Genomic DNA, 57671 nt, shown 5'->3' on the forward strand with positions numbered 1-57671 from the left:
GATTTTTTTCCTTAAGGCGTAGCAAAAGGACCAGACTGAAGCAATAGCAAGGACTAAGAAAATGATAAGCCAAGCCGGACGCATAGAAATCCCTCCATTTTAGATAGACTCTCAGCCTTGACCAAGGCATGAGGCATTGGGTTTTAAAAAGGAATTTTGTGTTTCAACTGTATATCACTAGGCGGTTACCCCTTTCCTAAAATTAAGTTGTCAGACGAGTGAAATAATTCACATATTTTTGTGATATTTTACACTTGTTAACTGAAATAGAAACGAACAAACCTTTGGCAGTACGAGGTAAAGATTGATTATCTATACTTATAATACTCCTATATTTTCTTTATGGTCAATATCAATATCTGGATCTCAGCAAAAAATACTTAGCTTAGAAAAATAGGGATTCAATCCTAACTTACAAAACTAAAATAAGCTTCTGACTATTGTGATTTATCTTATAAGGATAGTTGGGTATGACCATATTTATCTTGATTGTGAGAAGACGGGAGAAGAAAAATTGGCGAAAATATCAGTGTAAGTTAAAAAATCTGAGAAAGGAGATTTGGAAATTAAATAGTTTTAAGAGGTGGCAACGTGATTAACAAAAAACGACTATACAATCGCTTGATGGAGTTAGGGGAGATAGGGAAACAAAAAGCCGGAGGAATCACCCGGCTGGCATTTACGCCGGAAGACCGCGCCGCCAAAAATCTTGTCGCTTCCTTTATGAAAGAAGCCGGCTTAATTGTTCGTGAAGATGCGGTCGGCAATATTATTGGACGTTTGGAAGGCCGCAATCCGGAGGCTCCTGTGATCCTTACGGGTTCCCATATTGATTCTGTGTATAGTGGAGGAATCTTCGACGGCGCTTTGGGGATTCTGGGAGGAATCGAAGTGCTGCAAACGATGCAGGAGCAGGGGATCAAAAGTGAATACCCTATGGAGGTTATTGCTTTTAACGATGAAGAGGGAGCCCGTTTTAGTTACAGTATGCTGGGGAGCAGGGGGGTAATCGGCAGCCTGAAGCCGGAAGATTTGGAACTCAAGGATAAGGAAGGCATCTCCATTGCCGCTGCTATGAAGGCTCAAGATTTAGAACCTACGCTTATCCGCTGCGCTGCTCGAACTAAGGGAAGCATAAAAGCTTTTGTCGAATTGCATATCGAGCAAGGTAAAGTGCTGGAGACAAATAATCGGTCCGTAGGTATTGTCACCGGAATTGTCAATGAGTTATGGCTTAAGTGTACCTTTAAGGGGGAAGCAGGGCATGCAGGGGCTACCCCGATGACCATGAGACATGACGCTTTAGTTGCGGCTGCCGAGTTTGTCCAAATAGTTGAAAGAGAAGCTAAGAAAACAGGGACAGCGGTGGCCACAGTCGGGAAAATGAGTGTTTTTCCCGGGGGGATTAACATCATCCCCGGCTCGGTAGAGTTCACCCTTGATTTAAGAGATATTAACCAAGAAGTTAGTGATCGGGTAGAAGATTGCATTTTCCAAGAAGCAAAGAGAATTTGCCGGGAACGAAGTTTGGAACTGCACACCGAGGTTTTGCAGCGCATACCGCCCGCACCATGTTCGGAAACATTCCAAGGGGCCGCTGCTGATGCTTTTAAGCATTTGGGTTTTGAGCCCTTTTATCTTCCCAGCGGTGCCGGTCATGATGCTATGCAGCTTGTCAATATCTGTCCGATAGGTATGATTTTCGTTCGATCCAAGGATGGAATCAGCCATAATCCCGCCGAGTGGAGCTCGCCGGAGGATTGTGCTGATGGAGCCAATGTTCTTTACCATACGCTTCTAAATTTGGCGGGCCTTTGATTATTAATTTTAAAATAAGAGGGGACATGACTGTGTTTAACCTAGTTATTAAAAATGGTAAGGTTGTAACAAACGACAGAATTTTCGAAGCCTCTATTTGTGTGAATCAGGGTAGAATCGCAGCAATTGTCGAAGCCGGAACTTCATTGGAAGCTGAAGAAGTCATAGATGCTAAAGGAAACTATGTGTTCCCCGGGGCTATTGACAGCCACGCACATTTAAATGACCCCGGCTATTGCTGGAGAGAGGATTATGCCCACGGAACGGCTGCAGCAGGGGTTGGAGGGATTACGACAATTGTCGATATGCCTCTGCAAAATGAACCTGCTATGACGGATGGTAATCTCTTTGACAGAAAAGAGGATATTGTTTCCCCCAACGCTTATGTCGACTATTGCTTCTGGGGTGGCCTGGTAGACTATAATTTGGACCAATTAAAGGAATTGGATCAAAAAGGATGCGTGGCGTTTAAATCATTTATTGGCCCTGTTTCTCCGGATTACGTGTCTTTGACGATCGGGCAGGCTAAAGAAGCGCTGGAAATCTTAAAAGAGTGCGATGCTCGGGCAGGGTTTCATTGTGAAGATTATTCTATCATCAAGTGGGAAGAGGCCAGGGCTCGACGAAAAGAACATAACGATTGGCAGGACTTCTTAAATTCCAGACCCGTCATCGCCGAATTAATTGCGACGCAAAATATAATTGAGTTGGCCAGAGAACTTGAGGCCAAAGTTCACATTTGTCATGTAAGCCACCCGAGAGTTGCCAAAGTCATACAGGACGCTCAGTTGGAAGGCTTGGATGTCACGGCGGAGACTTGCGGGCACTATTTAACGTTTAATGATCAAGATGTCCTGCAGAATGGCAGCCTGTTTAAGTGTGCTCCCCCTCTGAGAGAAGCGGCTGCTGTCGAAGAAATGTGGGAGTATGTTAACAATGGCACCTTATGCTGTGTCGGTTCCGATCATTCTCCCTGTGAGTTGAGTGAGAAAAGCGAGGAAAAGCATGGTATTTTCGGAGCTTGGGGCGGTATTAGCGGAATTCAAAATGTTATGCAGGTTCTATTTAGTGAAGGGGTAGTTAAGAGAGGCTACAGTCCGACGTTACTGGCGAGATCCTTAAGTGCAGGTCCGGCTAGAACTTTCGGAATCTTCGGCAAAAAAGGTGCAATTGAAATCGGTTTTGATGCTGATCTTGTCATTTTAGATCCTGAAAGAGAATGGGAAATCACCCCGGATTCTTTATATTATAAAAATAAAATTTCAGCTTTCGTAGGTTTAAAAGGTATGGGTTTGCCGATATGCACCTTGGTAAGGGGGCAAGTTGTTGCCCGGGAGGGCCAATTAGTAGGGCCCAAAGGTTTTGGCAAACTTGTCAAAAAACTGAATAAGTAGGCTCCTTGTCTGCTTACTTTTATTATAAGCTTTCCCTTAAAGGCACATCACATCTCAGGGGTTGTTTTAACTCTTCCACCTCTCAGAGATCGCCGTCCGGCAACCGCGGGAGGTGGAGAGGAATGGCCAAATGCTAAATTACAGCAAATTGGAGGGAATCACTGTGAGCACAAACTATGATGTAATCATTCGCAACGGAATCCTCGTTTGCCCGGATGGCCTGAAAAAGGCGGATATTGCAGTTGCTGATGAAAAGATCGTGAAAATAAGTGAAGAGATATCAGGCGGGAGCAAAGAAACCATTGACGCAGCAGGGAATTATGTATTTCCGGGAACAACAGACGGTCATGTGCATTTTAATGATCCGGGCAGAACCGAGTGGGAAACAATCATGACCGGAAGCAGCGCTCTTGCGGCAGGCGGCGGGGTTGCGTATTTTGATATGCCTCTTAATTGCAGCCCTTGTACGCTTGATGCCAAAAACTTTAACGCCAAGCTTGCTGTGGCCCGGAAGGATTCCTTGGTTGATTATGGATTTTGGGGAGGCCTTACTCCCCGCAATTTAGATAAGCTGGAAGAGCTTGCAGAGTGCGGTGTTATCGGGTTTAAAGCCTTTTCCTGCGCCAGCGGTATTGATGAATTCGAAAGAATGGATGATTATACGGCTTATGTGGGTATGGAAAAGTTGGCAAAGCTCGGACTGCCTCTCATGGTGCATTGCGAGAATGCTGAAATTACAAGAGATTTAACGGCAATTGCCCTGGCAAATAATAAAACAACAGTGCGGGACTATTTTGCCGCCCGGCCGCCAATCACGGAAATAGAGAATGTTTCGCGCATGATTTCTTTTGCAGAAGAGACCGGTTGTAAATTAATCATTGCTCATATCAGTACGGCAAAAGCGGTCGAGCTTGTCACGCAGGCCAGAAGCAGAGGAGTAGACGTCTGCTGTGAAACGATTGGGCATTATTTAATTCTTATAGATGACGATGTTGAAAGATTAGGAACAGTGGCCAAATGCTCGCCTCCCATACGGGATAAGGAAAATCAAATGAAAATGTGGGCCAAGTTATTCAACAGTGAGATAGCCTTTGTTTCCTCCGATCATTCACCCTGCGATCCGCAACTTAAAGATGGGGAATTTTTAAAAGTTTGGGGCGGAATCTCAGCCTGTCAAACAACTCTTCCGGCTCTGCTTACCCATGCCTACCAGGATAGAAAAGTACCGTTAGGGGATATTGCCAAACTGACGTCGCAAAATGTCAACGAGATATTCAAAATCCCCGGCAAGGGGAAAATTGCCCTTGGCTACGATGCAGATTTTGCCCTTGTAGACTTGGCGCAAGAATTCACTTTGCAGGCGGAGGATCTTTTCTATAAGCATAAGGTGAGCCCTTATGTCGGCAACAAATTCTCCGGAATGGTAAGACAAACAATACTCAGAGGGACGACTGTTTTTAAAGATGGGAAGATTGTCTCCGAGCCTATTGGCAAACATCTAAAGCCCAATTTATAAAACAAAATTTTCAGAGCTAGAGCAAACAGTGAAAAAGGAGTTGGGTTTATGTCGATAAATTCGGAAAGTCAAATTAGCAAAGAAACGCAGATCCAACAAAATTCAGGGCTGGATGAGTCGCTAAAACCGAGGACTGCAGAAGGCAGAAATGTTGGCCCCTTTCATTACATGTTTATGTGGATTGGCGACGGTGTTAATTTAGGCAATATGACTCTGGGAGCTAGTTTAGTTGTAGCGGGCATCGCAACGTTAAACATCTTTCAGACCTTTGCCGCAGCCATTATAGCCATTGGCATTATTTCAGCCGTTTTTTCTTTAAACGACAGGCTCGGATATAAAACGGGAATACCGTACGTTGTTCAGCTTAGAATGTCTTTTGGCCTGAAAGGTTCCGTTGTATCATCACTTTTACGCGGTATTCCCGCCATCATCTGGTACGGCTTTCAAAGCTGGATTGGAGGGACTGCCTTAAATGAAATCGTAAAGATCCTCACGGGCGGGGCTTTTGACAATATTGCCGTATGCTTCGTGGTGCTTCAGTTAGTTCAAATCGGGCTTTCCTTGTACGGTTTCCATGCTATTAAATGGGTAGAATCTTTAACATCAGTTGTTATTATAGTGGCTTTTGCTTATGTGTTTGGTGTTCTTCTGACATCCCACAGCGCAGTTGTTGCCCAAAAATGGGTTCACGCCAGTGGCTCGTGGGGTCTGCCCTTCTTCGGATTTATTATGGTATTTATGGGAAATTACGCTGCTATTTTCTTGAGTGCGGCAGACTATTCAAGAGAGTTAAAACCCGGGATTAGAAATGTTAAACGTGGCTCTTTGTACTTTCTGCCTATTTTAATTGCCTACGGTTCCGTTATTTGCATTGGTGCGATGCTTGCTTGCGCAACTGGTATTTCCAATCCTGTGAAGGCATTTGCCATTGTGGTTGATAATTCTTATATCACTGTTTTTGTGTCGGCATTTATCATTCTGGGGGCAGTTGCCACAAACATGGTTGCTAATATTATCCCGCCTACGTATGTTATTACCTTGCTTACAAAGTTGAAATACAAAGTGGCTGTTACCATAACCGGATTGCTTGCTCTATGTTCATTTCCCTGGGTGCTGGTGCAGGATTCCTCGGCTAAGGGTCTGGGAATGTTTATTCTTATCTATTCCGCCTTTTTAGGTCCAATTGTTTCAATTTTGTTAATTGAATATTATGTATTGAGAAAGCAACATGTAGATGTCGCGGAGTTATATAAAGAAGACGGTCAATTCGCCGGTTATAATCCGGCCGCTATCCTGGCAATGCTGATCGGAGCCGGTGCCGCCTTTCTCAAAGTAGACCTGGCTTGGATTATCGGCGTTGTTGTGGCAGGAATAGTTTATCTTCTGCTCATGAAGTTTGCCTTTAAGGGTTCTAAATTTAAAAAAGGCACGATTTTTGAGCAATAACCATAAATCTGCCCAGTCTGAACAAGAGCCGATTCCCTCATATGGAGAATCGGCTCTTGTTATAATTTAATTCTTATTTTTGAGTGATATTTATATCTAAGCAAGCGTCTTACAGCTGAATTTCAAAAGTCACGCCCAGATCGCGAATCTGACAATCACCATCGTAGAGCGGGTTGATAGAATCATCGGTAGTGGCCTTACGTGTTGCCAGAATATAACCAAACGATTCTTCAAGGGGAAGAATCGTTCCGTGCCATATTCCGCGATGAATGACAAAGGCGGTATAGCTTTCGAGTAAGAAACAGCGTACAGAGTCGGGCGAAGGAAGAGCCTCAAGGTCATCAGGATCCGTTGCCGGAGCGACACTGATAATAGCGGGGCCCCCAAAAAGGGGAAAGAATCCTTGAGTAACTTTTAAGTGGCGTTCTAAGGATGTGAATTTAAATTCTTTGCGCTTAAGTAACGCGTAAACGAATTCGGCCGGGCCATCATCGACTTCAAAAGGTATTCTGTCAGCAAAAACCGGGGGTATAGATTTAATAGGAGGAACTCCAGGCTCACGTAAAAGTACATGGCCGTAAGGTGCGAAAGCTTCTTTGGAAAAAGGTTCGACTTTAATTAGGCGATTCATTCCGAAAATGTCCCCTTTCATGTTAAGAGTGCATGTTGACATGCTTTGATATATAATTACTCATTTTCTAGTCTAATCCTTTTGCTATATTTGATGATACCGCCACGAAATGTTTATCCTAATCTTCTAATTAGGGTATAACTAACTTGACCTGAGCATTGGCATGTTGATAATTTAGGATGTTAATTTATCCAAGAATGATATTTGGACAAGAGATCTTTTAACCATTTAGGCTAAAGGTAGCCTTAAGTTTGGTCACGAATATAAGAAAAATATTAATATTTTATCAGATTTGGAAGGAGAGGTTATCCATGGGTTATCCAAATGGACCGCTGTCTACGAGAGCGATTGTTAAACACGGCAGATATGCACTAATTCCGCCTGAGGGACGAGTTAAAAATGTTATTCCTAATCTGGAGAATTGCAATACCAGCATCATTGCGTCTCCTGAGCTAGGGCCGAAATTTGCCATGTATACGATTGAAGTCCTGCCTAATGGCGGTACCGGCAATGATTTTAAGGAAGATGGGATTGAAACCTTTGTTTATTGCCTGGGAGGTGTTGGGACAGTAAACGTAGAAGGGAAAGCTTACGAACTTACAGAAGGAGGCTTTGTCTTCGCACCGGTTTCCTGCGGGGTAGGCCTCAAAAACACAAGTGATCAGCCTTGGAAGCTTCTCCTTTATAAACAACGCTATCGGCCGTTAGCCGGTTATGAAGCGAGAGTTGTCGCGGGCAATTTAAATGATATCCCCGATGAGGCCTACGATGGCATGGAAAATGTGCGGATCAAAAACATTTTACCTACCGAGTTAGGCTTTGATGTTAATTTTCATACCTTAAGTTTCTATCCCGGTGGCTGTCACCCTTTTGTGGAAACTCACGTTCAGGAACACGGACTCTATTTTCTGGAGGGTGAAGGAGTCTACTTAATTGATGATAAGTGGATTCCGGTAAAACCGGAAGATTTCATCTGGTTTGGCCCTTACGTACCGCAAGCATACTACGGTGCGGGAAGAACACCTTCAACCTATATTTACACTAAGGATTGCAATCGCGACATTGAGTTGTAAAATGGAATCAGCTAACAGATAGCCCGAATTATGAAAATCGAACTCTAATAGATTTCTTAACTTAGGGAGATGGTAACACTGGAGATTACGGTGAAGGATGCTTTGAAAATCGGTCCTTTGAGTACGTCGAAAACGATCGCCGGGCATCATAAGTTGGACAATGTAGTTAAAGGTGTTACCATCATGGAAGCTCCGGATATTGTCAATTGGCTCGCCGGCGGTGAATTGCTGCTTACCAGTTTATATTCCGCGCCTGTCGGGAGTCTAAACTATGAGGACTTCGTTAAAAAGCTTGCCGAAAAAGGTGTGGCAGCCATTGCTATTAAAGTTGGCCGTTTTGTCGAAAGTGTTCCTGAGGATATGATCGAGGCAGCCAATCAGTACGGCTTGCCTATTTTGGCCCTTGACGCCAAGGTGCGTTTTGTTGATGTAATGTACCCTATCATGGCTGAACTTTTTAATAATCAGGTGGTTAAGTTAAATTATTATAAAGTTATTCAAGAGCGTTTTACAACCTTAGCTCTTCATTGTCAGGGGTTAGAGACGATCATTAAAACCCTGGAGGAGCTAATTGGCAACCCTGTCGCCGCCTATGACCGCAATTTTAAATGCCTGTGTACCACAAATCCTTGTCTTGAAAAGTTCACTGAAGTGGCCGATCTGTTCCAGCGTGAGGGCCTAAATGATAAGCTTTCTTTTTATCGTCAGATAGTACGATTTCCGGCTTTAGGAGAGGAACCTGTTTCCCAGGTTGTCGTACCGATCCAGGCCTTCAGTCAGGTCAAAGCCTACCTTACGGTGGTGGAAATGAATAAAAAACTGCAAGAAATGGATTTGATCTGTTTAGAACATGCAGCGACCGTAGTAACTCTTGACCTGGTCAAAAAAGTAGCTGTACAGGAAATTGAACAGAAATTCCAAAATGATCTTATAGAGAATTTGATAAGCGGGAATACAGCCTTAAATAATACCCTTGAACGAGCGGCGCTGATCGGCTGGGACCTATCCAAGTCCTATACGATTGTTCTTTTTGATATTGACAACATCGATGGGATTTTAGCCAAAAGCAAGCATAGCCCGGATACGATGCTGCAGGGGTTAAAATCTGATGTCGTTGCCATAATTACGAATGCAGTGAGAAGGCATACTAAAAATTATATCCTGGGAACTAAAAATGATGCCATTATTCTGCTGTGGCCTTCGCCCAAGGATCAAAGCGGTCTCTTGAAATTGATTAAGAATACTGGCCAAGAAATTCAAGAACAAATTAAAAAGAAGGTTAAGAAAGTCTCAGTTGCCATAGGAATTGGAGATGTCGCCTTAAATGTTGAGGAGATTCCCAGAAGTTTCAAGGAAGCTCGTGATGCCATTACTTTTGGCCGGATGATTCAGGGTCAACATGTGATAGAGGCTTTTTCCGAATTGGGAGTATTTCGCATTCTTTGTAAATTTGCTGAACGGAATGAATTACAAAACTTTGTTCCCAAACCTCTGCTCAAGCTAATTGAGCATGATAAAATTAATGAAACGTTCCTCCTGAAAACACTGGAAGTCTTCTTAGAATGTAATGGCAATGCCAGCAAAGCGGCTAAGGAGCTGTTCATACACTACAAAACGATGCTTTATCGTTTAGAGCGTATTAAAGAGATCACTGGGATGGATTTAGAGGCTAATGAACACCGCTTAGAGATCGAGATGGGTTTGAAAATTATCCATCTTCTGGCTAATGAGTCCTTATAAAGAAGACTTGATTCAGGTGGAGTTTTAACTCCATCTGAATCTTAGTCGCACTTAGCCGGGGACTTAGCCGCTCTTAACTCACTGCTTGCAGAAGCGGGAGTCTTAGAGCGGATTAGTCAGCGGATAAAAGGATAGTACTCCTAATTCAGCTCCGGTAAATTAAATTTTAGAGAATCCTCATTTGATTTTCCTAAAGCCTTTATTTAGAGAGAACAAAACCATGCATAGATCGTGGGTAAAATCCACCTATAATGCATGGTTTTTAATTTCAGGAAAACTATAAGTATTCGTTTGGCCCTAGTCTCTTTGGCTTTTTCTTGCGGAAAAGAACAAGAAGTTTAGAGCGCTTAAAGGAATAACTAACAACTTGCCGAATTTAGATAAACAGGGTGAGGAGGAGAATCTCTTGATCGACATCGATTTAGGTGAAATATTTTGTTCGTTTTCCAAAGCTCTTGATCTATCATTGTATGGAATTTCCAATCATCATAAGACGGTAGCTTTAATTTCTAAAGCCATTGCCGATGAGCTTAATATGCCTGAAGAAGAGCAGCGGCTGATTTTTTATAGCGCCTTGGTTCATGACGCTGGTATGGCGCCTGAGGAAGAGCTCCGGGACATTTTGCCGTTTGAAGATATAAATTCTTTTGATCATTGCCAAAGAGGGTATGAAATTTTTTGCCACAGTAAATTAACAGATAAAGTTGCCATGATAATACTTCATCACCATGACCGCTGGAAAGCAGTGAATGCTTCGGGCTTGTGTGAAAGCTCAATCGCATTAGCCAGTAATATTATTTACTTGGCTGATCGGGTTTCGGTGTTAACGGAAAATTCCAAGGGCTATATCCTGAATTTACGCGAAGATATCCTTAATACTATCTCGCAAAAATCCGGAACTGTTTTTAATCCTGCTGTCGTGGAAGCTTTTCAGAAAACCTCGAAAAAGGAATCTTTTTGGCTTGACATTCAGTCTGAATTCCTAATGGAGTTCGTTCAATCAAGACGGCCTCGGCACTATATGCGGATATCAGTGGAAGAACTTGTTGATTTAGTGAAGTGTTTTTCGAGAATTATCGATAATAAGAGCCATTTTACCAGGAATCATTCTCGAAGGGTAGCTCTAGTCGTTGAGTTTTTGGCTCAAAAAGTAGGTTTTTCTGATTCCGAACTAAGCCTGATTAAAATTGCCGGTTATCTTCACGATTTAGGAAAAATATCCATACCTAATTCGATTTTGGATAAGCCGGCAAAACTGACCCGGGAAGAAGCGGCGATTGTGAGAAGGCATACTTACTATTCATATTATCTGCTGAAAACAATTACAGGCTTTGAAAACGTGGCGGCTTGGGGGGCTCACCATCACGAAAGACTTGATGGCAGCGGCTACCCTTTCCACCTGACAAAGGATGAGCTCCCGCTGGGGTCAAGATTGATGGCGGTCGCCGATATTTTTACAGCCTTGACGGAAGACAGGCCATATCGCCAAGGAGTCAATAAACAAGAATGTTTAGCTATCTTGAACAAGCTTGTCGCGGCTCAAGCAATAAGCGAACAAGGGGTTAATCTCGTTAAAGAACATTACGAGGAATTGTTAGCTTTGATTTCGGATGAAGGGAATTCGAATTCTACCCGATAGATTATTGCTGGGCTTTAAAAGACAAAGCAGGTGAAGAAATTGGCAAAGATTATTGCTGTGGAAATTGATGATGTTCTTAATAATTTTGCTTCTATGATGAATGAAATGGGTATTATTTATGATGCCAGACTGCACTCAATTGCCGATCCGCTTTTAAAGAAGTGCCTCTATAAGTTGGAAGAAGGAGGCTTAACCCCAACTGCGGAAAAGGTAATGGAATCGGCAGTGGCCCGTGACGACAGTGTGGTATTTCTTCGTTGGCTTTCTGAAAGAGGGTGGACGATCATACTTTTTACGTATCGGGATTTGCGTTTTGCTTACGATCAGACGATAAAATGGTTAAATGATCATCAAATACAGTATGACTATCTGTTTTCTGTCGATAATATCATTAATTTCTGCCAAGATATGAAAATACAGTGTTTGATCAGTGCGCAGCCGTTTCAGGTTGCGAATCTGACAGTCTTTTCTCCTGCCGGATCAGACAAGAAGAATTTGAGAGATGGGCTCTACGAGTTTTATTATTTTGAGGAAGTCGGACAATGGATAGAAAAGTTATGATGCTTTATGAATTTTATACCGGACTTGATCAAGAACAAGTTAAAATTGAAACAAAATTGCATAGTTTGGATTATCTTAAGGAATTATCTGCTAAGGCTAAGCTAGAGTACTGCGAGCTTAGCGGTAAAGTTTATAAATATAAGCTATCTGGAGTTAGTCAAGACTTTTATCGAGAATTACTAAAGGATCATCTTGACAAGAAAAGTAATTTGTGTGCATACTTCCGCGATAAGGAAAGCAGCTTATTTGCCTTTAATTTAGATTCGAAAAGCGAATGGAAAGATAAAATAAAGATAGCGGCCCTGTACATGGCCGACAGTTTATTGAAAGTTGGAATTGCTCCCCTGATCCTCAAGTCGGGACATGGCTATCATTTTTGGTGTCGCAATTCAGTGCCGGTTCCCAACAGCAAGCTGCAAATCTTTATGTCTTTAATCAAGAAATCAACCATACAGCAAATGATGCTTAAAGGAATTGAGACAAATGACTTGCAATGTACTTGTTATCCTAGGCCCAACGGGAAGGATGTATCCTTAAGACTGTTTGGCAGCAAGCATATGAGAACCGGTATGTTTTCTTCCGTAGTAACTCGTATTGATGCAGAGGACACTATTTTAGGAGAAGAGGATTCCTGGCGCTATTTCGACCGTTATTTGCGTGAATTTACCCTTGCTGAAAAAACCTTTGCCAAGGCCTTTGCCGAGGCTCAAAAGATATTTGCTAGCGAATAGTTAGGAGCTAAAAATGAACAGTAAAGAAAGATTTTCCAGCAAAGTATTAAATTATGGGAAATATCGCCCGACATATCCCAAGGAGTTGGTAAATTATCTCCTCCGGGAAGTAGGTATTTCCACAAATGCCGTTATTGCTGAAATCGGAGCCGGGACGGGGATTTTTACAAAATTGCTTGCGGATAAGGTCAAAAAAATATGGGCAGTTGAGCCCAATCATAATATGCGTTCAGCCTGCAAGGATTATTGCAAAGAATTGAACAATATTGCCGTTCTTGACGGAAGTGCGGAGAAAACCGGCTTACTTAATCATTCAGTGGATTATATTATCACTGCACAGGCCTTCCATTGGTTTGATAGAAATAAAGCCAAGCTGGAGTTTCAACGGATACTCCAACCAAATGGCAAGGTAATTCTTATTTGGAATCGCCGAGCGGAGGAAGAGCCTTTTATTATAGAAAACGCTGACCTGTGTAAACGTGTTTGTCCTGAATTTAAGGGTTTTGCTGGTGGAATCAGCTATAAACCTGAGGCATTTCATGATTTTTTTAGAGATGGATTATGTGAGTACCGGGTTTTTGAAAACAATAGGCAATTAGGATTAGAAGCTTATATTGGAGCCAGCTTGTCGGCATCATATGCTCCAGGTGAAAACGATTCTAACTATAAGGAATTTATAGATGGCTTGCAAAAGTTATTTGCAAAGTACAGCAGAAATGGTAAGATCCTCTTTCCTAATAGAACCCATAGCTATGTGGGAAATATTTAAGAAGCCAATAATTATAGGAAGATAAAGCAGACTAAGATTCAGGTGGAGTTTTAACTCCATCTGAATCTTAGTCGCACTTATCCAGGGACTTAGCGCTCTTAACTCAGATATTCCTTTTAAAATTCTTTCATCAAGGTTTGTCTCAGCAACATATGCTATATCAATTGCAAAGACTTATCGGCAATGAAAGGAGACAGGGTATGAATATTCGCTGTAAACTCTGTGGGGCGCTTGGAGAGATCGCTCCAAGCCATAAAGATTTTCTCTCGGTTAAACAAAACCCCAATTTTACCTATATTTGTGAATTCTGTGCGCGCAAGATTCAGTTTGAAATGCAGGAAGCTAATGCTATTTACAAATTCAACCGTTATTCTAACAATCCCCTAAAATCCTGACATCCATGCCAGCTAAGATCACGGATCAACTCATCTGCTTTACAAGCCATCTTTGCTTCAAAAATAAAAATCCAATGAAATCGACTCTGTTTAAAGGCCGGGCTGTAATGTGCGATTTTTTATGATGGTATTGATAATGATCAATCCAATTAAGACAGCTGATATTGATCCGCAAATCAGGACTCCTATACCTGCCCCCCATTTTTGGGAAATGCCGCCGACGAAAAGATTTCCAATAGGAGTTGTACCGAGAAAAGCAAAGGAATAAATACTCATTACTCGACCACGAAACTCAGTGTCGGAATTAAACTGCATTGTTGAATTAGCAGTTGTCATGAACAGGATATTAGAGAAGCCGATAATCGCCAACATCACAGCGGCTAAAGGCAAAAAATGTACCAGGTAAAGTAAGGTGAGAAAAGTTGATACGGTAAATGCGCTGCCAAAAAGCAAACGCAGTCTCGGCTTGCCCTTAGCCCAGGAGGCCACCATGAGCGCCCCGACCAGAGAGCCGGCGCCGCTGCAAGACAAAAGAAAGCTATATCCTCCTACCCCTTGTTTAAGCACATCTCCGGCGTATAAAGGAATAATTACATTATAATTCATGACAAAAGTACCGACAGCCAATGTACATAAAACTGTACTGCGCAGGGGAACCGAGTGCTTGACATATTTAAGCCCTTCGTGTATCTCCACGAGTACTTTCTTGGGTACTCTTTTATATTCATGGGGTTCTGTCCTGATTAAATTGATGGCAATTATTACCGGAATAAAGCTGATTCCGTTCAGTAAAAACAATGGACCGGCTCCGTATTTGGCCATTAATATCCCTGCCAGAGCCGGTCCGACCATTCTGGCTACATTAAAGACCGACGAATTAAGGCCAATGGCGCTTCTCAAATCTTTTCTTTCTACTAAATCCGGCATAAAGGATTGACGTGTCGGTTGATCAAGAGTATTAACCAGACCGAGCAAAATGGCTAAACCAAAGACATGCCAGTAAGTGACATGACCAGACAGAACAAAAAAGGCCAAAGCGAAAGCGATAAGCATCAGACAAATCTGAGTGAGAATTAATATGTTTTTTTTGGGATAACGATCGATAAATACTCCGGCAAAAAGTGATAAACACATAACGGGGCCGAATTGAGCCACCCCGAGCAGACCTAGCAAAAGCGCGGATTTAGTTAAGGTGTAGACTAGCCATTGTTGGCCCGTAGTATCCATCCAGGTGCCAATCAAGGAAATACATTGGCCAAACCAAAAGTAGCGGAAATTGCGCTGAGTTAAAGCGGGATATGTTTCCTTAAGTTTTGTCAACATGCTCTGTGTCACTCATTTCCTAAGTTTTCCTTGGATTCTTTTGAAATTTGCTTTTACTTCAGCTGTCTTTAACTTTTTGGGTGTCTTAAATAAGGAAATGGGTATAAAGTAAGAGATCATCACAGCGGTAGTTAATTCTGATCCTGGAAGGATTGCCTAGGTTCTTATGTGTAAAGATTAACGTAATACTCAGATGAACCTAACGGTTTGTGACAAGTACTATTAAATGAAGTACTCTTGATAATACTATTATTTTATTACTTGATCTCAACCTTGTCAAAGGAGGCAAATACCAAGGGACGCCTGATAAGGATAGTGAGCGTCACCCGTTGGCACTGTTTCTTTTGCCTCTTTTACCAAGAGTAATGAAGCTTTTCAGGGCGAAAGTGCAATTAAAAATTTAAAGGTTGGCGTTTGGCAGCTTTTTCAGGGGTATAATACTTATGTAATCATGGAAGCAAAGAGTTATGAGTTAAAGATATTGCGTTAGAGTCCATAAAATTCAGGAACGGTGGGTAAGGCATGTTTGAAGATAAAGATTATTTAATGAAAATGATCAAAGAATTCACAATATCTCTTGGTAAAATTATGGGACTAAAAGCTGAAAATAAGATAGAAGAGAGTCAAGAAGCTCTCAACGATACCTTAAAATATGTTACTGAACTAAATATCGAAGTAATAGAGGCGCTCCCGTATGATATTTTAATCCATAAAGTAAGCGGAAACAGATTATTCAATACCGGGAAGCATCTTATGCTTGGCGAGTTATTGATACAACAAGCAGATATTTTTGAAATTAAGGGAGAAAAATCCAGGGCGAAAAATTTATATTGGAAGAGCCTGAATATCTTGATTAATATTTTTTTGTGTGGTGACGCTCTTGCCTCAGAAGAAGATAAAAGCAGGATTGACGAGCTGATAGAAAAAATCGGATGGTTTAATTTACCCAATGAAAGTAAATTGTCGCTGTTTCAATATTATGAACTTACTAATAAATATGCAAAAGCTGAAGATGTGCTTTTTGATTTAATTAAAACAACTGAAGTAAATCAGGATATTTTAACTAAAGGAATTGACTTTTATGAAAGGTTAATCAATAAAGATCCGGATGATCTGGAAAAAGGGAATTTGCCAATGGATGAAGTGTCTGAAGGCTTGGCAACTTTAAGAGAATACCAGAAGAAGCAGTAATTTTGACAAAGGCGGTCTAAAACCGCCTTTGAGTTTACAATATAAGTAAAAAACCTCATATTAATAGTTATCATAAGTCATGTATAATAAATATGATAAATAATGGCCTTCCTATTCTATAATATGTTATATTTAATCAAGACTTGGATATAGTTCAACAATAAATTTATTTAATCATTATATTTTCAGTAGATCATAAACCCGGAGGCACTAGAACTAAAAAATATTTTTTTGTTTATAAAGACCCTAATATAGCAGAGAACATGTTCCGGGGAACAAAGGCGTAAAAACCTCTGCAAAAGACAAATGCTAAGTAAGTTTGTTGCAAAATATTCAAAAGGGAAAGCAATAGGATCTGCCTATATTAATAAATTAAAAGGGGAGATAAGTATTGAACATAAAGAAAAGATTAATTATAGGTTTTTTGCTTATTGTGGTCTTATTTTCAGCAGTTTGTGGTTTTGCTCTTTTTAAAATTGCCGATATGGAAAGTAAAGCTAAGGCGATTGATAGTAAATGGTTGCCTAGCATAGAAATGATGGGCTGGTTTAATGGTGCCGTTTCTAATGTCGCTCGCTTGAACCTGGCTATGGTTTCTGAGAGCGATACTGCGGCGGAAGCTAAGCTCGACGATCAGCAAACGAAGTTGCTCCAAGAGATAAATCAAAAACTTCAGGTCTATCAAAAAGGTATGATTAGTGGTCCGGAGGAACAGAAGCTATTCGATTCATTTAAGAAGGATTGGGAGCTCTATACAGCCAAGATTTTAGCAATTAAGGAGGCCATCAAATCCAATAATACCGTGCTCGCTAAGGAAATGATTGATAATGCGGATCCTTTATGGACCCAAGCCAATACATCAGTCACGGATATTATTGCTTTCAATAACAATGCTGGGCTCGTGGATTCCAAAAACTCAGTTGCCAATGCCAAGTCGGCATATTTGTGGGTTTCGATATTTAGCATAGGCATCATAATTCTAGCCTTGGTTCTAGGCTGGTTTATAGCTCTGATGATCGCTAATCCGATGGCTGAAATGGTGGCAAATGTTCAGGAAGTTGCCAATGGCAACCTGGCGATTAAGAAAGTTGAGATTAAATCTAAAGATGAAGTCGGATCGTTAGGCATGGCGTTAAATGCTATGACTGATAATCTACGAACTCTTATCGAAAAAGTATCGGAATTAGCAATACAAGTAGCGACCTCTGCGGGAGAGCTTACTTCCACTGCTGAACAGTCGGCGCAGAGTACTTCTCAGATTGCGGTATCGATTAACGAAATAGCTTCCGGCGCCGAGCAGCAAGTAACTGCGATTGATGAGACTTCGGCGATCGTAGAACAAATGTCGGCGGGAATCCAACAGATTGCCGTAAACACAGCTACGGTACTGGAATCGGCCACTAAAACCGCTAATGCCTCTCATGATGGCGGTAAGGCAATTACGACAGCTATTGAACAGATGAAGAGCATTGAGAAAACCGTTACCTATTCCGCGGAGATAATTACCAAACTAGGGGAGCGCTCTAATGAGATAGGGGAGATTGTTGCCACAATATCGGGGATTGCCGGACAGACTAACCTTCTGGCCTTGAATGCTGCCATTGAGGCCGCTCGGGCAGGTGAACAAGGGCGCGGTTTCGCAGTTGTTGCTGAAGAAGTAAGAAAGCTGGCCGAACAATCCTCAGATGCGGCCAATAAAATCGCTGAATTGATTGACGAGGTTCAAGGTGATACGAATAATGCGGTATCTGTCATGGGGACAGGAACTACGGAAGTTAAGGTCGGAACTGAGGTAGTAACGGCGGCAGGTCAAGCGTTTAATGAAATAGCGGCGCTTATTGTCCAGGTTTCGGACCAGGTCAAAGAAATTTCGGCCTCAATTCAACAAATAGCCGGCCGGAGTCAAGATATGGTAGTTTCAATGCGCGAAATTGATAAGATTGCTAAAGACGCTTCCGGCCAAACCCAAACTGTATCGGCTACTACAGAGGAGCACTCTGCATCCGTTGAAGAGATTGCGGCCTCCAGTGAAAGCCTGGCTGAAATGGCTCGGGATCTGCAAAGTGCGGTAAATATATTTAGAGTTTAATTTATCCGCTGACTAATCTGTTCTAAGACTCCCGCTTCTACAAGCGATGAGTTAAGAGTGGCTAAGTCCCTGGATAAGTGCGACTAAGATTCAGATGGAGTTAAAACTTCACCTGAATCAAGTCTTCTTTATACGATTAAACTTGCTTTTTTGCCACTAGTCCCTGTATAGTTTTAGCTGTACAGGGGTTATTTTGTCAAAGCATTGGTCGTAGGACTTTTTTCCTGTTTTTAAAAACAAATAGAGGATTATGATTATTTGTGCAGAAAAATGCGATAGGAATAAAGCCCGGAGGCGTCAGGAAAGAAGGCGAGACGTTCTATTGATCATTATCAATAAATCAGTTTGCAAACGCATCTCCCTTTATAGGAGAAACAGTAAACTGACTCAAGAAGAATTGGCGGCTAAGGTTGGGGTTCGTTTCGATCATCTTAGCGAAATAGAGGCTGGATCAAGGATTCCTCGGATAAGTGAGCTTGCCCAATTAGCGGCCGGCTTGAATATTCCAATTGATGAATTACTCAAAAACAAGGATGGCTCTAGTTAATTAGGGCGTTCTTTGTTTATAGTTGCTTATCAAGCTCTCGTCGGTAAGATGGGGGCCGTTTGGCGTTCTGTCAGTGCCAAATTATAAAAAACTTCTATTTCGTTAATAAATAAACGTTATTATTCAGAAGGGATTTCCCCCTAGGCCATCGAAGTGTTATATATTAATAAACATATAGCTTTAATATGTTTTGGAAGGAGGGCAAAGGCTACTTTTTAGAGGGGGGAAGACTTCATTGTTTAAATTCCAAATCCAGCAAAACCCTGGTAGATGGCAAAAATCTGCCACCTCCGAGTACTAAGAGAAATATATTGTGACGGAGGAGTTTCAAAATTGGCTGCAGCAAGATTTTATAGTATTGAAGATTGGGAAAAATTTGTGGATATTAAACAAGAATTAATAAAGGTGAAAGAACAACGGCGAAACCTTCAGCAAAAGTTGGAGGCGCTGACTGAGAAATTAAAATTGGAAACAGAAAAGAGGGAATATTCCGAGAATGAAATAACTAAATTAGGGCGTCTTAATATGATCGGTCAATTGGCAGCTGGCTTAGGCCATGAAATTAGAAATCCGATGACAACAATACGAGGATTTCTCCAAATGCTTCAGAGTAAAACTGACTTGCACACATACAAGAACTATTTCGAGTTAATGATCGAAGAACTTGATCGGGCAAATTTAATCATCACGGATTACTTGTCTTTGGCTAAAGATAAACCAGTTGAGCTCAAACGACTATGCTTGAATAAATTGTTGGATGACCTATTTCCGCTAATGCAAGCCGATGCTTATACTCAAGGCAAAAAGTGTGTTTTTGAGCCGGGAAAAGTAATGGAATTTGAGATGGTTTCTAATGAAATTACTCAGCTTGTTTTAAATTTAGCGCGGAATGGGCTTGAAGCAATGCCGCTTGACGGGTGTCTTACAATTAAAACCTTTATGGATGACCAGAACATAGTCCTGAGTGTAAAAGATGAAGGCAAAGGCATTAGTGAAGAACATTTGTCGAAACTTGGAACTCCATTTTTTACGACGAAAGAAAACGGTACGGGTTTAGGCCTTCCGATGTGTTATAAAATTGCCGCCAAGCATAATGCCTTCATAGATGTTAAGACCGGTTCTGATGGAACTACTTTCTTCGTTCGATTTCCTGCGTCAAAAATAGGTGATTGAGCTAGGTAAGGCTTTTTCAAAAGATGTGGAAAATTAATTAATGAGTACTTTGAGCAAATTTAAGGCACAAAAAAGTGCGTACTTGTATATTTGTTCCTCGCTAGTATAATTTAGTGACAGCAAAAGTAAATTCACAAAATACTATAGCGGGAGATGAATATTACTATGAAAGCAATCGCCGTCAATGGGAGTCCGAGGAAAAACTGGAATACCGATACCTTATTGCAAAAAGCTCTTGACGGGGCTAAATCTGTGGGAGCTCAAACAGAAACCGTACATTTATACGACTTGAATTTTAAAGGTTGTATTAGTTGTTTTGCCTGTAAAAGGAAAAACGCCAAACATGCCGGGCACTGTGCTATGCGGGATGATCTGACGAATGTTCTGAACAGGATTTTGGAATCTGATGTCCTTCTATTAGGTTCCCCTATCTATTTCGGCAATGTTACAGGAGAAATGCGTTCATTTTTAGAACGCTTGCTATTTTCCAACCTTTCCTATAACGAAGGCCATCCGTCTGTCTTTCAAGGCAAGCTATCCTCAGGTTTCATCTATACGATGAATGTTCCGGAAGAGTTTGTAAAAAAGGTTAACTATGAAGCTTTATTTCAGCAAAACATAAATTTGCTGCAAAGATTCCAGGGAAGCACTGAATTCATGATCTCTACGGATACTTACCAGTTCGATGATTATGCCAACTATGAAGCCTCTATGTTTGACGAAAAACATAAGTTTCAAGTGAGAGCTGAACGGTTTCCGCTAGACTGCCAAAAGGCCTTTGATATGGGAGCTAGACTGGCGAGCCTCTAGGATTGCTGAAAATTGGTTTCTGTCAATCCTCTTTTGATCAGAAACAGCAAGACCTATCGAGTTAAATGCTTGATAGGTCTTGCTGTCGGTACGTACAATTATTCCGGAGATGTTTGCATTGCCTTTTGGGCCTTTAAGATCCCGATGCCGAAATGAATGAAATAATTTGGTACCCCTGCAACGGGAATCCAATAACCGCTGATGGGAGTTTCTCCTATTTTAGAATTTACGGTAACTGCTTCATTAGTATCCAGAGCTTGGTTTGCCTTGCAGCCCTTATGATTTTCAGGTTGAACGGCATTACATTTAGTTCCTGGTAGGCCGCCTAAATCCTTACAAAATTTATTGACCGCTAAAATAGTTCTGTCCCGGTGAATCAGCATTACAGGTTCCGGAAACTTACCCCACATCATCTCAAAAGCTTTGATTAGTTGTTCATTACCTTGTTCTGACTCAGTCATTTTTATCACCCTCCAATTATTAATTGGGTTACACGCTAAAATTTTTAAGATAGCCTGTGCATTGATTTACTGAATTGCGGTTCTTCAGCTTGCATTTTAGTAAAGAGAACATTATATTAGCTATAGTGAATTCATTATTATGATAAATGCTGTTATTAGTGTTGTCAATATTATTTTATCTACACAAAACTTTCTAGAGGTGCTTTTATGTCGATTGGAATTAAGATAAAAACAAACCGTCAAAAATTGAATCTTACAATCCCTCAATTAGCTGATATCGCCGGACTTTCTAAAGGGTTCATCAGTCAGGTTGAAAATGATAAGGTATCCGTTTCTTTAGAGAGCTTGCAGAAGATTGCTTCAGCGCTCAAGGTTCCCGTAAAGGACTTTTTGACTAATCTTTCCTTCCCGCCGGAGCTGGTCAAAAAAAACGGACGTCCCCGCCTCAAATTGGGAGACGAACCGGAAGTCGAAATTTTGTCTTCCCCCTTCGGCCGCCAGTTACAGGTTCTGATGACGGAACTGCCTCCTGGATATCAGGCTGGGAATTGTGCGCATACCCATGAAGGCGAAGAATGGGTTATGGTACTTTCAGGACAAGTTAAAGTGACTCAAGGTGATTTTTCGGCAATTTTAGAAGTTGGAGACAGTATTCATTGGGATGGCAGTTGTCCTCATTTATGCCAAAATGCTTCGGAGATTCCGGCTAAAATTATCGTAGCTTTAACCCCTCCCGCAATGCTTCCGGTTTCCAAGACCGAATAATTCAATTCAGACATTAGCTATCGTTTTGACACAGGTTTAGTTTTTATTATCGGAAATAAGTTTGGCTAGGGTGATGAATTTATTTTGCCGGAGAGTGCAAGTACTTACTTGCACTCTCCGGCAAAATAAATTACAATAAAGCAAGTAAGTACTTGCATGCAAAACGGTATTGGATGGTGCGATTGTATGAAAGATATTGGCAATGATTTAAGCTTTAGAATTATTGAAGCAGCTAAGCAATTATTTATGGATTATGGGTTTAAGGGGACAACAACTAAAATGATTGCAGAAAAAGCAAGGGTCAATGAGGCAACGCTGTTTAGGCACTTCCAAAATAAAGAGGGCGTTTTCTTGGCGATCTCAAAGGAGATAGGCAAATACGGCAATTCAAGGCTTGTGAACATTATAGAAAGTGACATCTCCCTGGAAGAGCTGCTCTGCGAATTTGGAATGGAATTGTATAGGAGAATTGTTGAAAGCAAGGGTCTTTTAATAGTTGCAATTATTGAATCGAAAAAGAGATCAGAACTCGTTACAAATGTAACAAGCACGTTTAAGTCTGTCGTCGAAGTCCTGGAGAGAAAACTTCAAGCTTTATACGAGGAAGGAATACTTGTAAAAAGCGATTTTTTTACTATTTCTTTAATGTATGTAGAATCTTTGATTGGCCTTTTCATCGTACAAAATAGGTTAGATGGCGAACTTATTCCCGTGGAAATTGAAAGATTATGTCAAAGCGCTTCTAAGGTATTGGCAAAGGGATTATTAAAAAGTGAAAGCGTATAAATAAGGGGGTAAAAGTATGAAAAAACAAGCAGTGCTTATTTTTTCATTAATCTTGGGCGTGGTTATGTTGGGTGGATGTGGCAGTAATAATGATTCAAACAAGTCTAGTCTGAAGACATATCCGGTTAAAACGCTAGGGCTCAAAGAAGAGAGCCGCCCCGTCTCTCTGGAATATGAGGGGATAACCGGAGGAAGTGAAGTAAGAAAATTATCCTTTAAAAGTACCGCAAAGATAGCTAAAATATATGTTCCTAAAGGGCAGGCTGTTAAAAAAGGTGATCCTTTAGTAGATCTGGATAAAACAGACCTGAACTTTGCCATGGAAGCCTCTAAAGCCCAAATGGATGCGGCTTCTGCTCAATACAATAAAGCGGTTAACGGTGCTCAGCAAGAGGATATCAATAAGGCTGAGATTGCCGTTAACAATGCCCAAAATAATTATAGTTATTATAAAGATTTATATGAGAAAAATGTTTCGCTTTACAATAGTTCGGCAATTTCCAAACAAGCATTGGATGGCGCCAAACTTCAATTGGACAGCAGTGAAGCAGCCCTGAATAGTGCGCAGCAGAGTTTGCAGCAGCTTAAGAACGGAACGAGAGAAGAAGATAAACAGGCACTTTTAGCCCAGCTGAATGCTACAACGACAGACTATAATGCGAAAAGGAATCTATTGCAGGATGCTTCCTTAGTTGCCGATACGGCTGGTTATGTTGTAGATGTTCTCTGCAAAGAAGGGGAACTTCAGGCTGCGGGCAATCCGGTTATTTTATTGAGAAGTGAAAATCAAGTGGTTACGGTAGGGTTGTCGGATAACGATGTGAAAAAAATAGGGATTGGCACCAAAGCACAGGTGAAAATTGACGATCTCACGACCGAGGGAGAAATCACCAATATTGTGCAAATGGCGGATATGCAATCAGGAACCTACAGTGCGGAAATCAAGCTTTTAAGTCCTATCGCTAACAATAAGTTTTTTATTGGTGAAAATGTGAAAGTTTACATAAGTGTCGGCGAAAAAACTTCTTTATGGATTCCTATCAGCAGCATTTTAAATGATGGCGAAGATTATGTTTATGTAGTGGAAAGTGGACGTGCCGTTAGGAAAAATGTCACTTTGGGCGATGCCCAGGAAGATAAAGTTGCAGTGGAGGGGTTAAAGGCCGGGGATAAATTAGTTATTGAGGGAATGAAAAATATAAAAGCAGGCTATCAGGTAATCGAAAAGTGAGGTGACATTATATTATGGGCCTAATTAAGACAGCCATAGAAAACAAAAAAGTAGTGCTGTTTTTAGTAGTTATCGCTATAATTGGCGGATTTTACAGTTACTATGTAATCCCCAAGCAAGAAAGCCCGGATGTTTCTTCGCCGGCGGCCATGATTACGACAATATACCCCGGAGCTTCTGCCAGTGACATCGAAACACTTGTCACCAAAAAGATTGAAGACAAAGTTGAAGAAATAAATGGTTATGATTATGTTGAATCCTATTCCAAAAACATTGCTTCAATTGTTATTGTTTATTTGAGCAATGATACCGATAAAGATAAAGCGTGGAGGGATTTAAGGGATAAAATAAACGATTTGAAATCAGATCTTCCGGATGGATGTCAAGACAGCACTATCGATACGGATCTGACAGAGACTGCCGGGATGATTTTAAGTATTTCCGGTAAGAACTATTCTTATGAGCAATTGGGAAATTATGCGGACGACATCAAAAAAGAGTTAAGTAAAGTTGAGGGCATTTCCCGCTTTGATGTCAAAGGGAAGCAAGATAAGCAGGTAAAAGTCGAGGTTGATTGGGCTGAAATTAATAAATACGGTGTTTCTCTGGAAGACGTGTGCAATGTACTTAAAGCTCAGAACATCAATATTCCTTCAGGATCTTTGAACTTAAAAACAGGCAAAATAAAGGTTGAAACACCGGGAACCTTTACGTCCCTTCAGGATATAGAAAATACGATTATCGGGGTTTCAACTACGACCGGAGAAACCGTAAGAATCAAAGATATAGCAAAAGTATATATGGATTATGATGATGATTCCAACCTCAAATTTACCGATAACGGAGATAATGCAGTACTGCTTGCAGGATACTTTCAAGATAATAAAAACATAGTACTTATTGGCAATGATGTTCAAAAAAAGTTAGCTGACCTGAAGAAGCAGCTGCCGGATGATTTGACTATTGATGAAGTAACCTTCCAGCCTAAAGACGTCAGTGATTCGGTGTCCTTCTTCATGAAAAATCTTAGGGAAGGAATAATTCTGGTTATTGTCACCGTACTTATTGGCATGAGTCTGAGAAATGCCATGGTGGTGTCTGCGGTTATTCCAATATCCATTTCTATGTCCTTTTTGGTTATGTACGTTCTGGGGATTAAAGTGCAGCAGATGTCAACTACAGCTCTTATCATAGCTCTTGGCATACTCGTGGATGATGCCATTGTCATAGGAGATGTTATTCAGGTTGGGATAGATAAAGGGCTGTCCGGCAATGAAGCAGCGTTTCGAGGGATTAAAAAGCTCTTTATTCCTGTGTTTACTTCCACGTTAATTATTGTCGGTGCTTTCGCTCCCCTTCTCACGATCCCTGGGGCTGTTGGAGAATTCTTAAGAACCTTGCCTCAAGTTGTGATGATCTGTGTTACCTGTTCCTACATTTCAGCGTTATTTGTAACGCCTGCCATGTCGTCACTGTTTTTCAGGAAAAGTAAAAATTTTGATAAAGAAAGTATAGTCCGCAAAATGTTCAGGAATCTTTTAACCTACGGACTCAAGCATAAAATAACTATTGTTGTAGCAGCTTTGGGAATATTCCTGGCTGCAGTTGGGCTAATGAAAACTCTTGGGATGCAGTTTTTTCCTTATGCTGATAAAAATATATTATATATAGATATTGCCAATGAAAAAATTGAGGATATTGACAATACGGCTAATTTAGTCAAACAAGTTGAAGGTGTTCTCAAAGAAGAAAAAGATGTGACAGGGTACACCTCGGCTATCGGAGGGGGACTGCCTAAATTCTACATTACTTTAGCGTCAGTTGCAGGTTCAAAAGATACGGCGCAAATCATGGTGAGAGTAGACCTTAATAAAACGAAACAGTTCAAAACAAGACAAGAACTTGCCGAACATATCCAAAGCCTGCTGGACAGTCAAATTAGTGAAGGTACCGCAACAGTTAAGCAGTTAGAGCAGGCTCAGCCTATCGGGGCACCTATTCGCCTGAGACTTACCGGAGACGATTTAGCTAAACTATATAGTGCTTCAGAAAAAATTCAGGCAAAATTAATCAATATCCCCGGAACTTTAAATGTCAGAGATGATGCCGCTAAAAAATCTTATGAGTATGAAATAAATATTGATGATACGAAAGCCTCACTGCACGGTTTGCTGAAATCCGATATCCTTAAACAGATAAATATCGCCCTCAACGGTTCCAGCAGTTCTGTCTACCGAAAAAACGGCAGTGACTATGATATTTTAGTTAAAACGAATATTTCTTCCGTAAATGATCTTAAAAATCTGCAAATTAAATCAAGCGTTACGGACAATAAGGTACTCTTGTCTGAAGTTGCATCCATTAATCTCAGTTCAGAACTGGATCAGGTTAAGCATTACAATAAGGAAAAAACCGTAACAGTGTACAGTGATGTAAAAACCGGGTATAACTCAGTTGATATAGAGAATACCCTTAATGAACAAATTAATAACTTGGATTTAAATGGGGTAAGTGTTCTATACGACGGTGAAAAAAATCAGATACAAAAAAACTTTACCAGCCTTGCCTTAGCAGGGGTACTGACGATACTCATCATTTATGTACTTTTGTTTATCCAATTTAAGTCTTTTGTCCAACCTTTAATCATTATGTGTTCTCTTCCTTTGTCTTTAATGGGTGTAGTTATAGGGCTTATGGTGTTTAGAATGCCTTTATCCCTAACGGCTGTAATGGGAATCATAAGCCTTATTGGAGTTGTCATAAGAAATGCCATATTGCTTATCGAATATATAAACGGCGGCAGAGAGGAGGGGCTTTCAATTGATGAAGCTTGTATGCACGCCGTAAGTCAGCGCTTCAGACCTATTATTTTAAGTTCCACCGCAACTATCACAGGACTTATCCCCCTTGCCCTATCTAAAAGCACCTTGTTTGGGCCGATGTCTGTGACTATCATGTTTGGGCTTTTAACAGCCACTTTCCTGACGTTTATAGTTATACCTGTGGTCTATTCTTTGGTTAATACTAAATTGGAACAAAGAATTGTAAATAAAGGTGCGATAAGCACCTAGACAAAAAACAAACACTTTAAACCTGAACCTGCTTCTTTAGAGGCAGGTTTATTTGTACACATCAGGAGTAGAGTTAATCAATTCAGGTTAAATCCATCAATATTAAGTTGAGGTATGAGGGTTTAGGCTGATTGCGGCAAGCTCATATTTTATGATTGTGCTGCAGATACTTTATCTAGGGTCCTTTTGCATAATTCTATTCAATATGGGGGGAACATTATTTGGAAATCGCAATAATGGGAGCAGGCTTATCTGGCTTAGCGTGTGCAATTACTTTAGAGAAGTATGGTATAAAGCCAATTCTTTTTGAAAAAAGAAGCCGGGTTGGTGATCGTTTTGTTAACGGAGAAGCATTCTTACCTGCTTTAAACAGACCTATTAACGACTGCTATGCTTATTTAGCTGAAAAACACGGTATTAATTTGCATCCGGTTAGCAATATAAAAAAAATAACCCTACTTTCAGAGACTAACAAGGCCACGTTACATGGCCATTTAGGTTTTTTAAATATAAGGGGAAGAGACCATGATTCACTGGAATGTCAATTATCCAGACAAGTTAAATCGGAGATAAACTTTAACTCTCAGATTCCCTACGAAACTTTATTACAGGATTTCACTCATGTTGTGCTGGCAACAGGTGATGCCGCTTATACGGCTAAAATTCAAGACTTTCAGCAAGATCTTACAGTGACGCTTAAAGGAGCAACGATAGAAGGAAGCTTTGACAAACGTCATGTGGGAATCTGGCTTAATAATAATTTTGCGCCCCAAGGCTATGGCTACTTACTTCCTTTTTCGGAGAAAGAAGCCACCATTACTTTGGGGTATCCGGATTACCCTCACAATCAGAGGTATGATCTTGAAACCCTATGGCAAAAATTCTATCGAAGAGTGTGTAAAGATTTGCATCAAGAATTGCGCATAACAGACAATTTTGAGGTAACACGCTATATGTTTGGAACTTGTCGGAACCCTCGCATTGGCAATACTTTTTTTGCCGGCAACTGTGTTGGAGCAATGATGCCTGCCTTTGGTTTCGGTCAACTTGCCTCAATATTATCAGGCATTTTCGTTGCCGACGATTTATGTGGACTTGGTAATTATAACGAATCGCTAAAGCCTCTAAAGCAGAGTTATAGATATTCTCTTGCCGTTCGACGTGCCATGGAACAGTTGGATAACCATAAATTAGATGTCCTGGTTAGATTATGTGACTCAGAATTGGTTAACTCTCTGATTACCAGTCAGAATTTCAATCTCTTAAAAATGTTGGGCTTCATTTTACAGCCCTATTTGTGGAAAACCCGGCAATTTCATAATTATGCTTGATTAAAGATTCTTTGTGAACAAGCTGAGGCAAAAAATGAAGTTTAAGAGTGATGTGAGCTAGCCTTTGATTTTCTCAAACTTCAAATAACAACTAAAACGACTGTTTTGGCAGCAAAAGAACCGAGCTGGAAAGCCTCGGTTCTTTTGCTCCTTATATCTATCTATCGTTGACAGCAAATGGTTCCCGTATCAATTGCAGCGGGGATGTTCAACTGCAGTTGAATTAAAATAACCATTTTTTCCTGAACTCTGCTGAATTGGCCTTCTCCGATAAGGGTATTTGACATTGCTACGCGGTCAAGCGCGTCATCCATCGCGTTAATTTGGCTGTAGACCAGTGTGCAAGTTGGTAAAGGGTTAAAAAATTCAGTGCTTACTACATTAAGCTCGGAAAGATCGCCAGACATCAATTTATCTTTGGTCGAGAATCCGGAGGGCAGTGATGTGCTGCTGAAAAACTCATATTCATGCTGTTGATTAAAGAAGGTCGGGGGGATTATAAGGGTGTTACCGAGGTCAACAACACAAGCCCAAGGCACATCAATAACAAAATCTTTGATAACTCCTTCTATCGTAGTGGCGGTTTGCCGGGTAGCTTCGGAATATTGAATGTCCTTGCGTACAAAACCTCCTAGAAACAATTTAGGTGTGTCTTGGGGTTTGCAAATTATTGGGGGAGAATAGTTAAAGAAGCGGCACTGGGTTAACTTGAGGTTTTTCCTAATCATTTTAATTTCCAGAGCTTTTGTCGGCAGGGTAAACACCGCTTCGGCGGGGATAGACACCGTTACTAATGCCGTAGTTGGGCTTGTTTGGATTAATTGTAAAGGAGTACATGTCGGCAAAGTTGCAGTATTAGGGAAAACCGGATTAGGAGTTACAGGCTGAATGTTTGGCGGGGGAGACGGAGCAGGCATTGTTAGAACCCAATTCGGGACGAATGTTGATGTTTGACACCATTGATGGGGGCAATGACATTTATAGACATTTGTCAAATTAATTCTTCCTTTCAAAAAGTTTTCGGATCATTTATCACTATAAGTTATGTACAATCTAGTCTCTTTGTGCGGACAAACATATAAAAGAGCTTTAAATTGCAATTTTAATGGGGTTTTTAGGGCCGTTAGACTTTGAGACATTTCTAAAAATAAGCTGAAATCTCTTTGCCAGGAGAGCAGATGTATCTTTAATAAAAATATTGTAAAGGTAATGAATTCCTTTTCTAAACAAGGGAACCCTAAAGAAAATCTTAAATTATAGAGGAAGTGCCTGCACTTGTCTTTCTGGGTAACGTTCATGCGCCAAACCCTTAGGTATTTTCAGCCTGACTCACAGTTGAGGCATTGCAGCGAAGAAAATAGTTCTCAACTGACCCCGACCGGAAATCTGGCGGCGGATCTAGCCTATATTCAGCAGCTCTTCACTAATGACAGTGATTTTTCCGTTCAGTATCTGGAAATAGATGACCCGGGAAAATTAGATTGTTGCTTTCTCTATTTGGATAGTATGGTTGATAGAGACTCTTTGAGCCATATGATGTCGAAAGCGGTTCAGCTTCGCCAGAAAGCAGGTCAATTGAAGCCTGAAGATGTCATGCAAACTATATTGTCTATGGGTAAAGTAGAAAAATTTAATGATTTAAACCTGGCGGCTAAGGAAATCGCCGGCGGCAAAGTTGTTGTTCTGACAGCAAAATCAGAGGGTATAGCTTGTGTTACACTCAAAGGTCCGAGTGGGCGCTCAATTGAAGAAGCCCCCAGCGAATCGGTGATTCGCGGCCCACGTGATGGTTTTGTTGAAGACATTCGTACAAATACAAATTTGATACGTCGCAGGATTAAATCACCAAAGCTGAAGTTTCAGCAGTTAACCGTTGGTGAGTTGACAGAAACTTCAGTTTCTGTAGCCTATATTGAAGGTATTGTAGATTTAGGCATAGTTGAAGAAATTAAGCGGCGCCTGCAAAGAATTATTATCGATGGTATTCTTGAATCGGGATACCTTGAGGAGTTTATAGAAGATACCCCAGCTTCCTTGTTTCCGCAGATAATGCCCACTGAGCGCCCTGATCGTGTAGCGGAGGCTTTACTCAGCGGCAGAGGAGCCATCTTGGTTGATAACACTCCTTACGTTCTGATCGTCCCCGTAACCTTTCCTTATCTGATCCAATCTGCGGAAGACTATTATGAGCGTTTTGTTTATACATCGTTCATCCGTTTGCTGCGGTATATAACTCTTAATATATCATTGATCCTACCTGCTTTTTACATTGCTGTCGGAAGCTTTCACCAGGATATTCTTCCGACTAAATTGTTAATTTCTTTTGCCCGGACTAGAGAAGAGCTGCCGCTGCCACTTGCCCTGGAAGTCTTTATGCTGGAATTTATTTTTGAAATGATCCGAGAAGCAGGGGTTCGTCTTCCGCGGCAAGTGGGATCTGCAGTGAGTATTGTTGGTGCTCTGGTTATCGGTGATGCGGCAATTAAAGCCGGATTGGTATCACCTGTTACAGTAATGGTTGTTGCTTCAACGGCAATTGCTAACTTAACGATTCCAACAATTGCAGGAGCTAATAGCATTCGCCTTACCAGATTTGTACTTATGCTGGCCGCTACTTTTTTTGGCTTGATGGGTATTGTCGTATCTCTCATTGTTATATTGGCCCATTTGGCTTCAATTCGATCTTTTGGGATTCCTTATCTTGCGCCACTGGCGCCTACGGCCTTCTCCGACCTAAAAGATTCTTTTATTCGCGCGCCACACTGGCTTTTATCGAAGCGGCCAATGCAATTAGCTAAGCATAATCAAGTTAGACAAGCTAACAATAATAAAGGAGAGCCACCGAAATCCGAACATTAAATGGCTTCAAAAGTGTGGAATGATGATGTGTTATCGATGTGTAGTCTTACTTCTGTCGGTTTTTCTTATCATCCCCCTCAGTGGATGTTGGAACAATCAAGAGACGCAAACTCTTGCGATTGTCACAGCGCTGGGAATTGACAGTGTGTCCAGAGAAAATAAACAAATCTATCAGATCACGGCAAGTGTCATTCAGCCTGGAAAAGTTGTCAATAATAATAGCGGTAACTCTCAGAATATAACGCTTACCAGTGAAGGAACGACAATAACCGAAGCGGTCCATAATCTTAGTTTTTCCTTTCCCCGTAAGGTATATCTTACGCATACTGAAGTTATTGTTCTGGGCCGAGAGGTTGGCGCTCAAAAGCTTGATGAGGTTATGGATTATCTCATCAGGTCTACTCAGGTTCGTATGAGTTGTCTAATTGTTGTCGCCAAATCTAACGCGAGTGCCATTATTAAATGCCCGAACATTTTTGAGCAAGATGTGTCTACTGAAATTTCCAATTTGCTGTACGAAGGCCAAGAAGTTGCCCCGCAAATAGCAATAACTGACTTAAGAGATTTTAGTTTAGCGATGCTTACTCCAGGAGAGGATGCTTGGGCTCCTATGGTTAGTGTTACCAAAGGCAGAGCTTCAGGCGAAGAGGCAATTTTGCAGAGCAGCGGTTTAGTTATCTATCATAACGATCGCTTAGTAGACACGCTGAGCTCCTCAGACACCATGCCCTTAATGCTCATGATGAATAAATTCAAAGGCGGGCAATATTCGTTGGAAACTCAAGGCAAGGTCATAGGCCTTGAATTATTAAGCGTAAAATCAAAGATTCTGGTGTCTGTTCGAGAACATCCTGAAATTACTATAACCGTTGATGTAAAAGCCGATGTCAGCGAGTCGTCCGGCGACGATCAGATTGCAGCTGACTACTCCGATATTAAGAATTCTTTGGCTCAAGATCTTCAGGAGCAGCTTACCGATATTTTTCACCGTACGCAATCAACTCAAGCGGATATTTTGGGGATCGGAAGAAAACTAGAAATTGCCGACAGAAACTATTGGGACAGTATTGAGGGTGAATGGCCTCGAATCTATGCTTCATTGCAGCCTGATATTAAAGTGAATTTCAGCATTCGCAAAGGCGGATTGGCAACTAGCCCTTTCAAAAGTAAATTAAGCAGGTGATACCTAACGGCTAAAATAATTAACAACCGCCAAGTATTTTATCTAATGTTTTATAGTATAATGTCCACTGCAGTTTTAACTCTGCCGGTCATTTTAGGGAAAAATGCTCCTCGGGACGCTTGGCTGGATGCAATCCTATTTTTGCCTTTTGCTTTGCTTGTGGCTTGGCTGACCGCCAAACTAGGCAGCAAATTTCCCAGCCAAACCATCGTTGAATATAGTCAGCGCATTTTAGGCAAATGGCTTGGTTTGCTTTGTACCGTCATCCTTTTAGCATGGACGATTCATACGACAAGCATAGTTTATCGTGAAGCAAGTGAGTTTACCGACACGACACTTTTGGGCAGCACTCCTTTTGCCATCATCATGATTCTTGTGAGTGTTCCTAGTACCTATGCTGTCTATAAAGGGCTTGAAGTTATTGGGCGTATGGCCGATTTTCTGTTTTATATCATTTTTTTTTCTATTACACTTATCTATGCACTGCTATTTCCTGAATATCGATTTGAAGAGCTTTTACCAATCTTAAGTGATGGCTGGAGAAACATTCTTTTAGGCTTGCCGGCACTCCTAGCTTATACAGGTGAAACTGTAATACTATTATTTGTTTTTCCAAATTTCACAAGCCCGAATAAGACTGGTAAAACGTTGATTGGCATGCTTTTACTTGTCAGCTTGCTGGGAGTTGTCACAGAAACAGCCCATACAATGGTTTTTGGGGTTGAACGAAAAATGATTAATTTGCCTTTTTATCACATGGCTCGCCTCATTACTTTGGGAGGAATTCTGGAAAGAGTTGATACCCTCTTTGTACTAAGCAGCTTACTTGCCGTAATTTTAAAAATCTCATTTTATACATACATATGCGCAATTGGGAGTGCCCGTTTGTTCAAGACAAATGACCATAAGCCATTTATTTTGCCTCTTGTAATCATCATGAACCTATTGGGGCTATACTCATTTAGTACAGTGCCCCAAATGGTGGATTTTTTGAGCAATATTTGGCCCATTTTCTCCTTACCTGTTGAGTTAGGAATACCTTCATTACTTTTGCTGGTGGCTAGTTTAAGGAAAATAACCTAGCTTTCATGAGCTGGGTTAAGAGCTTTTAAACCTTATAAAAGCAGTAATCATCTCATTTATCAACTGAATTGTTGGTTTTTCCAGACTGGATGCTATTAGCGTAAGCTTCCTGATCTCCATACTTTTAGAATTATTATCCGGTATTAGAATAAAGATGGGTCAATATTCAGAGCAGCTGAAATTTTTGCCAATATGGTTAAAGAGGGTATTTTTAAACCACGCTCTAGGTAGCTGATATAAATTGAACTTACAGCAATTTTCTCAGCCAGTTTCTCTTGGGTTAATCCTTTTAAGTTCCTGTAATATTTTAAGTTCGTACTTACTCTACGTTTGATTATTTCCATTTATAAGCTCCTCTTGTAAGGACTGTAAGATCATTCTTGCTATAATCATAAAGAAGACTTGATTCAGGTGGAGTTTTAACTCCATCTGAATCTTAGTCGCACTTATCCAGGGACTAATCCGCTCTTAACTCACCGCTTGCCGAAGCGGGAGTCTTAGAGCGGATTAGTCAGCGAATAAACCGTGAGTTTTACAGCGTCGTTGAAAAGTATGACTTATAGTGTTAGAATTAGCTAAATGATGTTGTTTTTTGCCTTTTTAGGCAATTTTCATGAGGATTGTTTATTTGCCTCCAATGAAAACGGGGGGTTTGGGAAAACTCTTTTAAGACCGACAGAATTGCTACTCTAAGCAACAATTTATTGTAGTATATGCGAACAAAGAGGGGGCTAATCAATGAATTGGTTATTGGAACGGGGCAATCAAATCTAACCGTAGGACTGGCGGATTAACTAATCACACCAAAATGGAGGTTCACTTGTGAACGTTATGAAGGAAGCCAAAAAAGCAGAAATACAAATGCATTTGACTGAATTTGAAATGCCACCTATGCAAGATGTTGTCATCGTAGGTCGTAATGCACCTATAGGCCCGGAAGCCTTGAAAAGGATGGTTGATGTTCTTAGTCCGGATCAATACAAGATTATTAAGGTTGACCATCCGATCATTGAGGCTTTGGTGATACGCAATGCTCTTATGAATATGATTCCTGAAGAAAAACTACGGGATTTTATTTTAGATGAGGGGGAAAAGATTGTTGATGCAAGCACAATCATCAAAGCTCATGTCAATATAACTGTGCATGTTAGCAAATCTATCGACTTATGATAAATATAAAACGAGTTGCCAATATTTATTCTAAGGAATTTTTTGCGGTGAATGTTTTGGATGGGGTCTCCAAGGCAAGATCATTATTATCGGAAATGGACCATGGCTGTTTTCCGGTTATGGATGAAGGGAATCTTGTTGGCATAATTACATACAAGGATCTGCTAAGAACGCATCCTAATCGAATCATTGCCGACGTGATTGGAGAAGAACCCATTATTGTTCCTGCTGAAATGCCACTTTGGCAGGCGAAAGAACTTTTTGATGAGAAGACCAGGCTGGATGTCTTTATAGTAGAAGATGAAGGCAGGTTATCCGGTATATTAACTCGGAACATGCTCAAAATACAGCTGGGGTCCCATATTGATTTGCTGACAGGGCTTTATAGAAGTGATTATATATATTATCACGGTGTACGGCTTCTGGAAAAAAAGCAGGAAATTTGTATCATTTTTTTTGATATCAACAATTTTGGCTTTATTGATAAAACCTATGGTCATACGGTTGGAGACATCATTTTAGTCGAAGTGAGCAGATTGTTAAAAGAAAATATTCCTTCGAAAGCTTTTCTGTGCCGTTTTGGTGGAGATGAATTTGCGGTTTTATTGCCGGCACACTTGGATGACGGCACAGGTTTAGCTTATCGCCTAGCGAACATCATAGACAATCATAGTTATGTTCATGACATCATAATTAGCGTTTCTGCCGGGGTGATTGGGGGACGCCGGCATGAAGAGCGTGCTGATGACCCATGGAATACCATGGAGCAATTGATTAATATTGCGAGCTTAAGGTCAACAGAAGCTAAAAAGATAAACGCTAAACTTTCCGTGGCTAAGATTGAAGACGGAATTGCTTAGCAGCCAAAGGCTGTGAATTGACTGGATTCGCCGGCAAACTGACGTTTATTTTAATCGCCTGCTTAATTATAGAAGTCAGTTCATGAATTTCTCTTATAACTGAGTTTGAATAAACAGTTGTTTGATGTCCGATGGATTATTGATTGCTGCATAAAAAAGGCCCTTCAGATAGCGAAGGGCCTTTTTTATGCTCGGAATATGGTATATTACGGAGATAGTGGATAGTGTAGCTCTGAAAAGAGAAAGTATTGCAGCCTGAGAGAAGTATAGAGAGAATTAAACCGATTTTACCGGGATGTTGGGGCTTTGAAAAGAACCTTTCAAAGGGAATGGTTGAGAAAGGAGGTTAAAGTTAACTAATGAAATTAATGTCAAATAAAAAACAAACAAGATAATATCGGAAAAGGGCCCGGGGGTTCTTCTTCGTGTTTATTTTTTGATGTATTTCTCAATCATAAGAATATAACATAAAGTCCTCGGTTTGGCCGAGGGCTTACTTTTTAGACTCGCTATTCCACCCACTTTAGCGATTGGAGGGATGGGATTATTGAAGTCTGAAATAGAAGAACTATTAAAACGCATCGAGGAATTACGGTTGAAGATGATTAGGATAAAAGAGGGCAAAGCATTTTCAGATCCGGAAGTCTTAGCTGCGAGTCAAGATTTGGATGCTGTTTTAGATGATTATCAGGAAATGCTTTTAAACATGTCTGAAAAGGATTAAGAACTAAGGGGTCCGCAGTGGTTTTTGCCGCTGGGGGCCTCCCCGGATTTAAAAAGTACGTTTTAAGCGACTGCTGATAGTTAAATAAAGAAAACTTTTTGTCATTATGGCAAGTGGATTTTTTTTCGGCTGACATCTTTCACCTTACTTCGCAAGAAAGATTATGATAATTTAGTAGCAGATGTTGTGACTTAGAGCTAAAGAGTCCTTGCGAGGTTTATCTAAGCCGAAAGAAGATCATTAATTCCCCTCACGTTTTTTCTTGCTTTAGGGCGGTGAGGCTGATGATTCTGGCATTTTGAAGTAAAGTGCCTGTGAATGTTCCTTGGACCACTTAAAAATAAGGAAGGCAATAACGCTGGTAAAGAGGAATTTTTAAGTGTTTGAGGAATATTCATTGTGGGTAACAATAAGGGAAGAACTTTGGGCGGTACATGATAAGGGAACTTACTAAAATAATTAGGATGGGAGACAAATATGAATTGGAATTATGAAAATAGGCGTATATACTGTGCCGATGAAAACGGTGAACTACTGTGCGAAACTACTTTTGTTCGGAAGGAAGACGGAGAATTAAATATTGATCATACTTATGTGAATCCAAATATGAGAGGACAGGGCCTGGCTGGTAAAATGATGGCTGTAGTAGCCGAGTATTTAAAGAAAAACGGTCTGAAAGCTTCGGCGACGTGTTCTTACGCCAATACTTGGCTGAAACGACATGAAGAATTGTATCCGGAGATACTTTCACAGGATATGAAGGACTAAACTGTTGCCTCTAAAATTGATGTAAAACATTAGTCCGACAAGCCCTGCACCAAATACCATTTGCCTATAAACTGTTCATTATCTATCCAGCCCCACCGACTATAACCTCCCTTTGCTACTTCGGCAAAGGGAGGTCGTTGTGTTAATAATTATACGTTTAAGCAGGGGGCTATTATATTTTTCATCTGCGACCTTTTATTTGAACCTGGAAATGTGATAAAGTTTCTGTGACAGACTATTAGTATAGCAATTGATTCAAGTGAAAACTGGAATAATGAAAAAAACACCGTTAGTTGGTATAATAGTACCTTAAGGTCCATTAGGCTAATGGCCTATAATTGCCTGCGATTATAGGTCCTCTTATGAGATGATTCGATTAGCAAAAAAATTTCGGGGAGAACTTGGGATAATATGAAAAGAATAAATGAAATTTTTAGCGATTATGAGGCAAGGGGCAATATAAATACTGCGATTGTGGAAGCTGTGGTTTTGAACAAACACACAAAAACTTTAGAGATGAAAATCAGCTCTGATAAATATATAGAAATTAAAGAGATCGATAGCATTAACAGCTTTATAAAAGAAAGGCTGGCCCTAAACGATTCAATAATTACAATAAAGTATACAATGGAGACTATAAGAAAACCAATAGAGGAAGAACTTAAAACTATTATAGTTTTGCTGGCGGATAAAAATCCGGTGTTAAAGTCAGCTCTGAATAACAGCGAGTATGAAATAACCAAAGGTAATACAATAGATTTTAAATTTAAAATAGGAATTGCTTACTTGTTAAAAGCTAAAGGTTATGACAAGCTAATTCACGATACCATAAAAAGCCTTTATGGTACATCGTATCAAATAAATTTTGTTGATGATGTTAGCGGTGAAGAGTCAATAAGACTACAAGAGGATACATATCTCAAGGAAATGTTGCTTCTGCAAAAGGAAATTAGGGAGCCTCAAAGTAATAACATCCCTAGAGTGCCTGAAGAAGTTCGAGAGACAACGCAAGAAATTAAAGCAAAAACTGACGGAAAAAGGGACAATGCCTCCTTAATATTAGGAAGAAACGCTAACATTAAGGACCACGTTATTAAAATTACCGATATTACTCCCGATGAGGGTAAGGTGGCTCTGGAAGGCGAATTATCCAATATAGAGTCCAAGGAATTAAGAAGCGGCAAAATATTAATTTCCTTTGATTTATATGACGGCTCAAGTTCTCTGACCTGTAAGACTTTCATCAAAGCCGGTGAAGATAGTGAAGTATTAGCCAGGCTTAAAAAGGCCAAGGGAGTCAGGCTTTCAGGAAATGCCGGGTACAGCAAGTTTTCCGGGGAAGTTGAACTTATTGCCAATACTATAGTGGAAACAGAAGGCATGAGGAAGACTAAGAGGCTGGATAAGGCTGAGGTAAAGCGGGTAGAATTGCACATGCATACCCAGATGAGTCAGATGGATGCTATGACCAGTGCTACCGATTTAATTAAACGAGCCATGAGCTGGGGGATGAAGTCTATTGCCATAACGGATCACGGAGTGGTGCAGTCCTTTCCTGAGGCCTATAAGCTCGTTGGCAGAGATAATCCTAACATGAAAATTATATATGGAATAGAGGCCTATCTGGCGCCGGATAAAAGACCGTCCGTGACAAATTCCAAGGGACAGAGCATTGATACCACTTATTGTGTATTGGATTTAGAAACTACGGGGTTTTCACCTGTTACAGAGAAAATTACTGAAATAGGAATCATGAAACTTAAAGATGGAAAGGTAATCGATCAATTCAGCTGCTTTGTAGACCCTGAAAAGCCTATTCCCGCAAGGGTTGTAGAGGTTACCAATATAACCGATGAGATGGTAAAAGGCTCTGAAATTATAGAACATGTATTTCCTAAAATACTGGATTTTATTGAAGGAAGTGTGCTGGTTGCTCATAATGCGGAATTTGATATGGGCTTCTTAAAGCACAATGCTAAGGTTTTGGGCTATGACTTCGATTACACTTATTTGGATACCTTGTCCTTGGCCAAGGAGCTTTTCCCTGATTTTAAAACATATAAATTAGGGAGAATAGCCAAAAATCTTGGGATAAAGGTAGAGGTTGCCCACAGAGCGTTAGATGACGTAGATACCACTGTTAAGGTCTTTAAGGTCATGCTGGAAAAGCTAAAGCAAAGAGGCGCGGAAGTCCTTGAGGATATAGACCGATACAGCCACGATGAACAAGCCAAGAAGGAAGCATATAAAAAGCTTAAAACCTATCACGCCATAATATTGGCCAAAGACTATGCGGGCTTAAAGAATTTATATAAACTGGTTTCCTATTCCCACTTGGATTATTTTTATAAAAAACCACGCATATTAAAAAGTCTTTATAAAAAATACTCTGAAGGTTTAATTCTTGGCAGCGCCTGTAGTGAGGGAGAGCTTTACCAAGCAATATTACTCGGCAAATCTGATGAAGAAATCGAGGCTATTGCTGAAGAATATGATTATTTAGAGATCCAGCCTTTGGGCAATAATGATTATTTAGTAAGAACAGAGCAGGTGCCGGGTAAAGACTATTTAAAAGAAATTAATAAAAAAATTGTTGCTCTTGGTGAAAAGCTAAACAAGCCGGTAGTAGCCACAGGAGATGTTCACTTCATGGACCCGGAAGATGAGATCTACAGGCGCATCCTGGAAGCCGGCCAAGGATTTAAAGATGCGGATAATCAGGCGCCTCTATATTTAAAAACGACAGAGGAGATGCTTAGGGAATTTTCCTATTTAGGAGAAGGAAAAGCCTATGAGGTAGTAGTAACAAACACCAATTTGATATCTGATATGTGTGAACCTATCAGTCCTATTTCATCGGAAAAATGCCCGCCCCATATCGAAGGCTGCGAACAAACCATTAAGGACATTGCCTTTGGCAAGGCCCATGAGCTTTATGGAGATCCTTTGCCGGAAATTGTCCAGCAAAGGCTTGATAAGGAACTGGATTCCATCATTAAAAACGGTTTTTCCGTAATGTATATCATTGCGCAAAAGCTAGTGTGGAAATCTAATGAGGATGGCTATCTGGTTGGCTCCAGGGGTTCTGTTGGTTCCTCTGTCGTAGCTTATATGACCGGTATAACGGAAGTAAACGCTTTGCCCGCTCATTACAGGTGCCCCAACTGTAAGTACTCGGATTTTTCCGATTGTGGCTATAAAATCGGCTTTGACTTGCCGGATAAGGTTTGCCCTGTTTGCGGAGAAAAGCTGGCTAAGGATGGCATAGATATTCCTTTTGAAACCTTTTTAGGCTTCAATGGTGATAAGGAGCCGGATATCGACTTAAATTTCTCGGGAGAGTATCAGGCCAAAGCCCATAAATATACGGAAGTTATCTTCGGCAAAGGTACAACGTTTAAAGCCGGAACTATAGGTACCATCGCTGAAAAGACAGCCTTTGGCTACGTAAAAAAGTATTTTGAGGAGAAGAACCGTACAACCAATAAAGCCGAAGTTATCAGAATCTCTAAAGGCTGCACAGGTATTAAAAGAACTACAGGACAACATCCGGGTGGGATCATCGTAGTGCCGAAAGGGCGGGAAATTTTTGAATTTTGCCCGGTACAGCATCCGGCGGATGATTCCAATTCGGATATCATAACAACACATTTTGACTATCACTCTATTGATCAGAATCTTTTAAAGCTGGATATCCTGGGTCATGATGATCCTACGGTTATAAGAATGCTTCAGGATATCACAGGAGTAGACCCTCAAAAGATCCCTATGGATGATAAAGAGACGATGTCAATATTTTCAGCCACGGAAGTCCTAGGGGTAACTCCAGAGCAGATAAATTCTAAAGTAGGAACCTTTGGGATTCCCGAGTTTGGTACTAAGTTTGTAAGGGGAATGCTTTTAGATACAAGGCCCACGGCTTTCACCGATTTAATATGCATATCGGGACTTTCCCATGGTACGGATGTTTGGCTGGGGAATGCCAAAGACTTAATTGATGCGGGAACAGTTACTTTAAGTGAAGCAGTATGTACCCGAGATGATATTATGATTTACCTTATTAAAAAAGGGTTGCCGCCCAACACTGCGTTTAAGATTATGGAGCTGGTTCGCAAAGGAAAGGCTTTAAAGGACCCTGAAAAATGGGCTGAATATGAAGCAGTGATGAGAAAGCATGATGTACCGGAATGGTATATTGATTCCTGCAGAAAAATTAAATACATGTTTCCCAAGGCTCATGCTGCGGCTTACGTAATGATGGCTTTCAGAATTGCCTGGTTTAAGGTGCACATACCTAAAGCTTATTACGCGGCCTACTTCACCATCAGAGCAAAGGCTTTTGACGCCGAATTTATGATATTTGGCAAAGAAAAGGTTAGAGCAAAGATGAAAGAAATTGAAATGCTGGGAAACCAGGCCACTCCTAAGGATAAGGATATGTATGAAGACTTGGAACTGGTTGTGGAAATGTACGAAAGGGGCTTCAAATTCCTGCCTATCGATTTATACAAATCTCACGCCACAAAGTTCCAAGTTGAAGAGGATGGGTTAAGACCGCCCATAAACAGTATATCCGGAATGGGAACCGTCGCGGCAGAAGGTGTATTCAGCGCTGCCCAGGAAAAGCCTTTCAATTCAGTAGAGGATATAAAGAAACGGGCTAAAATAGGGAATTCTGCTATAGATATGCTTAGAGGGTTTGGTTGTTTAAAAGGTCTTCCTGAAAGTGATCAATTAAGTCTTTTTGATGTAATCTAAGGAGTAAAAAGCGCGTTTTTGTAAACCTTCACATTTTTTGTCCAGACTGTCCATATCCTCAGTTTGCCGTATTTTGCTTTTACGTGGATTTCCCAAAAGAACAGGAAATGTTTAAAGCCTATAATCAAACGACTTCTCTTTGCTGGTCTCAACAAAGGGAGGTCGTTTTGTTAACATTTGTTTAGAAAGAATTCCAAATTTGAGTTACCCCTCAAATACAAGAGTCTTATAATCAGGGCAGAAATTTACCGAATCATGGGGAAATTTTTAATAGTGCCTTTTTTCGCTATATTTTGCAATTGTTTAGGGATATAGTTATTGGAAACGGGGAAATATTTACTCTTTTTTTACCAGGCTTAGTCTAATATTAGCTTCTGACTAGCCAAAACGGGTTATGTCTAAATGAGAAGGCCTCTATATGTTTTGCCGGCTATAGAGTGTGGAATGGATGAGTTATGCCAGTGGAGTACAGAGATGCTGTTAGATGTACATTATGCGCAGGCAAATGTTGCCGTCTTTACATAAAAAAGTGTGAGGGTGGACAAATGCCCGATTACATCAACTATTCCAATGATAATATTCTGGACGGTTCCGAAAATTTTTCCCATTACTTCCAAAACAGTGTCTGGTATTTACAAAAAGACCGGTTTAACATAGAACCGCGATATGATGTTCTTGAGGCTTATAGTGCTTGGATCGATACTTACATTTACGATGACTGTTCAGTCAGGAAAATACGGGCCCTGAGATATCTTAAAGAACTGGATGACCGGGGCATCAATATAGGTTATTGTGCTTACTGGACGAAGGAAGACGGCTGCATAATTGCCTGGGAGAAGCGTCCGGATATTTGCAAAGAACATAGGTGTCAGGAATGGATTAATAAAGAGGATAAATAACTAAACTAAGAGTGGAGTGGAACAAATGAATAGACAAACATTAAAGTAGGCTAGGACTAATCTCCTAGTCTTTCTTATTTTTATTGAACTCTTAAAAGATTAGTTTATGGCTGGTTAAACCTCTTGGATAGCGTTAGCTGTAAATGTTTTTCTTTTATTAATGCAAGCGCAGGTATGAGATTGTATTTTACAAAATTTTTACTTTTTATTTATGGATTAAGGATTATTTTTAATGGCAATTTTACAGAACATGGAATTATACTAACGTTAAATTAAAGAAACATCTTATGAAAAATAGAAGCGGAATTAATTAGTTAAAAATTAAAATTTGAGAGGGGATGCAAGCAATAAACAGCTTATCTTTATTTTGTTTTTTAGGCTTACTGTCAGTTCTTTTGTTTACTGTTTTGGAAAAATTGAGGTTCATAACTGGAAAGGATATGCTAACTGATAAATTTATAAATTTACTAAATAAAATACATCGGCGAACAGAACTGAAAAATAGTAGTGAACCGGAAGTGCGGGATTATCCTTTGTCAAGCAAAGTTATTGTGAGGAAAGTTTATTTTAACAAAAAAGGTTAATAGGCAGACAAAACTTTTATGTTTTCTTTACGCTATTAAGCGATTATTTACAGCTTTTTTATAACAGAATAATTTATCATAAAGTTTATCAAAAGGAGGAGAGTACATGAACTTATATTTTAAGAGATATTTTTATAAGTTGGGCTTATTTACTCTTAAAAGCAGCTAAGGAGAAGTTATACTTCAAGGAGGAATATAAATGGTTGACCTGATTTTAGGCGCCCTTGTTACACTCGGCCTTTTGGCTTATTTAAGTTACGCTCTGATTAACGCCGAAAACATCTAGACGGTGTCTATGATTTAAAGGAACGGCTAAACGGAAAATAACCCATTGCTGTTAAAAATGGAGGATCACCTGATGAGAACGACGGATATTGTACAAATAGCTCTTTATGTCCTGATTCTGACAGTCTTAGCTGTTCCCTTAGGCCGATATATGGCTAAGGTATTCAGCGGCGAAAAAACTTGGGCAGACCCGCTCTTCCGACCCCTTGAAAAACTCATCTACCGCTTCACCGCTACTGAGGAACAGAAGGAGATGGGCTGGAAACACTATGCCGGGTCTCTTCTTATCTTCAACTTCTGCGGTTTTATCCTTCTTTTTTTGCTCCAGTTATGGCAAGGGCATCTTCCTTTTAACCCTCAAGGCTTCGGAGCATTGTCCCCTGATTTAGCCTTTAATACCGCCGCCAGCTTTGTTACGAATACAAACTGGCAGGCTTACTCCGGTGAATCAACCATGGGGTATTTCGTGCAAATGGCCGGCTTAACCGTTCAGAACTTTGTCTCCGCCGCCACAGGCTTAGCTGTAGTGATTGCACTGACAAGAGGGCTGGCCAGAAAAAGCGCCTCGACCATCGGAAACTTTTGGGTGGATCTAACTCGCTCAATCCTCTGGGTTTTGCTTCCCTTGTCAATAATTGGCGCGCTTATTTTAACGCAACAGGGTGTCATTCAAAATTTCAGCTCCTATTTGCACCTGACAACCCTCGCAGGCGGTAAACAAACTCTGGCTATGGGGCCGGTTGCTTCCCAAGAGGCCATCAAAATGTTCGGCACAAATGGCGGAGGTTTTTTCAATGCCAACTCGGCGCATCCCTTCGAGAACCCTACACCCCTAACCAACTTTTTGGAAATGCTCTTTATACTGCTTATTCCGGCGGCTTTACCCTTTACCTTCGGTCGAATGGTCGGCAAGCCCAAACAAGGAAGAGTCATTTTTGTCACCATGCTTGTCTTATTCCTTATTTTCCTGGGGGTAACCTATTCCAGCGAAATCTTTGGCAATCCCAATGTGACGGCCCTGGGGATCAGTGGCCCGTCGGCAATGGAAGGCAAAGAAGTTCGTTTTGGCATCGGCAATTCCGCCCTCTTTGCCACCATTACGACAGCGGCCTCCTGCGGGGCGGTGAATTCGCTGCACGACAGTCTGACACCCCTCGGCGGCATGATTCCCTTGCTGCAAATGATGCTGGGGGAAGTGGTTTTTGGCGGAGTCGGCGCCGGACTCTACGGTATGCTGATCTTCGTGATTTTGACGGTTTTTATAGTGGGGCTAATGGTGGGGCGTACTCCGGAATATTTGGGTAAAAAGATTGAGTCCTGGGAAATGAAAATGGCAACCATTGCTATTCTTATACCGGCTGTTTCTATCTTAGTCGGAAGTGCTCTGGCCAGTGTTACGAAAGCTGGGACTTCGTCAATCTTAAATCCCGGTCCCCATGGTTTAACTGAGATCCTCTATGCCTTTACCTCCGCTGCATCCAACAACGGGAGCGCCTTTGCGGGCTTAAATGCCAATACGCCGTTTTATAACATCGCCACCGGCCTGGTGATCCTTCTCGGACGCTATGGGATTATTCTTCCAGTTCTGGCCATTGCTGGCGGCATGGCAAAAAAGAAGGCTGTGCCGGAAGGACCCGGTACGTTTCAGACAACAGGTGTTCTCTTTGGAGGTTTACTGGCGGGGATTGTGCTTATTGTCAGTGCCTTGACCTTCTTCCCGGCCCTTGCCTTAGGGCCAATTGTTGAACATTTGATCATGATCGGAAAATAACTTGAGCGGTGACTTGGAGGCTATACCATGCAAGAAAATGTGAGCCATGAGGCTAGGAAGACTTCCTCTGGGAGTATTAACTCAGCAATGCTCGTAGAAGCAGTCAAAGACGCTTTTAAAAAATTAAAGCCCTCTCTGATGTGGCGCAATCCCGTTATGTTTGTCGTAGAAATAGTGGCTGTGTTAAGTACCTTTTTCGTGCTGAGGGATTTGTTGAGCGGCGCTAAGACCTTAGGGTTTAACAGCCAAATTGCCCTTTGGCTATGGGTAACCGTGATATTTGCCAATTTTTCCGAGGCTATCGCCGAGGGAAGAGGCAAGGCCCAGGCCTCAGCCCTGCGGAAAACGAGAAGTGAAACCTTAGCCAAAAAGCTCGACGGAGAAAAACCGGTGCCTGTTCCTGCCCCGGATTTGCGCAAAGGGGATGTTGTTCTGGTGGAAGCCGGGGACGTTATTCCCGGTGACGGCGAAGTTGTTGAAGGAATTGCCTCGGTTGACGAAAGTGCTGTTACAGGAGAGTCGGCTCCCGTCATTCGTGAATCCGGCGGTGATCGAAGCTCTGTTACGGGTGGAACTAAGGTTTTATCCGATTGGATTAAAGTGAAAATAACGGCTAACCCGGGGGAAACCTTCTTAGACCGCATGATTCATTTGGTGGAAGGAGCCCAACGGCAAAAAACACCGAACGAAATCGCTTTGACAATCCTGCTGTTAGGGTTGACTATTATCTTCTTACTTGCCGTTGCCACCCTTGAACCCTATGCCATCTATTCAGGGACCATCGTAGCCGTCCCCGTACTTGCAGCCCTGTTAGTCTGCCTGATCCCCACGACCATTGGCGGCCTGCTTAGCGCCATAGGAATTGCCGGAATGGATCGTTTATTAAAACGCAATGTGTTGGCGATGTCCGGACGGGCCGTAGAAGCAGCCGGTGACGTTAACGTTTTGTTGCTCGATAAAACGGGAACAATCACCTTGGGTAACAGAATGGCGACAGAATTTATTCCAGCGCCGGGGGTAGCTGCCGAAAAACTGGCGGATGCCGCTCAAATCTCCTCTCTGGCTGATGAAACCCCGGAAGGGCGCAGCATTGTTATCTTAGCCAAGGAGAAATACAATTTACGGGAACGTGATATTCACAGCCTGGGAGCCACCTTTCTCCCCTTTAGCGCCCACACAAGAATGAGCGGCGTCAACCTGGAGGGACGGGAAATCCGCAAAGGGGCGACGGATGCTATCGAGAAATACGTCCGTGAACAAGGCGGGATTATGCATCCCGAGGTTATTGCCACTGTCGAAGATATTGCGAAAAAAGGAGGTACCCCCTTGGTTGTCGCCGAAGGAGCCCAGGCTTTAGGGGTTATTTATCTCAAAGACGTGGTAAAAGGCGGGATTAAAGAGCGATTTGCCCAACTGCGGAAAATGGGCATAAAAACCGTGATGATCACAGGCGACAATCCCCTGACGGCGGCTGCTATTGCGGCAGAGGCAGGAGTCGATGATTTTCTCGCTGAGGCCACTCCCGAAGCAAAGCTTAAGCTGATCAGGGACTACCAAAGTAAAGGGCACCTCGTGGCGATGACAGGGGATGGGACCAACGACGCGCCGGCCCTTGCTCAGGCGGACGTGGGGGTAGCCATGAACAGCGGGACTCAGGCTGCCAAAGAAGCGGGAAATATGGTTGACTTAGACAGCAACCCCACGAAACTTATTGAGGTTGTGGAAATCGGCAAACAGCTTTTAATGACCAGAGGGTCGCTGACAACCTTCAGTATTGCCAATGATGTGGCTAAATACTTTGCCATCATTCCGGCCCTCTTTTTTGCCACCTATCCGCAATTAAAGGTCTTAAACATTATGCATCTCGCCACACCCCAAAGCGCCATCCTGTCAGCGGTCATCTTCAACGCCTTAATTATCATTGCCCTGGTGCCTCTCGCTTTGCGGGGCGTCAAGTATCAGCCTCTTGGAGCTAACATCATCCTCAGAAAAAATCTTTTGTTTTATGGTTTAGGAGGTTTGCTTGTTCCCTTTATCGGGATTAAAATGATTGATTTGCTGATTTCTGCTCTAGGCTGGGCTTAAGAAGGGGGTGTCACGAATGCTAAAGCAATTTATTAAAGGTTTTGCCATGCTGCTTGTGCTGACAGTTCTGACCGGGATTGCTTATCCCTTGGTCGTAACAGGCCTTGCTCAGTTGTTTTTCCCTCGCCAGGCGAACGGATCTGTTGTTTATAACAACGGGCAGGCAGTCGGGTCCCAAGTTATCGGCCAGAATTTCTCCGCTTCCAAGTACTTTCAGTCCAGGCCCTCGGACGCGGGGAAAGACGGTTACGATGCCACAGCTTCAAGCGGCTCTAATTTAGGGCCGACGAATCAAGACCTTCTTCAGGACGTGGCCGAACGTGCCGCCACTATTCGGCAAGCCAATGGCTTAAGTCCCAATCAGGCTGTTCCCGCGGATTTAGTGACTGCTTCGGCCAGTGGCCTCGACCCTGATATTACCCCGGAGGGGGCTATGCTTCAGGTTCCCAGGATCGCGAAATTAAGAAATCTTCCTCTTGAAACAGTCCAAAATCTCGTACAGAGAGATACAACCCCACGGCAGTTGGGTCTGTTCGGTGAGCCGCGAGTCAATGTCCTGCGCCTGAACCTGGATCTTGATAGTCTGATGAAATAACTTACCAGCCAAGCCATTGATTTATTCAATGGCTTGGCTGGCTTGTACTACCAGGGAGGATAAATTTCGTTTGTCCTGGTTTCTTTCAATATAAGGGCGGCTGGGTGTCACCTGCGCCAAGCAAGTTTTTTTTATTTTAGAGGGAGGATACCATGAACGAGAAAAGACGGGTTGATCCCGACGAACTTTTAGCGGATATACAGGATCAGTCCAAGGGCAAATTGACGGTTTTTTTAGGTGCGGCCGCCGGTGTCGGCAAAACTTACGCCATGCTGGAAGTTGCCCGGGAGAGACTTTCCGAAGGGATAAATCTTGTGGCGGGATGGGTTGAACCGCACGCGCGTCCCGAAACCATGGCCTTGCTGGAGGGGATTCCTAAGGTTGCCCCTAAAGACCTTGAGTATCACGGCAGAGTCTTGCAAGAGATGGACCTTGACGCGATTTTAGCGATCCGCCCTGAAATTGTCTTAGTGGATGAGCTTGCTCATACCAATGTCCCCGGTTCCCGGCATCTAAAACGTTACCAGGATATTGAGGAGCTCCTGGCGGCAGGAATTAACGTTTATACCACGGTTAACATTCAGCATCTGGAAAGCTTTAAGGATATTGTTGCTAAAATAACGGGTGTTACAGTGCGGGAGACGGTTCCCGATTCTATTTTAGAACATGCGAGATTACAACTCATCGATATTCCCACGGAAGCGCTTATCCAGCGCTTGGAAGAAGGGAAAATTTATGTTCCCCATCAGGCTAAACATGCCCTGGACAAGTTTTTCCGACCGGGTAATATCAATGCTTTGCGTGAGCTGTCCATGCGTTTTGCCGCGCAGAGAGTGGATCGCCAATTGGAATCCTATATGCGGGTTCATGGCATAGCGGGACCGTGGCCTGCCAGTGAACGGGTTATGGTTTGTATCAGTTCCAACCCTTTCGGTGAACGTTTGATTCGCATGGGCAGACGGATTGCGGAAGGCATGAAAGCCGAACTTCTTGTCGTCTACATTGAGACCCCTTCGAATTCCTTGAAAAGTGAAAAGCAAAAGGATCAACTGGCCAAAAGCTTGCATTTGGCCCAAGAATTGAACGCTGAAGTAATATCCTTAAGTGGTCATGATGTTGTCGAAGAGCTGCTTGAGGTGGCCCAAAACCGCAATGTCACTCAAATCATTATTGGCAAACCCGGCAAGCTTAAACTACAAGAGCGCTTTTTCGGCTCCATCGTCGAAAAGGTTCTCAGACAAAGCCAAAACATTAGTGTCCATGTCATACCGGGCGATGGCCCGAAGACTAAGGACGATCAGGAAGCAAAAAAGATTGGCCTCCGGAAGGCCAACGATCTTGTTCCTTATTTAGTTCCTCTGGCAGCGCTCTCCGTTATTACGGTCATAGCCTGGCTGGGCGGTTCCGATTTAGGCCTTGTCAACACGGCGATGCTCTATTTACTGCCCGTACTTTTAAGTGCCGGGCGTTATGGTAAAAAGGCCGGAGTTTTTACGGCGATTGTCTCCCTGATTACTTATGACTTTTTTACAATTCCGCCGGTTCTGACCTTTACCATTGCGGATTTGAGGTATCTGATCAGTTTTGCCATTATGATTCTTATAGGCTATTATCTCGGTAATTTATCGACACGGTTAAGAATACAACTTATTAATTCCCGGCAGCGTGAGTCGCAAACGGCGGCCCTCTATTCCTTAAGCCGCGAGATTGCAGCCGTTTCTAATTTAGATATCGTATTGGCAAGTGTAGTAAAAAAAGTTGCGGATATAATTGCCGGTGAGGTTGTCATCTTAGTCCCGGAAGCAAATGGGCAGTTAGCCTTGCGCGCTTCCTCAAACTCGAAAATTCCTTTTGAGGAAAACGAAAGGGCGGTAGCCACCTGGGTCTTTGAACATAATCAAATAGCAGGCAAAGGTACGGATACTTTAGGCGGAGCCCAAGGATTTTACCTGCCTTTAGTCTCCGAACAGGGAATTTGCGGAGTACTTGGAGTACAACTGCAAAGCTCGGAGAAGTATTTGCAGGCAGAAAAAAGGCGTTTGGTTGACGCTTTTGCGAGTTTAACGGCCTTGGCCATCGCCAGAATATCGCTGGTAGAAAAAGCCCGTGAGGCCCAACTGTTAAATGAATCGGAAAAACTCCGGACAGCATTGCTCAACTCTATCTCCCATGATTTGCGAACACCGCTGGCGTCAATGATCGGGGCTGTAACCAGTCTGTTAGAGAATGATCAGCTCTTCAATGAAACCTCCCGGCTGGATCTTCTGCAGACTATTAAAATCGGTGCTCTGCGCATGAATAAGTTGGTAAATAACTTGCTTGATATGGCCCGTTTGGAAAGTGATATGCTAAAATTAAACAAGGAATGGTGTGAGATCAGTGAAATTATCAAAGAAGCTGTCAAATATTTTGAGGAAAGTCTGGGGAACAAGCGGGAAATCCTCTGTGAGATTGCCAACAAGGAGTTATTAGTTAACGTAGACTTTATTTTGATGAAACAAGTTCTTGCCAATCTTTTGGATAATGCGCTGAAGTATTCTCAGCCGGACAGCCAAATTCTAATCAGTGTGAGAAATAATCAAAAACAAGTGGAGGTCTCGGTTCGGGACTGGGGTTTACCGATTCCCGCGGAGGATTTAGAACACATTTTTGATAAGTTTTACAGGGTTCGTTCCCCCCGCCAGATTAGCGGTACAGGTTTAGGCCTGGCGATTTCCAAAGGAATTGTCGAACTTCACGGTGGAACAATCCGTGCTGAAAATAACAGCGAGCCGGCAGGCGTGACTATTTTCTTTACAATCCCCCTGACGGAAATCCCCCCAAGTATTCCTGCAGAATAGGAGATTGCCATGAATGAGAAAGGGAAGCAAATACTTATTATCGATGACGAGCCTCAAATTCAGCGGCTTTTAAAGGTTTCGCTGTCTGTCCACGGCTACGAAGTATATGAGGCCAGCAATGCCCGGGAAGGTCTTGTGACGATGAACCAGGTGAAGCCGGATTTAATTATTTTAGATTTAGGTCTGCCCGATTCCGATGGTATTGACGTCCTGACGAAAGTGAGAGAATCTTCCAAAATCCCGGTCCTTGTCCTTACTGCCCGTGAGCATGAAAATGATAAGATCTTAGCTTTTGACTTAGGAGCCGACGATTATGTGACCAAGCCTTTTGGCATGGGGGAACTTCTGGCCCGGATTCGCAATGTTTTCAGGCATAGCAGTGATGCCGGCGAGGAAGAAGTTTTAAGATTCGGGAACATAACCGTTGATCAGGAGAACCGGGATGTAAGAGTCAATGGGAGCCAGGTCAAGCTGACGCCGACGGAGTATCAGCTACTGACCCTGTTAGCCCAAAACAAAGGAAAAATCCTTACCCACCACCAACTCCTGAGCACGATTTGGGGACCGCATACAGATTCCAATAGTCACTATTTAAGGATATATGTTGGGCAGTTAAGAAAGAAACTGGAACAAGATCCTTCGGAACCAATTCATATTATTACGGAACCCGGAGTGGGCTATAAGCTGGTGTAATATCTCCCGGTAATTTGAGGAAAAGGACCCCGTCGCTGTCAGGGTTTTGTCACCGGACTTTTAGCGGGGTTAAAGCATTACGGCAATTTATATTATGTGGTACACTTAACCAAGTCCGATTCCAAGCAAATGAGAGGTGTTATCAATGTTACGATCAGACGGAGAGCAATTATTAAAAGAATTTTCAGCGACAGCATACCCGCGTCAAGTGACAGAAATTATTCCCGGCCTTATTTATCATGTTATGGGGTATAGTATCAGCAATGCTGTTTTTATCATTGGAGAAACTTCCGTCATACTGATTGATACGCTGGATACTGATTATCGCGCCGAAGCTCTAAAGACCATTATTGCCGGGTATACCGACAAACCGGTCAAGACGGTCATCTATACCCATAGTCATCCAGACCACCTTGGTGGTGCCGGAGCTTTCCAGGACAGTGAACCGGAAATTATCGCTTTCGCCTCGTGCAAGCCGGTCCTTGGGCGAACGAATGCCTTGCAGGATGTGCTCAATCGGCGCAGTGTCAGACAATTTGGCTATGAACTCAGCAACGAAGAAGTCATTTCCGAAGGTATTGGTATTCGCGAGGGTATAGCTCAAGGCGAAGGGCAGAGGGCTTTTGTGCCGCCGACTACTATTTATAATGAAGAAAAAGTTATACGCGATATTGACGGTATTACCTTCGAACTTGCTGCAGCTCCCGGTGAATCCGATGATCAGATACTCATCTGGCTGCCGGCGCAAAAGGTACTTTGCTGTGGTGATAATTACTATAGTTGTTGGCCTAATCTATATCCCATACGAGGCAGTCAGTATCGAGATATCAGCACCTGGATAGACACTTTGGATAAATTGATCGCTTATCAGGCTGATTATCTTCTGCCAGGCCACACCCGTCCTATCAGCGGTAAAACGGAAATCGAAGTAACCTTAACGAACTTTCGCGATGCTATTGACTATGTCCTTACGGAAACCTTGAAAGGCATGAACCAAGGCCTGACCATGGATGAGGTGGCAGAAGCCGTCAAGCTGCCTGAAAAGTGGGCTAAGCTTCCTTATTTGGGTGAATTCTATGGTACCGTTGCCTGGTCCGTTCGCGGCATATATGCCGGTTATGTGGGGTGGTTTGACGGTAATCCGACCAAGCTCAATCCACTGCCGGCTCGAATTCGTGCCGAAAAAACTATTGCTTTAATGGGTGGTAAAGAGTCCGTCCTTTCTGCCGTCAGCCAGGCTCTAAACGACGGAGAAGCTCAATGGGCCATTGAACTTGCAGATATTTTAATCGCCGCGGATAGCACCGATAAACAAGCGAAACAATACAAAGCGCAAGGCCTTATCAGCCTTGCCCATCTGGAACCAAGCGCTAATGGCCGTCACTACTACTTGGCCTGCGCCAAAGAACAGCTCGGGGAATAAGTAACATTGGCTATATAGCCATAAGAGCCTGGGATACTAGACACATGTTAACTATCCGTATGGCATGAAAAATTCGTTGGCCTAAATTGGCCTAAAGAAGTGGGCGTGAAAACCATGGTTTTTTCACGCCCACTTCTTGTGCGTCAAACAAAGCAATTAATTGGTGATGAAAGTCTGCTGGGGGGCGTTGGAGCTGGCAAATTGTTTTGCGGTAAATTTGCTTTTAAGCGAATAAAGATGTCTATAGTATTATTTGGAAGAAATGTTAAATGTTTTGTAAATATATCACTTTAAAACTATGATACAATATTAGTTAAGCAGACGGGATATGGGATTATTTATAGGGAAAAGCTGCATAGAGAAAAAATAAGCTAATAATTGCTACATAAAGGAGATGCTTTTTTTTGAGAAAATTACCGGTTATAATATCGTTATGCTTATTACTCGAAGTCTTTGGCTGCTCTCCGGAGGTCTCCCAGTATGTAAGTAAGCAAAACTCTTCAAGCCATTTACAGGTTACAGAAGAGAGTATCAAGCAAAATAGCCAAGACATTACTTTCCCTCAGATCACAGGATTGGATGACCAGGCTAAAGAAAACACAGTCAATAATTTACTGAGAAATCAGGCAACTGAGTTTGTCAAATCAACGCTGCCGTGGCAAGATAAAACTTTTTATGGCCGATATAAAGTTCAATATCAGGATAAGAATATTCTTAGTGTTTATTATACTGAAAGTATAAATGCTGAGAAGGTTGCTCATCCGGCCAATATGACCAGTTCCGTGACGATCAATTTAAATACAGGAGAAAAGTTAACCTTGGATAATCTTTTTAAGGTTAATAGCGGATATTCGGCAATTCTTCTTCAGGATATGGAAAAACAAGTGAAAGAGAAGAATTTAAACCTCTTTGAAGCTTTGCCGCAACCAAGTGGAAATCAGGATTTTTATATAACAAGCACCTCATTAGTACTTTACTTCCAACCGGCTGTCTATACGCCTGATTACTATGGAGTTCTGGAATTTGCTATTCCTTTGGATTCTTTAAAAGAGCTGTTGAATACTGATCTGCTTACGTAATCTGTTAGCGTTTACTCTTACGCCGCTTCTGGGCAATGGCTTATTTGTTCCCACATTCCCTATTAATAGTAAAACAGATCCGGAAATTTACCTCGAAAGTTCTTTGGAATACGAATAACCAATTCTAACGGGTGAAAGAATTGGTAAAGCTTTATATATCCGCTTTGCTTTCTAAAGTTCTAAGGTATGTGAGGTTTTTATTAAATATCAGCATAATAAACAAAACCTTGGGCAGATTAAGCATGCTTAAACATATCTTCTCTCAAATTTTACTCTCATCAATAACGGCGATGAGAGTTTTTTTAAAAATAAATAGGAGCCAGGTGCCCCAAAACGGCAGTGACTTTGTCCTGCTAGTTGATAGTTCGGATTGACCGGGATAAAATGGTGTAATGAATGCTGTGATATTGGGTGCGAATTTTTAGCATGGTACGGATAGGGGAAACAACTTAAGCACAGTTTGAAAACAATAATTATTATGATATAATTACTGCAAATAAAGATATCGATATAGTAGGTACTATATCCTTTCTTTCATAATTTCCAAGTTGGTTTGGTGCTCCGCTGTAGAAACATTTCAATAATACTTAAATCCACAAACAGGAAGGGCTGATGACAATGTTTAAACGAATTTTGGTACCAACCGATGTTTCAGAGGCTTCACGCAAGGCTTTTCTTACGGCGCTACAGCTGGCAAGGCAATTTAACTCTGAAGTGGAACTTTTCCACGTTACCTATAATCCTGAGGCTTATTGGGGTTATACAGTGTCTTATGGTATTGTCGTGTCTCAGGAGCAGATTGACCAAAACGGAGAAGCAGCCTTGGAGGCAGCTTTAACAGGGATTGACGTGAGCGATATCTCCCTGTCTAAAAAGCATGTTTCAGGGCATCCCGCAGCGGCAATTATAGAAGAAGCTAAGAGGGACTTTGATCTCGTAGTCATGGGTAGCCGCGGTTATGGTCCTATCGCGGGCACTGTATTGGGAAGTGTAACTCAGCGAGTTCTCGGTCACACTCAATGCCCGGTACTTGTGGTAAAGTAGTAAACTTATAGGTACTTTTAACGACTCGCCTATTGAATACATTGAGGGGAATGATTATTTTGAATCTGACATTTTTGGGAGCAGCGCAGATGGTTACGGGTTCGTGTTATCTACTCGAAACCGGGGGCCATAAAATTTTAATTGATTGTGGTTTGTTTCAAGGAAATAAACATATTAAAGATAAAAATTACAATGAGTTTCCCTTTTCTCCTCAAGAGATATCCTTAGTTCTACTTACTCACGCTCATACTGATCACAGTGGCTTAATTCCCAAGCTCTATAAGAACGGATATAAAGGGCCGGTATATACCACACATGCTACGATTGAGTTATGTCAAATCATGTTGCCGGATAGTGGTCATATTCAAGAGATGGAAGTGGAGCGGAAAAACCGTAAATTAACTCGAGCAGGGCTGCCGCTATTGAGTCCTATTTATACCTCAGAGGAAGCCGCAGGCTGTTTGAAATACTTTAAAGGTGTAGAGTATAGGAAAAAATTAGAGCTTTTACCAGGCTTGGAAGTTTGTTTTCAGGATGCCGGTCATATTTTAGGGTCTGCTATGATTGAAGTATGGGTTACTGAAGGAGAACAAACTTTAAAATTTGTATTTTCCGGTGACATTGGCAACGCCCCGGAACCTTATTTAGAACAACCGGCTTGTATACCCGAGAGTGACTACATTATTATGGAGTCAACCTACGGCAATCGCATACATGGAGATACAAGCGACCGGCTAAATAAATTTAAAGAAGTTATCAATGAGACCTTTGCCAAAGGAGGAAACTTAGTGATTCCATCCTTTGCGATTGAACGCACCCAGGATCTTCTCTATTATCTGGAAATTTTGCACGATAATAAAGATATTCCTTCAGTAGATGTGTATATCGACAGCCCTTTAGCCGTGGAAGCTACGAAAATCTTTCAACACAGTTTAAAATACTTTAATAAAGAAACGCAAAACTTAATCAAGCAAGGTGAAAATCCGCTGAACTTGCCCAGATTGCATTTTAGTCTTACAGCTAAAGACTCTATAGCGTTAAATGAGATTAAAGGGAAAGCAATTATCATTTCAGCAAGCGGCATGGCTGACGCGGGAAGAATAAAACACCATCTTAAACATAACCTTTGGCGTCCTGAAGCGACAGTATTGTTTGTAGGTTACCAGGCAGAAGGCACTTTAGGCCGTCGGCTCCTAAGCGGAGAAAAAAAGGTAACAATTCATGGGGAAGAAATTTCGGTGAAAGCTAAGATTGAGAATATTGACGGTTTTTCGGCCCATGCGGACCAAAGAGGCCTTCTTAACTGGATTCGATGCAGTGGAACTCCTGCTCAGGGAATCATATTGGTCCATGGCGAAGAAGAGGCGCAGTCAACTCTGGCGGAGAAGATTAAAGCCCAAATTGATTTAGAGCCTTTGATTCCGTCGCTTGGAGAGACTTTTCAATGGAACGCAAGCGGCATGACACGCAGCTCGAAACCTTTGACTTCTGCCCCCCCATTAGCGGTTGAGACAACCGAGACGGTGCCGACGGCAGATCAGAATAAAGCTTTGAATAAAACGCTTGACGAAGCGTTAGCGGGATTAATGGACAAGGTTCATAAGCTATCTGAGAAAGAACGTCAACGGGAGAATTCATCGGATGCCTTACAAAATGTGCTTGAAATAAGCCGATTAGTAGATCACAAGCTTAATGGCTTTTGAAAAAGAGAATTTTTAAATTGATGGCGGAGAGATCCCTTTGACGGGACTCTCCGTTGTTTTAAGTAAAGGTTTGATCAAGATAATCATATCCGCCGGCTGGAATGCCCATCTGTGCCAGCTGTCAGATACTATCGTGGAACTGACGCCTGGTTTAAGAAAGAATTGCGAAGCGCTGTGAGTGACATGAAGTGTTTTTATTAGCTATCAATAAAAGGGTTCGGTCTAAAATCTAATTTCAATTATAGTTATGCAAAAGACGGGGAAGTGTTATAATAAGCTTAAATTAAGCTTGTCTGGCAGAAGAAGCTTTGGGGGTACATCTTTGCAATGAAGTATTTATTGGCTTTAGTGTTTGCTTTTCTAATTGTTTATTTAATAATACCTTATTTAAGGACATTATCCTTTAAATGGGGTTTTGTGGATAAACCAACAGGGAGAAAAAAGCATCAGAAGCCCATTCCTTTATTGGGCGGCATCGGTATATTTTTAGGATTCATTTGTGGCTATTTCACGTTTATAAGACCAATTGACAATAAATCCGCCTCTTTAATCATCGCTTCTGTGTTAGTTCTGTTGATCGGAATTCTCGACGACTGGTATAAAGCTCTTGGCAAAGAATTTCCGGCGTTCCCTCGGCTTGTGGTACATACCATTGCGGCTATAATTGTTTATTTCTCCGGCATAGTATTTTACGGCTTTACAAATCCGGTGACGCATCAATATATAATCTTGCCGGCGGCTCTGCAGTTTATTTTAAGTATAATGTGGATTGTT

At 41.7% G+C, this 57671-nt stretch carries 47 protein-coding genes (1 of these 47 running past the window's edge); 42 read left to right on the forward strand and 5 right to left on the reverse strand.

What is annotated here, in order from left to right; genetic code table 11:
- Positions 1 to 591: 591 nt before the first annotated feature.
- The 4 genes from REC12_RS04870 (at position 592) to REC12_RS04885 (ending at position 6174) form a co-directional block, all read left to right on the forward strand.
- Positions 592 to 1818, forward strand: a complete 1227-nt coding sequence (locus REC12_RS04870; RefSeq protein WP_308892690.1) for a Zn-dependent hydrolase — start codon at positions 592 to 594, stop codon at positions 1816 to 1818.
- A 32-nt stretch (positions 1819 to 1850) separates the two neighbouring features.
- Entirely contained in the window at positions 1851 to 3212 is a 1362-nt protein-coding gene (gene allB, locus REC12_RS04875; protein WP_308892691.1) for an allantoinase AllB, read from the forward strand.
- Positions 3213 to 3342: 130 nt separating this feature from the next.
- Positions 3343 to 4728 carry an allantoinase AllB gene (gene allB / locus REC12_RS04880; RefSeq protein WP_308892692.1) on the forward strand — a complete coding sequence of 462 codons (1386 nt, stop codon included), beginning with the start codon at positions 3343 to 3345 and terminating at the stop codon, positions 4726 to 4728.
- A gap of 48 nt (positions 4729 to 4776) precedes the next feature.
- Positions 4777 to 6174 (forward strand): NCS1 family transporter, encoded by a 1398-nt coding sequence (locus tag REC12_RS04885; protein ID WP_308892693.1) that lies wholly within the window; start codon positions 4777 to 4779, stop codon positions 6172 to 6174.
- Positions 6175 to 6283: 109 nt separating this feature from the next.
- Here the strand turns inward: REC12_RS04885 and REC12_RS04890 are convergent, their stop codons facing one another.
- Positions 6284 to 6805 (reverse strand): ureidoglycolate lyase, encoded by a 522-nt coding sequence (locus tag REC12_RS04890; RefSeq protein WP_308892694.1) that lies wholly within the window; start codon positions 6803 to 6805, stop codon positions 6284 to 6286.
- 311 nt (positions 6806 to 7116) lie between these two features.
- Here REC12_RS04890 and allE point away from each other — a divergent pair, with 311 nt between their 5' ends.
- The 7 genes from allE to REC12_RS04925 all read left to right on the forward strand — a co-directional run bounded on the left by allE (position 7117) and on the right by REC12_RS04925 (position 13713).
- The gene (allE, locus tag REC12_RS04895) at positions 7117 to 7878 is read left to right on the forward strand and encodes a (S)-ureidoglycine aminohydrolase (RefSeq protein ID WP_308892695.1); all 762 of its coding nucleotides are present in this window, start codon (positions 7117 to 7119) and stop codon (positions 7876 to 7878) included.
- A 78-nt stretch (positions 7879 to 7956) separates the two neighbouring features.
- The gene (locus REC12_RS04900; RefSeq protein WP_308892746.1) at positions 7957 to 9618 is read left to right on the forward strand and encodes a PucR family transcriptional regulator; all 1662 of its coding nucleotides are present in this window, start codon (positions 7957 to 7959) and stop codon (positions 9616 to 9618) included.
- Positions 9619 to 10024: 406 nt separating this feature from the next.
- Complete coding sequence (locus tag REC12_RS04905; protein WP_308892696.1) at positions 10025 to 11257, forward strand: HD-GYP domain-containing protein; 1233 nt, start codon at positions 10025 to 10027, stop codon at positions 11255 to 11257.
- Between the two features lie 39 nt (positions 11258 to 11296).
- A complete protein-coding gene (locus REC12_RS04910) occupies positions 11297 to 11818 on the forward strand; it encodes a hypothetical protein (RefSeq protein ID WP_308892697.1) in 522 nt (173 codons plus the stop codon).
- Positions 11800 to 12549 (forward strand): hypothetical protein, encoded by a 750-nt coding sequence (locus tag REC12_RS04915; protein ID WP_308892698.1) that lies wholly within the window; start codon positions 11800 to 11802, stop codon positions 12547 to 12549. Before REC12_RS04910 ends, REC12_RS04915 begins: the two co-directional genes overlap by 19 nt.
- A 13-nt stretch (positions 12550 to 12562) precedes the next feature.
- On the forward strand, positions 12563 to 13318 hold the full coding sequence (locus REC12_RS04920) for a class I SAM-dependent methyltransferase (RefSeq protein ID WP_308892699.1): 756 nt from the start codon (positions 12563 to 12565) through the stop codon (positions 13316 to 13318).
- A gap of 200 nt (positions 13319 to 13518) precedes the next feature.
- Complete coding sequence (locus tag REC12_RS04925; protein ID WP_308892700.1) at positions 13519 to 13713, forward strand: DUF2197 domain-containing protein; 195 nt, start codon at positions 13519 to 13521, stop codon at positions 13711 to 13713.
- 90 nt (positions 13714 to 13803) lie between these two features.
- On the opposite strand, the gene REC12_RS04930 is transcribed toward REC12_RS04925, so the two are convergent.
- The gene (locus REC12_RS04930; RefSeq protein WP_308892701.1) at positions 13804 to 15036 is read right to left on the reverse strand and encodes an MFS transporter; all 1233 of its coding nucleotides are present in this window, start codon (positions 15034 to 15036) and stop codon (positions 13804 to 13806) included.
- A gap of 522 nt (positions 15037 to 15558) precedes the next feature.
- Between REC12_RS04930 and REC12_RS04935 the strand changes: the two genes are divergently transcribed.
- The 5 genes from REC12_RS04935 to REC12_RS04955 all read left to right on the forward strand — a co-directional run bounded on the left by REC12_RS04935 (position 15559) and on the right by REC12_RS04955 (position 20846).
- Positions 15559 to 16227: a DUF6483 family protein gene (locus REC12_RS04935; protein ID WP_308892702.1), complete on the forward strand. Its 669-nt coding sequence runs from the start codon at positions 15559 to 15561 to the stop codon at positions 16225 to 16227.
- Between the two features lie 391 nt (positions 16228 to 16618).
- Positions 16619 to 18316 (forward strand): methyl-accepting chemotaxis protein, encoded by a 1698-nt coding sequence (locus REC12_RS04940; RefSeq protein WP_308892703.1) that lies wholly within the window; start codon positions 16619 to 16621, stop codon positions 18314 to 18316.
- A gap of 322 nt (positions 18317 to 18638) precedes the next feature.
- Positions 18639 to 18863, forward strand: a complete 225-nt coding sequence (locus tag REC12_RS04945) for a helix-turn-helix domain-containing protein (RefSeq protein ID WP_308892704.1) — start codon at positions 18639 to 18641, stop codon at positions 18861 to 18863.
- Between the two features lie 333 nt (positions 18864 to 19196).
- Entirely contained in the window at positions 19197 to 20036 is an 840-nt protein-coding gene (locus REC12_RS04950) for an ATP-binding protein (RefSeq protein WP_308892705.1), read from the forward strand.
- A 165-nt stretch (positions 20037 to 20201) separates the two neighbouring features.
- Positions 20202 to 20846 (forward strand): flavodoxin family protein, encoded by a 645-nt coding sequence (locus REC12_RS04955; RefSeq protein ID WP_308892706.1) that lies wholly within the window; start codon positions 20202 to 20204, stop codon positions 20844 to 20846.
- 98 nt (positions 20847 to 20944) lie between these two features.
- On the opposite strand, the gene REC12_RS04960 is transcribed toward REC12_RS04955, so the two are convergent.
- Complete coding sequence (locus REC12_RS04960; RefSeq protein WP_308892707.1) at positions 20945 to 21307, reverse strand: hypothetical protein; 363 nt, start codon at positions 21305 to 21307, stop codon at positions 20945 to 20947.
- Between the two features lie 207 nt (positions 21308 to 21514).
- Between REC12_RS04960 and REC12_RS04965 the strand changes: the two genes are divergently transcribed.
- The 5 genes from REC12_RS04965 to REC12_RS04985 all read left to right on the forward strand — a co-directional run bounded on the left by REC12_RS04965 (position 21515) and on the right by REC12_RS04985 (position 28491).
- Positions 21515 to 22072 (forward strand): helix-turn-helix domain-containing protein, encoded by a 558-nt coding sequence (locus REC12_RS04965; protein WP_308892708.1) that lies wholly within the window; start codon positions 21515 to 21517, stop codon positions 22070 to 22072.
- A 186-nt stretch (positions 22073 to 22258) separates the two neighbouring features.
- Positions 22259 to 22858, forward strand: a complete 600-nt coding sequence (locus REC12_RS04970; protein WP_308892709.1) for a TetR/AcrR family transcriptional regulator — start codon at positions 22259 to 22261, stop codon at positions 22856 to 22858.
- Positions 22859 to 22874: 16 nt separating this feature from the next.
- Positions 22875 to 24089, forward strand: coding sequence for an efflux RND transporter periplasmic adaptor subunit (locus REC12_RS04975; RefSeq protein WP_308892710.1), 1215 nt, complete (start codon positions 22875 to 22877; stop codon positions 24087 to 24089).
- Positions 24090 to 24103: 14 nt separating this feature from the next.
- Positions 24104 to 27160 (forward strand): efflux RND transporter permease subunit, encoded by a 3057-nt coding sequence (locus REC12_RS04980; RefSeq protein WP_308892711.1) that lies wholly within the window; start codon positions 24104 to 24106, stop codon positions 27158 to 27160.
- Positions 27161 to 27381: 221 nt separating this feature from the next.
- On the forward strand, positions 27382 to 28491 hold the full coding sequence (locus REC12_RS04985) for an NAD(P)-binding protein (protein WP_308892712.1): 1110 nt from the start codon (positions 27382 to 27384) through the stop codon (positions 28489 to 28491).
- 161 nt (positions 28492 to 28652) lie between these two features.
- Here REC12_RS04985 and REC12_RS04990 read toward each other — a convergent pair whose 3' ends face one another.
- The gene (locus REC12_RS04990) at positions 28653 to 29486 is read right to left on the reverse strand and encodes a CsxC family protein (RefSeq protein WP_308892713.1); all 834 of its coding nucleotides are present in this window, start codon (positions 29484 to 29486) and stop codon (positions 28653 to 28655) included.
- 280 nt (positions 29487 to 29766) lie between these two features.
- On the opposite strand from REC12_RS04990, the gene REC12_RS04995 reads away from it, so the two are divergent.
- The 3 genes from REC12_RS04995 to REC12_RS05005 are packed head-to-tail and all read left to right on the forward strand — an operon-like array spanning position 29767 to position 33616.
- On the forward strand, positions 29767 to 31350 hold the full coding sequence (locus REC12_RS04995) for a spore germination protein (protein WP_308892714.1): 1584 nt from the start codon (positions 29767 to 29769) through the stop codon (positions 31348 to 31350).
- 19 nt (positions 31351 to 31369) lie between these two features.
- Positions 31370 to 32533, forward strand: coding sequence for a Ger(x)C family spore germination protein (locus REC12_RS05000; RefSeq protein ID WP_308892715.1), 1164 nt, complete (start codon positions 31370 to 31372; stop codon positions 32531 to 32533).
- An 18-nt stretch (positions 32534 to 32551) separates the two neighbouring features.
- Positions 32552 to 33616, forward strand: coding sequence for a GerAB/ArcD/ProY family transporter (locus tag REC12_RS05005; protein WP_308892747.1), 1065 nt, complete (start codon positions 32552 to 32554; stop codon positions 33614 to 33616).
- A gap of 143 nt (positions 33617 to 33759) precedes the next feature.
- Here the strand turns inward: REC12_RS05005 and REC12_RS05010 are convergent, their stop codons facing one another.
- A complete protein-coding gene (locus REC12_RS05010; protein ID WP_308892716.1) occupies positions 33760 to 33960 on the reverse strand; it encodes a helix-turn-helix domain-containing protein in 201 nt (66 codons plus the stop codon).
- Between the two features lie 487 nt (positions 33961 to 34447).
- Between REC12_RS05010 and REC12_RS05015 the strand changes: the two genes are divergently transcribed.
- The 18 genes from REC12_RS05015 to REC12_RS05095 form a co-directional block, all read left to right on the forward strand.
- Positions 34448 to 34786 carry a hypothetical protein gene (locus REC12_RS05015; protein ID WP_308892748.1) on the forward strand — a complete coding sequence of 113 codons (339 nt, stop codon included), beginning with the start codon at positions 34448 to 34450 and terminating at the stop codon, positions 34784 to 34786.
- Positions 34783 to 35646 (forward strand): diguanylate cyclase, encoded by an 864-nt coding sequence (locus tag REC12_RS05020; RefSeq protein ID WP_308892717.1) that lies wholly within the window; start codon positions 34783 to 34785, stop codon positions 35644 to 35646. The genes REC12_RS05015 and REC12_RS05020 overlap by 4 nt, the downstream gene beginning before the upstream one ends.
- 547 nt (positions 35647 to 36193) lie before the next feature.
- A complete protein-coding gene (locus REC12_RS05025; protein ID WP_308892718.1) occupies positions 36194 to 36370 on the forward strand; it encodes a Spo0E family sporulation regulatory protein-aspartic acid phosphatase in 177 nt (58 codons plus the stop codon).
- A 477-nt stretch (positions 36371 to 36847) separates the two neighbouring features.
- Positions 36848 to 37138, forward strand: coding sequence for a GNAT family N-acetyltransferase (locus REC12_RS05030; RefSeq protein WP_308892719.1), 291 nt, complete (start codon positions 36848 to 36850; stop codon positions 37136 to 37138).
- 411 nt (positions 37139 to 37549) lie between these two features.
- Complete coding sequence (gene polC / locus REC12_RS05035; RefSeq protein WP_308892720.1) at positions 37550 to 41896, forward strand: DNA polymerase III subunit alpha; 4347 nt, start codon at positions 37550 to 37552, stop codon at positions 41894 to 41896.
- A gap of 545 nt (positions 41897 to 42441) precedes the next feature.
- A complete protein-coding gene (locus REC12_RS05040) occupies positions 42442 to 42795 on the forward strand; it encodes a hypothetical protein (RefSeq protein ID WP_308892721.1) in 354 nt (117 codons plus the stop codon).
- Positions 42796 to 43578: 783 nt separating this feature from the next.
- Positions 43579 to 43665, forward strand: a complete 87-nt coding sequence (gene kdpF / locus REC12_RS26425; protein WP_374214176.1) for a K(+)-transporting ATPase subunit F — start codon at positions 43579 to 43581, stop codon at positions 43663 to 43665.
- A 72-nt stretch (positions 43666 to 43737) separates the two neighbouring features.
- Positions 43738 to 45435: a potassium-transporting ATPase subunit KdpA gene (kdpA, locus tag REC12_RS05045; protein WP_308892722.1), complete on the forward strand. Its 1698-nt coding sequence runs from the start codon at positions 43738 to 43740 to the stop codon at positions 45433 to 45435.
- 27 nt (positions 45436 to 45462) lie between these two features.
- Positions 45463 to 47520 carry a potassium-transporting ATPase subunit KdpB gene (gene kdpB / locus REC12_RS05050; RefSeq protein WP_308892723.1) on the forward strand — a complete coding sequence of 686 codons (2058 nt, stop codon included), beginning with the start codon at positions 45463 to 45465 and terminating at the stop codon, positions 47518 to 47520.
- A gap of 16 nt (positions 47521 to 47536) precedes the next feature.
- The gene (gene kdpC, locus REC12_RS05055; protein ID WP_308892724.1) at positions 47537 to 48115 is read left to right on the forward strand and encodes a potassium-transporting ATPase subunit KdpC; all 579 of its coding nucleotides are present in this window, start codon (positions 47537 to 47539) and stop codon (positions 48113 to 48115) included.
- 152 nt (positions 48116 to 48267) lie between these two features.
- Positions 48268 to 50955, forward strand: a complete 2688-nt coding sequence (locus REC12_RS05060) for an ATP-binding protein (RefSeq protein ID WP_308892725.1) — start codon at positions 48268 to 48270, stop codon at positions 50953 to 50955.
- A 9-nt stretch (positions 50956 to 50964) separates the two neighbouring features.
- The gene (locus tag REC12_RS05065) at positions 50965 to 51648 is read left to right on the forward strand and encodes a response regulator (RefSeq protein WP_308892726.1); all 684 of its coding nucleotides are present in this window, start codon (positions 50965 to 50967) and stop codon (positions 51646 to 51648) included.
- A gap of 145 nt (positions 51649 to 51793) precedes the next feature.
- Positions 51794 to 53071, forward strand: a complete 1278-nt coding sequence (locus tag REC12_RS05070; RefSeq protein ID WP_308892727.1) for an alkyl sulfatase dimerization domain-containing protein — start codon at positions 51794 to 51796, stop codon at positions 53069 to 53071.
- Positions 53072 to 53176: 105 nt separating this feature from the next.
- On the forward strand, positions 53177 to 53365 hold the full coding sequence (locus REC12_RS05075) for a hypothetical protein (RefSeq protein ID WP_308892728.1): 189 nt from the start codon (positions 53177 to 53179) through the stop codon (positions 53363 to 53365).
- Positions 53366 to 53475: 110 nt separating this feature from the next.
- Positions 53476 to 54150: a PdaC/RsiV family protein gene (locus REC12_RS05080; RefSeq protein WP_308892729.1), complete on the forward strand. Its 675-nt coding sequence runs from the start codon at positions 53476 to 53478 to the stop codon at positions 54148 to 54150.
- Between the two features lie 618 nt (positions 54151 to 54768).
- The gene (locus REC12_RS05085; RefSeq protein WP_308892730.1) at positions 54769 to 55194 is read left to right on the forward strand and encodes a universal stress protein; all 426 of its coding nucleotides are present in this window, start codon (positions 54769 to 54771) and stop codon (positions 55192 to 55194) included.
- Between the two features lie 59 nt (positions 55195 to 55253).
- Positions 55254 to 56897: an MBL fold metallo-hydrolase RNA specificity domain-containing protein gene (locus REC12_RS05090; RefSeq protein ID WP_308892731.1), complete on the forward strand. Its 1644-nt coding sequence runs from the start codon at positions 55254 to 55256 to the stop codon at positions 56895 to 56897.
- 327 nt (positions 56898 to 57224) lie between these two features.
- On the forward strand, positions 57225 to 57671 hold the start of the coding sequence (locus REC12_RS05095; RefSeq protein ID WP_308892732.1) for an MraY family glycosyltransferase. Its footprint extends 504 nt past the window's final position; only the first 447 of its 951 coding nucleotides appear in the window; it begins with the start codon at positions 57225 to 57227; the stop codon falls past the right edge of the window.

Source organism: Candidatus Desulfosporosinus nitrosoreducens (assembly GCF_030954495.1).
Taxonomy (GTDB): domain Bacteria; phylum Bacillota; class Desulfitobacteriia; order Desulfitobacteriales; family Desulfitobacteriaceae; genus Desulfosporosinus; species Desulfosporosinus nitrosoreducens.

Excerpts from the sequence above, each read along its gene's own strand:
- REC12_RS05070 (WP_308892727.1), top strand. The coding sequence starts at position 51,794 with ATGTTACGATCAGACGGAGAGCAATTATTAAAAGAATTTTCAGCGACA.
- REC12_RS04980 (WP_308892711.1), top strand. The coding sequence starts at position 24,104 with ATGGGCCTAATTAAGACAGCCATAGAAAACAAAAAAGTAGTGCTGTTT.
- REC12_RS04960 (WP_308892707.1), bottom strand. The coding sequence starts at position 21,307 with ATGACTGAGTCAGAACAAGGTAATGAACAACTAATCAAAGCTTTTGAG.
- REC12_RS05015 (WP_308892748.1), top strand. The coding sequence starts at position 34,448 with ATGAAGGAAGCCAAAAAAGCAGAAATACAAATGCATTTGACTGAATTT.
- REC12_RS05060 (WP_308892725.1), top strand. The coding sequence starts at position 48,268 with ATGAACGAGAAAAGACGGGTTGATCCCGACGAACTTTTAGCGGATATA.
- REC12_RS04935 (WP_308892702.1), top strand. The coding sequence starts at position 15,559 with ATGTTTGAAGATAAAGATTATTTAATGAAAATGATCAAAGAATTCACA.
- REC12_RS05010 (WP_308892716.1), bottom strand. The coding sequence starts at position 33,960 with ATGGAAATAATCAAACGTAGAGTAAGTACGAACTTAAAATATTACAGG.
- REC12_RS04975 (WP_308892710.1), top strand. The coding sequence starts at position 22,875 with ATGAAAAAACAAGCAGTGCTTATTTTTTCATTAATCTTGGGCGTGGTT.
- allE (WP_308892695.1), top strand. The coding sequence starts at position 7,117 with ATGGGTTATCCAAATGGACCGCTGTCTACGAGAGCGATTGTTAAACAC.
- REC12_RS05085 (WP_308892730.1), top strand. The coding sequence starts at position 54,769 with ATGTTTAAACGAATTTTGGTACCAACCGATGTTTCAGAGGCTTCACGC.
- REC12_RS04930 (WP_308892701.1), bottom strand. The coding sequence starts at position 15,036 with ATGTTGACAAAACTTAAGGAAACATATCCCGCTTTAACTCAGCGCAAT.
- kdpF (WP_374214176.1), top strand. The coding sequence starts at position 43,579 with ATGGTTGACCTGATTTTAGGCGCCCTTGTTACACTCGGCCTTTTGGCT.
- kdpA (WP_308892722.1), top strand. The coding sequence starts at position 43,738 with ATGAGAACGACGGATATTGTACAAATAGCTCTTTATGTCCTGATTCTG.
- REC12_RS04925 (WP_308892700.1), top strand. The coding sequence starts at position 13,519 with ATGAATATTCGCTGTAAACTCTGTGGGGCGCTTGGAGAGATCGCTCCA.
- REC12_RS05020 (WP_308892717.1), top strand. The coding sequence starts at position 34,783 with ATGATAAATATAAAACGAGTTGCCAATATTTATTCTAAGGAATTTTTT.
- REC12_RS05030 (WP_308892719.1), top strand. The coding sequence starts at position 36,848 with ATGAATTGGAATTATGAAAATAGGCGTATATACTGTGCCGATGAAAAC.
- kdpC (WP_308892724.1), top strand. The coding sequence starts at position 47,537 with ATGCTAAAGCAATTTATTAAAGGTTTTGCCATGCTGCTTGTGCTGACA.
- REC12_RS04955 (WP_308892706.1), top strand. The coding sequence starts at position 20,202 with ATGAAAGCAATCGCCGTCAATGGGAGTCCGAGGAAAAACTGGAATACC.
- REC12_RS05000 (WP_308892715.1), top strand. The coding sequence starts at position 31,370 with ATGATGATGTGTTATCGATGTGTAGTCTTACTTCTGTCGGTTTTTCTT.
- REC12_RS04920 (WP_308892699.1), top strand. The coding sequence starts at position 12,563 with ATGAACAGTAAAGAAAGATTTTCCAGCAAAGTATTAAATTATGGGAAA.
- REC12_RS04885 (WP_308892693.1), top strand. The coding sequence starts at position 4,777 with ATGTCGATAAATTCGGAAAGTCAAATTAGCAAAGAAACGCAGATCCAA.
- allB (WP_308892692.1), top strand. The coding sequence starts at position 3,343 with ATGCTAAATTACAGCAAATTGGAGGGAATCACTGTGAGCACAAACTAT.
- polC (WP_308892720.1), top strand. The coding sequence starts at position 37,550 with ATGAAAAGAATAAATGAAATTTTTAGCGATTATGAGGCAAGGGGCAAT.
- REC12_RS05065 (WP_308892726.1), top strand. The coding sequence starts at position 50,965 with ATGAATGAGAAAGGGAAGCAAATACTTATTATCGATGACGAGCCTCAA.
- REC12_RS04890 (WP_308892694.1), bottom strand. The coding sequence starts at position 6,805 with ATGAATCGCCTAATTAAAGTCGAACCTTTTTCCAAAGAAGCTTTCGCA.
- REC12_RS05040 (WP_308892721.1), top strand. The coding sequence starts at position 42,442 with ATGCCCGATTACATCAACTATTCCAATGATAATATTCTGGACGGTTCC.
- REC12_RS04915 (WP_308892698.1), top strand. The coding sequence starts at position 11,800 with ATGGATAGAAAAGTTATGATGCTTTATGAATTTTATACCGGACTTGAT.
- REC12_RS04970 (WP_308892709.1), top strand. The coding sequence starts at position 22,259 with ATGAAAGATATTGGCAATGATTTAAGCTTTAGAATTATTGAAGCAGCT.
- kdpB (WP_308892723.1), top strand. The coding sequence starts at position 45,463 with ATGCAAGAAAATGTGAGCCATGAGGCTAGGAAGACTTCCTCTGGGAGT.
- REC12_RS04965 (WP_308892708.1), top strand. The coding sequence starts at position 21,515 with ATGTCGATTGGAATTAAGATAAAAACAAACCGTCAAAAATTGAATCTT.